This window comes from Saccharomonospora sp. NPDC046836, assembly GCF_040645195.1.
GTDB lineage: Bacteria > Actinomycetota > Actinomycetes > Mycobacteriales > Pseudonocardiaceae > Prauserella_A.
On the sequence record NZ_JBEYXW010000001.1, the window covers coordinates 284930 to 340316 of the forward strand.

Here is a 55387-nt window from a genome sequence, read left to right on the forward strand (position 1 = left end):
ACGAAGCGCTCCGCCGTCAGCCCGGGGCGCCGATGATAGCCACGCGCCAGGCCGATGCCCGCGATGTAGAGCTCCCCTGGCGTGCCGGGCGGCACGGGCCGCAGGTGCGGGTCGAGGACGTAGGCGTGGGTGTTCCAGATCGGCCTGCCCACCGCAGGCGTATCGCTGTCCATTGTGGACGCGCCGAGTGTGTTGATGGTGTACTCGGTCGGGCCGTAGAGGTTGTAGCCGTAGGTGCCCTCGGTGGTGGCGAGCGTGCGCCACACCGACTCCGGAACCGCCTCGCCGCCGAGCAGCACCAGCGTCGGGATGTGCCTGGTGAGCAGTCCCTCCTCGAGGAGCAGCTGCGCGTAGGTCGGTGTCACGTTGACAACGTCGATGCGGTGCTCGGCACAGTAGGCGACCAGCGCCTCGGCGTCGCGGCGCAGCTGCTCGTCGCAGACGTGCACCTCGTGCCCCTCGACGAGCCAGAGCAGCTCCTCCCAGGACATGTCGAACGCGAACGACACGGTGTGCGCGATGCGCAGCCGACGCCCGCCCGCGGCGGCGATCGCCGGGCCGAAGATCGCCTCGCGGTGGTTGAGCTGCATGTTGGTGAGCCCGCGATACGGGGTGACCACGCCCTTGGGCCTGCCGGTCGACCCCGACGTGTAGATCACGTACGCCGGATGCTCCAGCCGCCGGGCCGCGCCACGCGCGAACGCCGGCGCAAGCTCCCCGTCGCCGATCTCATGCCCGGGGAGCCCCTCGATCTCCGCAACCACGTCCGGGTGATCCAGCAGGAGGGTGAAACCTCCCCCAAGGCCACCTTGGTTGCGTTCAACGCGACCAAGGTGGCCCTGGGGGACAGTCAACACCGGCACGGTGGACACGGAGAGTACGCACAGCGGGTCCGTGTCGTCGAGCATGTGGGTGAGGCGCTCGGCGGGGTGGTCCAGGTCGAGCGGCAGGTAGGCCGCGCCGGTGCGCAGCACCGCGAACAGCGCCACGACCATGTCGATCGAGCGCGGCAGCGCGAGCGCGATCATCTGCTCCGGCCCGGCACCGCGGGCCAGCAGGAACCGGGCGAGCCGGTTGATGCGAGCGTCGAGCTCCGCGTACGTCAGTGACACCGCCCCGAACACGAGCGCCGTCGCATCCGGACTGCGGGCGGCCTGCGCGGCGAGCAGGTCGGCGATGGTGTCGTTGCCGATGGGCCGCTGCGGCGCCGACCACTCCGCCCGCAGCGCCGCCTGCTCCCCCGCGGTCAGCAGTTCGAGCCTGCCCACCGACGTTGCCAGCCCCGCGCCCAACCGTTCCAGCACCGTCGTGAACCGTTCGAGCACGGTGGTCGCCGCCGCCGCGTCGAACACGTCGGGTCGCGCCGCCAGCGTCACCCGCAGCCGTGCCTCAGGCGTGACGATCAGCGTCAGCGGAAAGTGGGTGCCATCCACATTGGACACGCCGAGCACACCATGCCGGTCGCGTAGCTCCGCCAGCCGCTGTTCACCGTCAGCCGTGCGCAGCACGAACAGCGTGTCGAACAGCTGCCGGTGACCGGCCTCCCGCTGCAGCTCACCGAGCCCGACGTACTCGTACGGCATGACCGCCGCGCGCTCGTCCTGTACCCGGCGCAGAAGTTCGAGCACCGACTCCCGCGCGTCGAGCCGCACCCTGGCCGGGATGGTGTTGAGGAACATACCGATCACACTGCCCACATTGGGCACCTCGGCGGGCCGCCCGGCCACGACGGCACCGAACACCACATCGGGCCGCCCCGCCATGGTGGTCAGCACCAGACCCCACGCCGTGCTCAGCAGCGTATGCAGTGTCAACCCATGCCGCCTTGCCTGGTCCCGCAACCGGTCACTGGTCTCGCGGGGCAACACGGCGTCGTAGTCGGCGGGCAACATCGGCTCGCGTACCCGATCCGCCGGAGCGACGAGCGTCGGCTCGGCGAGCCCGCCGAGCGCCGTCCGCCACGCGGCACCGGCCTCCTCGGCGTCCTGGTGCGCCAGCCAGGCGAGGTAGTCCCGATAGGAGCCGGGCGCCGGCAGGCCGGCGTCGTCACCGCCGCGCTGGTACAACTCCAACAGCTGCTCAAGGAATAGCCAGGCCGACCAACCGTCCCACAGCACGAGGTGGTGGGTGACGACGAGCCGGTCACGCTCCCCTGGCAACCGGATCAGCAGCAGCCGGCACAGCGGTGGCCGGGTGAGATCGAACCGCTGCCGCCGGTCGGCCGCGAGCAACCGGTCGAGCTCGCCGTCGGGCGCCTCGCGGAGATCCACCTCGGTCAGCGGAATCTCCGCTCCGTCCACAATGAACTGTACAGGCTGGGAGAGACCGTCACTGGCGAACCCGGCCCGCAGACTCGGGTTGCGCGCGAGCAGGGTCGCGCAGGCAGCGCGCAGCCGGCCGAGATCGAGCCGGCCTGCGAAGTCGAGGCATTCCTGCGACAGGTAGACGTCGAGTTCTCCGGTGTCGTAGGTGGCGTGGAAGTAAAGCCCTTCCTGCAAGGGCGACAGCGGCCAGGTGTCCTCGACCGGCATCGACGTGCGGCTGTGTACCTGCCGCAGCTCCGCGTCCGACAGCGGCACCGTGGCGAGCTCGGCCGGGATATCGCGGATGTCCGCCCGCGCGGCGGCGGCGAGCGCGGCCGGGGTGCGGTGCTCGAACACGTCCCGCGGGCTCAGTTCCAGCCCCCGCTCGCGGGCCTGCGTCGACACGGCGATGGACGTAATACTGTCACCGCCGAGCACGAAGAAGTCGTCGTCGACGCCCACCTCCGGCAGCCCGAGCACCCCGGCGACGATCGCGCACAGCAGCCGTTCCCGCTCGGTGCGTGGCGCGCGCGACGGCGTCGCCGCCACCGCAGGCACCGGCAGCGAGTTCTGGTCCAGCTTCCCGCTCGGCGTCAACGGCAGGTCGTCGAGCAACAGCACGGCATTCGGCATCATGCTCGCGGGCAGCTCCGCCGCCAGCGCCGACCGCAGCGCATCCAGGTCCACTTCGCCGCTGGGCACCACGTACCCGAGCAGCGCGCCGTCCCTGGCGATCACCGCGGCCCTGCCGACGCCCGGCTGCCGGGACAGCGCGGCCTCGATCTCGCCGAGCTCCACGCGGTTGCCGCGGATCTTGACCTGCCGGTCGGTGCGCCCGAGGTACTCGATCGCCCCGTCGACGCGCCGCCGCACCAGGTCGCCGGTCCGGTACATCCGGCCGGGGTGGAACGGATCCGCCACGAACCGCTCGGCTGTCAGGCCGGGCCTGCCGTGGTAACCACGCGCCAGCTGAACGCCGGCTAGGTACAGCTCGCCAGGCACGCAGTCGGGCACCGGCCGCAGGAACGAATCGAGAACGTACAGCCGCGTGTTCCACACGGGCCAGCCGATGGGCACCGACGCACCGTCGCCGCTTTCGAATGGGAACCAGGTGACGTCGACGGCAGCTTCCGTTGGGCCGTAAAGATTGTGCAGCGGCACCCCGGTCAGCTCGTGCCACCGCGTGGCCGATTCCACCGGCAGCGCCTCACCGCTGGAGAACACCCGCCCCAAGGTGCGCGCCCAGTCGCCCTCCCGCACCGCCTGCAGAAACACGGCGAGCATCGACGGCACGAAATGCAGCGTGGTGATGCCCTGGGTTCGAATCAGTTCGGCGAGGTAAGCGGGGTCGCGGTGCCCGTCCGGCCGGGCGAGCACGACGGTCGCGCCTTCCAGCAGTGGCCAGAAGAACTCCCACACCGAAACGTCGAAACTGGACGGTGTCTTCTGCAGCACCCGGTCGTCTGGCGCGAGCCCGTACTGTCCCTGCATCCAGGTCAGCCGGTTGATGATCGCGCGGTGAGTGACGACGACGCCCTTCGGCCGCCCGGTGGAGCCCGAGGTGTAGATCAGGTAAGCGGGCTGGTCGGGCGTCACGACGGACAGCGGCGCGTCCACAATGTCCTCATGCTCACCCACCACAACGTTCTCGAGACCGGGCAGCTCTGTACCAGGTAGCGTCACGGCGAGCCGCGCCCCGGAGTCGGCGAGCATGAACGCGACCCGGTCAGCTGGGTAGTCCAGGTCGACTGGCAGGTACGCGGCACCGGATTTGACCACCCCGAGCAACACGACCATCAGTTCGGCCGAGCGCGGTACGGCAACCGCGACCACCTGCTCCGGCCCGGCACCCCGGGCGCGTAGGCGCAGCGCGAGGGCCTCGGCCTGCCGGTTCAGCTCCTGATAGGACAGTCGCGTGTGCTCGAACACCACGGCGGTCGCCTCAGGGGCGTGTGCCACCTGCTCGGCGAAGGCCGAGCCGAGCGTGCGCTCCGGCACGGGGTGCTCGGTGGCGTTGAGCGCATCGATTCGGCGCTTGCCGGACTCCGGCAGGAGGTCCAGTTCGCCGACACGGCGGTTCGGATCGGTGACGGCGGTGAGCATCCGGAGGTAGGCCTCGGCGATGTCCCGGACCCGGCTTTCGGCGATCCGGTGTTTGAACTCCAATCGCAGCCCTGCACCGGGATGTGCAATGAGCGCGAGCGGATAGTGCACCGCGTCGAGCACCTCGGCGCCACGGAGCACGCCGGGCTCGGTAGTCGTGGGCTGGTTCTCGACCACGACCAACGTGTCGAAGAGATCCCCGATGCCGCGCTGGATGTCGGCGAGCCCGAGGTGCTGATGTTCCAGCAGCGCGGCCTGCTCGTCCTGCCAGCGCGCCAGCGCCGCGCCCACGGAGTCGAAACCATGCAACCGCATCCGCGCGGGCACCGTGTTGATGAGCAGCCCGACCAGCGATTCGACGCCGTCGACGTCGGCACCCCGACCGGACACGGTGCTGCCGAAGACGACATCGCTGCGGCCGGTGAGCCCGCTCAGCAGCAGTCCCCACGCGCCGTGCAGCAGCGTGCTCAGCGTCAGCCCCCGCGTGCGGGCGACCTCGGCAAGCCGGCTCGCCAGCTCCCCCGGCACCTCGATGGTCACAGTGCCGGGCGTGCCCGGCACGTCCTCGATCAGCCGTGTCGGCTCCACATCGGACAGTGCGGCTCGCCAGGCGGCTCGCGCCACGTCGTCGTCGCGCGTCGCCAGCCAGGACAGGTAACCGCGGTGATCGGGGGCGGCAGGCAGGTCGTCGCTCGCCAGCTCCCGCAACATGAGCGACACCGACCAGCCGTCGGCAATGATGTGGTGCAGGGTCAACACGAGCGTTGAGTCGCCGGCCAGGCTTGCCCGGAGCAACGGCGGCGTGGCGAGGTCGAAACCGGCCGCGCGATCCTGTTCGAGCGCCGTGTCGAGGTCATCCACCTCTCGCCAGGGCAGCTCGACGTGATCCGGGATGCGTTGCACGACCCGGCCATCGGGCAGCTGACGGAAACCGGCGCGCAGCAACGGATGCCGGTCCAGCAGGCGCTGCAACCGGGTACGGATGGTCGCGGGATCGACGCCGTCGGCCAGCCTCAGTACCTCCTGCACGACGTAGGAGTCGTCGGCATCGAACGCGGCGTGGAAGAAGAACCCGCTCTGCAACGGCGAGACCGGCAGCGCGTCGTCGTCCAGCGCCACCGTGCGGACAGCCTCGGGTGCGCCTGCCACCTCCGCGAGCGCGGCGACCGTGCGGTGCCGGAAGACGTCGCGCGGGCTGATCGCGAGCCCGGCCTTCCTGGCCCTGCTGACGAGCTGGATCGCGACGATGCTGTCGCCGCCGAGTTCGAAGAAGCTGTCGTGGACACCCACGTTCGGCAGCTCCAGCACCTCGGCGACCAGCGCCGCGAGGGTCCGTTCCCGTGGTGTGCGGGGCGCGGTGTCGCCGGCGAGTGCCGTCCAGTCCGGCACCGGCAGAGCGTTCTTGTCGATCTTGCCGTTCGGGGTCAGCGGCAACGGCCCGTCCAGCGGCACCACCACAGTCGGCACCATGTACTCCGGCAGTGCCCGCGCGACGAACGCGCGCGCGGCACCCGGCTCCACGTCGCCGACGACGTAACCGACGAGGCGGGTGACGCGCCGGTGGTCCTCGCGGGCGATCACGGCAGCCTGCGTGATTTCCGGGTGCGCCATCAGCACCGCCTCGACCTCGCCAGGCTCGATCCGGTAGCCCCGGATCTTGACCTGGTTGTCCGATCGGCCAAGGAAGTCCAGGTGTCCATCGATCCGCCAGCGCGCCCGGTCGCCGGTGCGGTACATGCGGCTGCCCGGCGGGCCGAACGGGTCGGCAACGAACCGCTCGGCAGTGAGACCGTGCCTGCCCCGGTAACCACGGGCGAGCCCGCGTCCGCCGACGTACAGCTCACCGACCTCGCCCACACCGACCGGGCGCAAGGCGGCATCCAGCACATAAGCACGCGTATTCGGGTCAGGCCTGCCGATCGGCACCGGTCCCTGCCAGTCCTGCTCGGCAGTCCACAATGTCGAGTTCACGGTCGCCTCGGTGAGCCCGTACGCGGCGACCACGCGCATCCGCTTGGCCCAGCGGGTGATCAGCTCGGGCGGCACCGTCTCGGTGCCGACGACCAGCACACCACCCTCGGGCAGCTCGCATTCCTGCGGCAACGCGGCCACCAGCGACGGCGGCAGGATCATGTGCGTGACACCGTTGTCGGACAGGTACTCGGTGAGCTCAGGGCCTGCGACCCTGCGCTCGCTGGGCACGATGACACTGCAGCCGCCGACGCACAGCGACATCGTCAGGTCCCACACGGTGACGTCGAAGCCGACGGAGGCGAACTGGGCGACGCGGCTGGTCTCGTCGACCCCCAAAACGTCGACGGCCGTCGCAATGAGACTGCCGATGCCCTCATGGGACACGACGACGCCCTTGGGCGTGCCTGTGGAGCCGGAGGTGTAGATGACGTAGGCGGCGGCATCGAGCGGGATCGCCAGACCGAGGTCGCCGCTGTCGAAACGAGACAGCTCGTCGTCGTCCACACTGGACAGCACGAGTGTCGCGCCGGAATCGGCGATCATGAAATCGAGCCGCTCCCGCGGGTGGTCGCCATCCAACGGTAGGTAGGCCGCGCCCGTCTTGAGCACCGCGAGCAGTGCCACCGCCAGGTCCACCGAGCGCGAAAGTTCGACACCGACGACGTCCGTGCTACCAACGCCACGCGCGCGCAGTGCGCGGGCGAGCCGGTTCGCTCGCGCGTTCAGCTCCGCGTAGCTGAGCTGCTGGTCCTCGCATACCACGGCGACCGCATCGGGGGTGCGAGCGGCCTGCCGCTCGAACGCCGCCGGCCAGGTCAGCTCGGCGACCGGGCGCTCGTCGGTGCCGAGCTCGGTCAGCAACAGGGTCAGCTCGGTGGGCGGCAGCAGCTCGATCGTCCCCAGTGGACGCTCCGGCTGGGCGATCATGGCGTCCAGCACGGCGAGGAAACGCCGCTCGTGCTCGGCGAGCGTCGCCTCGTCGCAGGCAGCGTCCAGCTCGATGAGCAACCCGTGGTCGCCCCAGCGTTCGCAGATAGTGACCGACAGGTCGGTGACGGGTCCGAGTGCGAGGTCGCGGAAGTCGGCGGCCACCCCGCCGAAGGTCAATCCCCTGCCGAACCCGATGACGTTGGCCGTAGGACCGATGAGCTGGGCGAGCCCATCGGCGAAGCCGAGTTCGCGGGCGAGGTCCTCGCCCCGGTAACGGCTGTGCTCGACGAGCTCGCGGATGCCGGTGTCCACGTCATGGAGGAGCTGCGCGGGAGTGGTCCAGGGTCGCACCGCAAGCCGCAGCGGCAGGACGTTGGACGCCATACCGGGCACCAGCAGCGTCTCGGGCGCAACCCGCGCGGTGACCGGAACACCGAGCACGATGTCGGCGGCCCCGGTCCGACGGTGCGTATAGGCGGCGACAGCGGCGATCGCGACGCGGGAGAGCCGCTGCCCATAGCGGCTGCCCAGTTCCCGTAGTGCGGCGGTGCGTGCACCGGACAGCTCGACCGTGCGCCGGATTATCTCGTGCCCGCTCGCGCGGTTCACGAGCCGCGCGGGCTCGGGACGGTCGGCGAGCAGCCCATGCCAGTACGTACTGTCCTCTGTGTACTGCGCCGAGCACGTGTAGGCGGCGTCTGCCTCCGCCAGGTCGGTGAGCGGGCCGAACGGCCGCCCCTCCGTACCGGCGTAGAGATCGCCTGCCCGCTGGGTGACGAGCAGGCAGCCGTAGGCGTCCATGACGAGGTGGTGGTAGCGCTGGTACCACCACACACGATCAGCGCCGAGCAGGAGCAGCGCATGTGCGAACAGCGGACCGCGCGCCAGATCCACGGGCGTGCGCCGGTCCCGCCGCATCCATGCCGCCGCGGCAGCGGCCGGATCCGGCTCGCTGCTGAAGTCCAGCACCCAGGGTGCAGGGTCAGCGGGTGCCGGCACCTGCACCGGCTCTCCGCCGACGTCGGTGAACCGCACGTGCACGCTCTGCGCCTGTGCCATCGCCTGCCGCGTCGCGGCGGACAGCCGGTCGAGATCCACGTCGCCGCGGATCTCCAGATACCAGGCGATGTTGTAGGTCGGATCGTCCGGCGCGAGCTGGGTTGCCAGCCAGATTCCGGACTGTGCACTGGTGAGCGGGGCGCCCGACATCGGCGGAGGTCCCTTCCGGTTACGAGGTGGCGGTTAGCCGCGGCACCATCTGGTCGATGGCATAGGGGATCGACAGCACGGTGTTGAACGAGAACGCGGCGCCGATGTCGGGGTTCTCGTAGGGCACGAACAGGTCGCGGCCGTCCTGGTGCACCGCGAGGCGCTGGTACAACGGCTCGGCCTTGATCCGGTCGTTGGCCTCCTCACTGGAGGTCACCCACACCAGCCTGTCGACGTCAAGGGTGTCGAGCTGCTCCGAGCTGAGCTCGGCCGCGTTCATGCCCGCCTCGGCCAGCCCGTCGATCCGGTCGGCCAGCCGGAAACCCAGCTCTCGGAAGAAGATGGCCTTCGGGTCGCTGCTGGTGAACGCCGAGTAGATGCCCGGCTGGAAGCTGTCGGCAACGACGAGGGTCTGCTCGGCCCACTCGGGATGCTGTCCGCGTGCTTGTGCGTACTTCTGGTCCATCTGCTCGATCAGCTGGTTCATCTCGGCTTCCTGACCGAGCGCCCTGCCGATCGGACGGGCCATCTCCTGCCACGGCGCCGCGTAGTCGGCGTAGTCCTTCGGCTGCGCGACCACGGGCGCGAGCCGGGACAGCGTGTCGTACTGCTGCTGGGTCATGCCCGAGTACTGCGCGATGATCAGATCGGGATTGAGCTCGGCGACGGCTTCCATGTCGTACTCGTCGCGTTCACCGACGATGGTGGGCTGTGTGTCGCCCCACAGGTCCTTCGTCCACGGCCACTTGCCGTACGGCCGCTCCTTGAACCAGTCCACGACACCGACCGGCTTGACGCCCAGCGCGAGCACAGCGTCCTGATCGGACAGTCCAAGTGTGACAACTCGCTCTGGCTTCGCGGGGATCTCGGTGCTGCCGTACTTGTGCTCGATGGTCACCGGGAAAGCGCCGCCTTGCGCGCCGGAGTCGGTGCCGGTTTCCTCGGCGGAACCGCCGCAACCGGCCAGTACCGCGCCCAGCACCAGTGTCAGCAACGCCGCTGCCAGGCGTGATCTGCGGGGAATCGGGGACATCGGGGTTACCTTTCCTGTTACCTGTTACCTCGCGAACGCGTGGTCGCGAGCGTGGGTCCGCGCGTCGTTGCCGGACGGCCGCCGATCGAGGATCGACCGCAGGATCTCACCGGAGCGCACGGCGTTGTTGGACAACAACGACGACGTGATGCCGTGCGTGTGCTCGGTGCCGCCACCCTGCAAGTAGATGCCACCCGTGATGGCCGGCGTCGTGCGCAGCCGGTAGTCCCTTTCGATGCCCGGCCTGCCCTGCTCGTCACGGCGGCAGCTGGGAGCGAGGTCTCCCAGCAGTGGAACGGGGTCGCTTGGCCGGTAACCCGTGCAGTAGACAACGACGTCGGCATCGAGGACGGTCCGTTCGCTCGAGGCCTGCGATTCGACCGTTACGCGTACCCCATCGGCGGTTTCCGAGACCGCCACCGCCCGGGACACGTTGAACACGCGCAACCGCTGAGTGCCAAGAACCTTCTCCCGGTACAACCGTCGGTAGAGGTCGTCGATGAGGTCAATGTCCACAACGGAATAGTTGGTGTTGGCGTGGTAGCCCATCAGGCGGTGTTTGACGTCGTCCGGCGCGAAGTAGAACTGGTCCACGGCAGCGGGATCGAATATGCGGTTGGCGAACGCGCTGTCGTCGGACGGGCTGTAGCCGAAGCGGGAGAACACCGCGCACACCTCGGCGGCAGGGAACCGCTCGTGCAGGAAGGACGTGACCTCGGCCGCGCTCTGCCCCGCGCCGACGACGACGAACCGCGAAGCTGTGTCCACAGTGTCTACCCGATGCAAAAGCTGGCTGTTGTGCCAGATCCGCGCGGACGGTGCGACGCCGTCGGGCAGGTGCGGTGTCAATCCGGTGGCCAGCACCAGGTTGCGCGCCCGGTACACCTGCCCGGAAGCGGCTTCGACGTCGAAGCAGCCCACCGCACCACCGTCGGCGACCGGGCGGACCGCGACGACCTCGTGTGCGTAGGACACCAGGTCGTCGACCTGCGCGGCCGCCCACTCGAAGTAGTCGTGGAACTCAACGCGGAGCGGGAAGAGGTTCTTGTGGTTGACGAAGTCGATCAGCCTGCCCCGCTCGTGCAGATAGGACAGGAAGCTGAACCTGCTGGCCGGGTTGCGCAGCGTGACGAGGTCCTTGAGGAACGACACCTGCATGGTCGCGTCCTCGATGAGCATTCCGCGATGCCACCCGAAGCTCTCCTGGCGCTCCAGGAAGTGCGCGGTCACCGTGTCGCCGGTGGCGGCGTTGTGCTCGGCCACCGCGATCGCCAGCGCGAGATTGGCTGGTCCGAACCCCACGCCGAGCAGGTCATAGACCGGTGTCTCGTCCTTCAGCAGTGCCTGTGGCATACCCGTCCCATCGCCGATTCCCCAGATGAAGGTAACCCTAACTTAACTTAGGTGAGCCTCAGCTACTCTATTCGAGGGTGATTCTCATCCCTTGTTGGATTAGGCAAGCCTTGCTTAACTGAGGCCGTTTGCCAACTAGGGACGGAGAATCGATGCGGGTCGTCATGTTCGGGTACCAGACGTGGGGCCACCGGACACTGCGGGCGTTGCTGGACTCGGAACACGATGTCGCGCTGGTTGTCACGCACCCCAGGTCGGACCACGCCTACGAGCGCATCTGGGCTGATTCGGTCGCCGACCTCGCCGCCCAGCACGGGGTCGAGGTGGTACTGGCCAATCGCCCCGACGAGGCGCTCACGGCGTGGCTGCGTGAGATCCAGCCCGACCTGATCGTCGCGAACAACTGGCGGACCTGGATTCCGCCGGAGATCTTCACGCTGCCCCGGCACGGCACGCTGAACGTGCACGATTCGCTGCTACCGGCCTACGCCGGGTTCTCCCCGCTCATCTGGGCGCTCATCAACGGCGAGAAGGAGGTCGGCGTCACCGCGCACATGATGGATGCCGACCTCGACGCCGGGCCGATCGTGTTGCAGCGTGCGGTGGAGGTGGGTCCACGGGACACCGCGACCGACCTGTTCCACAAGACCGTCGACCTGATCGGGCCCGTGGTGTCCGAGGCGGTCACGCTCATCGCCTCCGGCCGCACGGACTGGACCGCGCAGGACCGGACCAAGGCGAGCTTCTTCCACAAACGGTCCGTGGAAGACAGCCGGATCGACTGGAGCTGGCCCGCCGAGGACATCGAGCGGCTGGTGCGTGCGCAGTCTGACCCGTACCCCAACGCGTTCACCCACTACCGCGGCGAGCGCATCCGCATCCTGCGGGCATCGGTGTCCCGCTCCTGCTACGGCGGCACCCCGGGACGGGTGTTCATCCCCGAAGGCGACGGCGTGGTGATCGTGGCCGGCGCCGATGCGCGCTACGGCCGCAACCACGGCCTGGTCATCGAACGTGTCCGCACCGAAGACGGCACCGAGTACGCGGCGACCGACTACTTCCGCACCATGGGCGGCTACCTCACCGCGCACTGAGCGTCCCCCAAGGCCACCTTGGTCGCGTTCAACGCGACCGAGGTGGCCTTGGGTGCTTTTGGTCAGACGCGAACGGGCATCTCGCTGCTATCAGGACTGCTGCGCCTGCTCGTCGAGCTTGGCGAGCACGCCGTCATAAATGCGCTTGAGCCCGGCCGGCGCGAACGTCTTCTCGAAGAAGCCGCCGATACCGCCCGCGCCCTGCCACGTGGTCTCGATGCGCACCACGCTGCGTGGTCCGGCTTCGCGCACGGTCCAGGTCGTGACCATGGTCGAGTTGGCGTCGGTCTCCACCAGCGTTCCGGGTTCCGGCTCGGTGACGGTGGCGCGCACGTCACGCACACGCTTGGACGTGGCCTGCAGCTTCCACCGCGCAACGGTGCCCGCGCCGGTTCCGCCCTCGGTGACCTGGTAGTCGCGGTACGCCTCGGTGAGGATCCTCGGCCTGGTGGCCGCGTAGTCGGCGACGAGCGTGCGCACCTCGTCCACGGGTGCGTCGATGGTGCGCTCAGCGGTAGCGGTGACGTTGCCCATATGCGTTCCCCTTGTCCAGTCGTCTCAGCCGGCGAGGCTCTCGATCACCTCGGCACCGGGCAGCGAGGCCAGCAGCGCACCGGTGACGAGAAGCTTGCTTCCACGGAGCCCACTGCCCACCACCAGCTCGGGCGAGTCGGCGACCGCCCTGTCGACCAGGATGGGCCACCCCTCGGGAAGGCCGATCGGGGTGATCCCGCCGTACTCCATGCCGGTGAGCTCGACCGCGTCGGCCATCGGCGCGAACGACGCCTTACGGACGTCGAGCCTGCGCCGGATCACGTTGTTCACGTCGGCCCGTGTGGTGGCCAGCACGAGCGCCGCCGCGTAGCGGACCTCACCGGCACGCTTACCGGACACGACGACACAGTTCGCCGACGCCGACAGCGGTGAGGAGTAGGCGGCGCAGAACTCGGCCGTGTCGGCCAGCGCCGGGTCGATCTCAGCGATCCCGACGGGCTCGGTGATCGTGGCGAGCGCCTTGGCGACGGGCTCGGCCACCAGGTCGGTGCGCTCGGCAGCCGGGACTACCGTCAGCGTTCCAGCGATGCTCCAGTTGCTCACACCGCAACCGTACTCAGGCGCGGGTCACCAGTTCTGACCGCCGCGCTGCACCTCGATCAGCTTCGGCCGGACGTCCACCAGGTACACCAGTGTGGCGACGATCCCGGCGAGCCAGAAAATCATGCCGGCGCCGTACATGCCGAACAGCAGCATCGCTGCCGTCGCTCCGCCGGTGATACCGAGCCAGACCGGCTTGGTCATGCGGTCGGCGGCGGTGAAGGCATCGGCCCGCTGCATCACGGCATGAGCGAACGCGACCAGCCCGGCCAATGTCCCGGCCCAGTCGATGACCCAGAGGATCCACAGCGCGAGAAGCGGCACGCCCCCAGCGTACGTGAGGCTGCCGGGACAGCGACCAGCCCCGGCTCCCGAGCGATCGGGGCCGGGGCCGAGGCAGACGCGCTCCTACTTGGAGGTCTTGCTGTTGGTGCTGCTCGTGGGCTTCTTCGCGGCGCTGGTGCTGCGGCGGGTGTTCGTCGCGCGCGACTTGGGGGCCGCCTTCGGCGCTGCGGGCGCCGCGGGCCTCGTCTCCTCGATCTTGTCGCCCACCTCCGCGGTGACCTTCTCGATCTTGCCGGCCGCCGCCGTACCCGTGGCGCGGGTGCGGCCGCTCATTCGGGAGACGACGTCGTCCATCCGATCGCGGACCTCGGAGGTCACCTCGTCCATCCGGCCCTGCGCGCTGTGCAGGGCGTCCTCCAGCTGCTCGATGTTCTTCTTCACCTGCGGCTGGGTGAGGAACTTCTCCCAGGTCTGCTCACCGGTCTCGGCGAGCCGGTGGTACAGCTTCAGCGCGGCGTCGGTGTACTCGTCGAGGAGCTTGCGCAGCTCGGCGGGCTCCAGCCGCTCGCGCAGCGACTCGACATCGGCCGGCAGGTCCTCGATGTTCTTGCGCGCCGTCTCGCTGCTCTCCGTCACACGCTCCCTTGCCTTGCCGACGGCGTCGGCGACAGCCTGGCCTGCCAGGTTGCCCGCGCCGAGCGCGGCCAGCAGCGACGTCTTGATCTGCTCGAAAGCGGTGTTGAAAGCCTTGCGGACGTCCTCGGAACTCGTGGTCGCCATCCTGTTCACTCCTTGGCTTCGGATTCGGATCCGTTCTCGATGTCCGGCGTGCCCGCTGCCCCGTTCTGCCTGCGAAACGACTCGTAGACGTCGAGCAGCACCTGTTTCTGGCGCTCGGAGAGTTCGGCGTCGGCACGGATCGCTTCCGGCACCGGGCCTCCCATCGGCAGGTCGAGAATCCCCGCCTGCACGTAGAGCGCTTCCGCCGAGATCCGCAACCCCTTCGCGATCTGCTGCAGGATCTCCGCACTCGGCTTGCGTACCCCGCGTTCGATCTGGCTCAGGTACGGGTTGGAAACGCCGGCCAGTTTCGACAGTTGCCGCAGGGAGATCCTGGCGTTGCTGCGCTGTTGACGGATGTAGGCACCGATGTCCCGACCCAGGTCGGCCACCTTGTCGATGGGCCCGCCTCCCGAGCCGTCGCCCTCGTCCGGTGGAACCTCCGGCAACGTTGTGCCACCTCCTCGCGACTTACACAACGGTACGCCCGAGTGCTAGCTCTTGCAAGCACTGCGCTTGCAGATGAGGGCGCCGTCCCGGATTAACCTGTTGAGATGACCTCAGCCACGCGGGCGCGCCGTCACCTCGTGGACGGGCTCCGCCGTGAAGGCGCACTGCGGGACCCGCGGTGGATCGAGGCGTTCCGGCAGGTGCCCCGCCACGTTTTCCTGCCCCGGTTCTTCCTGCCGCAGGGCATACGGTGGGCCGCCGTCGAGCAGGACGACCCGGGCTGGCTCCCCACCGTCTACTCCGACAGCGTGCTGGTGACGCAGCTCGACGACGATCCGGACAGGTGGGCGCTCGCGCGCAGAAGCGAACCGATCGCAGGCGTCCCGACGTCGTCGTCGAGCATGCCGGGGATCATGGCGGTGATGCTCGAGGAGCTGCGCGTCGCCGACGGCGACCGGGTACTCGAGATCGGCACCGGCACCGGGTACAACACCGCCCTGCTGTGCCACCGGCTCGGCGCCGCAAATGTGTCCACTGTGGACATCGACCCGGCGTTGCTGCTACCTGCGCGGGCGACACTGGCCGCCCTCGGGTACACGCCCGACTGCGCGGTCGCCGACGGCGAGCAGGGGTATCCGCCGAACGCACCGTACAACCGCATCCTCTGCACGTGCTCGGTGTCCCGGATTCCCCCTGCCTGGCTCGAACAGACCCGCACCGGCGGGCTGATCGTCACGACGCTGAACCGGCCGATCGGCGCTGGACTGGTCCGCATCGTCGCCGGCGACGGCGCAACTGGAGAGGGCGAGGTGCTCGCCCGCGACGGCCGGTTCATGCCGATGCGCGCCCATCGCCTCGCCGATGCGGGCACGGTGCTGGCGCGCCGCGCCGCCCCGGTGGCACGCAGGCCGACAGAGCTCGCGCTGACGACCGTGCTGGACCCGGGCAGCCCGTTCGAGTTCTTCGTGAGCCTCGAACTTCCCGGTCTGTCCGCCGCCTTCGACCCGGACGACGGGCAGGGGTGCTTCCTCGTGCACCCGGACGGCTCATGGGTGCGCCACCACACCGACGAGCACGACGAGCACTTCGTCGAGCAGGGCGGCGGGCGAAGGCTGTGGGACGCCGTCGAAGCGGCCTACGCGCGCTGGCAAGCCCTCGACCGGCCCCGCCGCGAGCAGTTCACCATCATCGTGAACGGCGCACAGCAGGAGATCCGGCTGGCGGAGCAGCGCTGGCCGGTCGACCCTCCCGCAGTGTCCGCCTGATCCACCCTGCGACGTGCTCGACCGCGGTGTCGAGCGGCACAGGGGTGGTGTCGAACAGGGTCACGGGCGGCGACATCGTCGCCGCGTCGGCACGCAGCCATTCGGTGAACTCCAGCATCTCGGCGATGCGCGGTTCGTCCCACTCCCGCCACGCCGGTCGTGCCCGCAGCCGGCCGGCCAGCACCTCCGGTTCGGCGACCAGCGCCAGGTAGTGGATGGCCGAGAAGAAGGCGCGTTCGGGGAGCGGTTCGAACTCCGGCGGAACCACCGTCCCGCACAGCACCACCGGGCGCCCGTTCTGGTGGATCATCGCGGCCATCCGCAGCCACGTCGAGCGGAACCGCGGGTGCCCGTCGACATCATCCCGCAACCCACCGGTCCACAGGACGTCCTGCTCCAGTACCACGACCTCGTCGGAGAGCAGGCGGGCCAGCGCGGGACCGACGGTCGACTTGCCCCCGCCGCTGGGCCCGGTCAGCGCGAAAAGGGGCAGCCGGCGAAACGCCCAGCGGTGATCGCACCGCCGGCACACCAGCTGCCCCTCCAGCACAACCGGAGCATCGGCGCGATCGCCGCACTCCGGGCAGATCTTCAGGTCGAGCACGTACAGGCCAGCTGCTTAGTCGAACAGGTTCTCGAGGAAGCTGCGCTTGCGGCGGCCGTGACCGTAGGGACGCGGTGAGTCCCGGTAACCGCCGCCGTAGGGCCGGGGCGAGTCCTGGTAGTGGCCGCCGTGCCCACCGCGATGCGGGCGGGGCGAGTCAGCGTAGCCGTAGTGCTGCGCCGGTGCGGGCCCGTGACCACCGGCTGCCGGACGGTACGGCGGCGGCGCCGCGGGCGCGGCGTAGTAGGCGTTCTCCGCGCTGACGATCTGCTCCAGCTCACCACGGTCGAGAAAGACGCCGCGGCAACCCTCGCACTGCTCGATGTGGATGCCGCCCTTGTTGACCGTCTTCATCACGTTTTGACACTTGGGACAAATCACGTCTGCCACCCTACGCAGATCCTGGGCCGCCCGGCAGCCGAACTCAGCCGGCGCAGAGGCAGAACGGGTGGCCGCTGGGGTCGGCATAGACGCGGAACGTCTTCGGCTTGTCGTCGAGCAGGCGAGCACCCAGCGCGAGCACTCGGTCATGCTCGGCATCGATGTCCGGCACATCGAAGTCGAGGTGCAGCATCTGGGCCCGCTCGTTCGACGGCCACGTGGGCGGCTGGTAGCCGGGATCGCGCTGGAAGCAGATGCGCGTGCCGCCGTCCGGGTTGACCACGCCCACCCAGTCGTCCCCCGGCTTGTTGGTCTCGTGTATCTGCCAGCCGAGCAGGCTCGGCGTAGAACTCGGCGAGCTGGTAGGGCTCCGGGCAGTCAAGGGCCACGGCGCTGAACGTCATCGATGCAGTCATTCACTGTCCTCCTCATAACCTGCTAGCGGATTATGCGGGTTACGGACGCCGAGGGCAACCACCGTCGGTCCTACACTGGTGACGTGATCCCGGGTGTTGCGCTGGTGCTCGACTTTCTGAACACGGTCGACGTCGAGCAGGACACTGACGTGCTGCGTTCAACCGCGGATTGGCGAGCCTGGGCGGGCGAGCGGGAGTTGCGGGCAGGACCGCTCGCCGAAGCCGTCCGGATCCGGGACGCGCTGCGGGCCGCGATCGGCGACCCTGGCGCCACCCCCGCGGAGGTCCGGGCGGCTGTCGACGTCACGCTGACCGCGAACGGCCCCGAACTCAAGGCAGACGACGTCGTCGGTGCCGCGCTGGCAGCGGCGGCACGGCTGGCCGTGCTCGGTGACTGGTACCGGGTGAAGATCTGCCCTGCCGATGACTGCCGGTTGGCGTTCTACGACCGCTCACGCAACCGTTCCCGGACGTGGTGCTCGATGCGGATCTGTGGCAACCGGGAGAAGGCGAGGACGTTCCGCGAGCGAGTCGCCATCGAGCGACAGCCTGTGGACAACTCCGTGGATAACTCCCCAATCTGTGGATAACCTCCCCCGGTCGGGTGGCCACAGCTGGGGGACGCGGGGTCAGAACAGCAACTGGGCGACGGTGTAGATCACCAGCCCGGCCAGTGCACCGACAACCGTGCCGTTGATCCGGATGAACTGCAGGTCACGGCCGACCTGGAGCTCGATCTTGCGCGAGGTCTCCTCGGCGTCCCAACGCTCGATGGTGTCGGTGATGATCGTGGTGATCTCCCGCGAGTAGTGATTCACGACGTACACTGCGGCGCTTTCCACCCAGCCGTCCGCCTTGCTCGCGAGCGCGGGATCGGACTGCAACCGCTCACCCAACGAGAGCAGCCCGTCACGCACCCGCGTCCGCAGCTCGCTCGACGGGTCCTCGGCCGCGGTGAGCAGCATGTCCTTGGCCGTGGACCAGGCCGAGCCGATCAGCTTCTGCACCTCGGGGTGCTCGACCAACTGGAGCTTGACCTGCTCGGCCCGCGCCATGGTCTCCGGATCCTTCTGCAGATCCTGGGCGAACTCGGTGAGGAACTTGTCCAGCGCCAGCCGCATCGGGTGGTTGACGTCGGTCTTGACCGCCCACGCGAACGTCAGCACCTCGCCGTAGACCTTGTCGGCCAGCATCGCGTCGACGAACTTCGGCGACCACGACGGCGCACGGTCCGACACCACACGCAGCACCGTCTCGTGGTTGGCGCGAACCCACTCGTAGGAGCGGTCGCACATCAGGTCGACGAGCCGGTAGTGCGCACCGTCGGTGAGCACCTGCTCGAGCAGCTTGCCCAGCGGCGGACCCCAGTCGCGGTCGACGACCCGGCGTACCACGGCCTGTTCCAGCACGGCCTGGACGTCGTCGTCGCGCAACACCTTCACCGCGCCGCGCACGATGGTCGCCAGCTCCGCGGTCACGCGCTCGGCGTTGTCCGGCTTGGCCAGCCACTCGCCGACCCGCTGGGCGGTCTGCACCCGGCGCAGCTTGTCGCGCACCACGTCCTCGGAGAGGAAGTTGGTCCCGACGAAGTCGCCGAGACTGTCGCCGAGCACGTTCTTCTTGTTCGGGATGATCGCCGTGTGCGGGATCTTGATCCCGAGCGGATGGCGGAACAGCGCGGTCACCGCGAACCAGTCCGCCAGCGCACCGACCATGCCGGCTTCGGCGGCGGCACGCACGTAACCGACCCAGGCCGGCCAGCCCGCCGACTGCGCCCAGGTGGTGAGCAGGAAGATCGTGGTCGCGCCGAGCAGAAACCCCAGCGCGACCAGCTTCATTCTGCGCAGGCCACGCCGTTTGATCTCCTCGCGCGCCAGCCCACCTGGCGGGTCGGCAGGCGCAATCTTCCTGGACCTCGGTTGCTCCACGACCCCATTGTCCGTGAGGATGTGCCATCGTGCGCGAACCAGTTCTCGTCCCCCGACTTCAGCCGTTCACCTCCACCATCTTCGCGGAGATGACGGCGCTGGCCGCACGCACCGACGCGGTCAACCTCGGGCAGGGCTTCCCCGACACCGACGGCCCCGCAGGCATGCTCGCGGCGGCCCGAGACGCCCTGTTCGGCGGGGCCAACCAGTACCCACCTGGCCCGGGCAGGCCGGAGCTGCGTGCCGCCATCGCCAGGCACCGCACCCGGTACGGAACGCACTACGACCCGGACATCGAGATCCTCGTCACGGCGGGCGCCACCGAGGCGATCGCCGCCAGCCTCCTGGCGCTCACGCAGCAGGGCGACGAGGTGATCGTCATCGAGCCGTACTACGACTCCTACGCGGCCGCGGTGGCCATGGCCGGAGCGAGCAGGCGCGTCGTGTCGCTGACCGCCGACGGCGACCGGTTCGCACTCGACGCCGACGCCCTGCGGGCCGCCGTCACGCCCGCCACCCGAGCCATCCTCGTCAACTCACCGCACAACCCGACCGGCACCGTGTTCACCCGCTCCGAGCTGACCGTCATCGCCGAGGTGTGCATCGAGAACGACCTCATCGCCATCACCGACGAGGTGTACGAGCATCTGGTGTTCGACGACAGCGAGCACGTCCCGCTGGCCAGCCTGCCCGGCATGCGCTCGCGAACGGTGACGATCTCCAGCGCAGGCAAGACGTTCAACTGCACCGGTTGGAAGATCGGCTGGGTGTGCGCGGTGCCGGAGCTGGTGTCCGCGGTGAAAGCCGCCAAGCAGTTCCTGACGTTCGTCTCCGGCGGTCCGCTGCAACCCGCGATCGCCCACGCCCTCGAACACGAGCTGACGTGGGTCGAGCAGCTGCGGACGGCGCTGGCGGCCAAACGCGATCGGCTCTCGCAGGGCTTGCGTGAGGCGGGCTTCACGGTCTGGCCGAGCGCGGGCACGTACTTCGTCTGCGCCGACGTCCGGCCGCTCGGGTTCACCAACGCGGCCGAGCTGGCCTGGCAGCTTCCCGAGCGGGTCGGTGTTGCCGCCGTGCCGGTCAACGTCTTCACCGATCACCCGGAGGAGTGGAATCACGTCCTGCGGTTCGCGTTCTGTAAGCGCGACGAGGTGCTCGACGAAGCCATAGAACGACTCCATCGGTTGGCTTCTGTTGGGCCGTCCGGGGTGGATCACACGCGCACGGGATGAAACACTCCCGACCGATGCTAGAAATAGCATTCCCGGGGTAGCGCGACCAGGCCAGAAAGTCGGTCGCAAGATCAACAGAAAGCAAGCGGATGGGTGCGGTACGGAGAGTGGGTGGCGTGCGCGCTGCTGACCTCCTTTCGCCTGCCCTCACACGCGTGCTGATCACCGTGGGCTTCACCATCGTGGGCTGGCTGCTGGCCACCGCGTTCGCCGGGACCGCGCAGGCTGTTGAGGAACCGGACAGCACGCCGGACACGGTGACCGTCGGCCTCGCGCCAGTGCTCACCAACCTGACCGGTGTCGTGGGAACCACGCTCGGCAGCGAACCGGCCCCCGCCGAGCCCGCGCAGCCGGCCGACACGGGCGACAATGCGGCGGCGCCGCGGTCGCCAGGGCTGCTCGGCGGCCTCACGCAGACCCTCGGCAGCCTGGTCGGCGCCGTGACCGGCACGGTCACCGGCACCGTGGAGGACGTCACCGGCACCATCGAGGACATCGCGCCGATCGTGGACGACGTGCCGAGCGTGCTGCCCGAGCTCGGCACGCTCGTGCCCGGCACCACGCAGTCCGCGCCCGCCCCGGGGGCCGACACCGGAAGTGCGCCAGTCACCCCGCGCCCGGCACCGGTCCCCGAGGTGGTTCCGGAGGTTGTTCCGGAGCCGCAGCCCGAGCCCGCTCCGGCCGTGGCCGTCCCGGCGGCTACCAAGATCACCGTGCTGCCCAGCACCCCCCTGCCGGCACCGCCGAAACCACAGCCGGCTCAGACGGGGCCGACCGACAGCGACGCGGGCGGTGGCTCGCCGGGTGGCCAGGCCCCCGTCAAGCCGCTGCCGCCCGCGCCCGCGACCATCACCGGCGCCACGTCCGGCACCGTGGTGCCACAGGACCACAACGCGACGGACCGCTCGGTGCACGGCATCCTTGGCTGGGCGCCGAGCCGCACGCAGCTGCGCCTGGCCGGCGCGAGCCGCGACCACGACGCCACCGGCGCTGGCAGGGATGCGGCCCTGCCCACCACCACTCCGGACTGAACGCCCCGGCGCTCCGGGGAGCAGTGTGTCAAAACAAGATCAACTTCTGCCTGCCCCTGTGACGACTGTCGCCCTTTTCAGGTGAACGTGCTCGCAAACGCTTGCGTAGGGGTCTTCTCGTTGCAGACATGTCTTCCCGCTCGGCCGACCGCGCCTGGCCGTGACGGGTCCTGGTCCCGGCGCCGCGTTACCCCCGCGGCACCGGGACCCCAACCAGGTGCGCGCCGGACGCTGCTGCTCACCGCGCCGAGCAGTAGCCGATACCCGGTGCGCGCCTGAACCGTAGACCCACCCGGCATGGCGAGGGGCGATGCCGGGGTGGGTCTGCGGCCCCCGTGCCCGGACGGGCACGGCAGGAGCCGGTGCGCTGGATGATCGACCGTCCGAATCCCTGGAGTGACGGCACCCCCACCATCCAGCGCACCGGCTCTTCTTATGTCCGCTAGTTGTTACCCAAGGCCACCTTGGTTGCGTTCAACGCAACCAAGGTGGCCTTGGGGGCTCTTTACGTCACGGCAACGGCGACATCCGCTGCCCCCGACCGCACTGAGGCGGCCGCGAGACCGAGCCTGCGCACAGCCTCGTGCGACCGGTCCGGCAGCAACGAGAAAGGCACCCGCAGCCACCGCTCCAGTCCACCGTGGACACCGAACCGGGACGCCGGTGCGACCTGCACGCCATGGTTGGCCGCGGCCACGCTCAACCGCGTGCTCATCGGCTCCGGCAGCCGGCACCACAACGAGAGCCCGCCGTCCGGCACGCGGAACGTCCAATCCGGACAGTGCTCGCCCAGTGCGGCCACGACGGCGTCTCGCATCACCCTCACCTCCGCACGCCGGCGGAAAAGGAGCGGCTCCGGGTCGGCTAGCAGCTCGGCGAGCACGAGCTGCTCCAGCACCGGCGACCCGAGGTCGAGCGAGCAGCGGGCCGACACGAGGCGGTCCACCAGCTCCTCCGAAGCGCGGATCCACCCGAGCCGCAGCCCACCCCAGTACGATTTCGCCGCCGAGCCGACTGTGATGGCCCACTCCCCGGCGAAGGCCGCCAGCGGCACAACGGGTTCCGGATCGGGGCGCAGATCCAGCTCCGCCATGGTCTCGTCGACCACCGCTGGGGTACGGGCTCTGGCCAGCGCCGCGCCGAGGCGCTCCCGTCCGTCGGCGTCCAGCAGCTGTCCGGTGGGGTTCTGGAAGTCCACTGTGAAGTGGGCGAGCCGGGGCGCCGCCTGGCGCAGTGCGGCTTCGACGCCCGGTAGGTCCCAGCCGTCGTCCGGGTCCACGGCGACCGGTACCGGCTGTGCGTTCGCGGCCCGGATGGCCACCGGGGTGTTGGGATAACTCGGCTGCTCGACGAGCACCCGGTCCCCCGGCGCCGTCAACGCACGCAGCACGAGCGCGAAGGCATGCTGCGCGCCGTTGGTGACCAGTACCTGTGCCGGGCTGGTCGGCAGGCCTCTGGCGGTGTAGCGCTGCGCGATGCGCTCCCGCAGGACTGGCAGGCCCTGCGCGCTGTAGCCGTGCTCGAGCAGTTCCGCGGCGAGCCGCGGGCGCACCGCGTCCACGGCGTCGAGCAGGCCCGGCACCGCGGGCGGCGACGCTTGAGCGAGATCACGATCGGGCCGCCTGCCGGCATCCGAGGGCGGCGTGGCACCGGCAGCGGGCGGCGTCACCCACGACCCGGCGCCCTGCCTGCTCGCCACGAGACCGCGTTCACGTAGCCGATCGAGCGCGCCGCCCACGAGGGTACGGCTGACGCCCAGCGCGTCGGCGAGCTCGCGTTCCGCGGGCAGCCGCGTGCCTGCCGGTAGGCGGCCGTCCCGCACCTGCAGCTCGACAGCAGCGGCGAGATCGCTGGCGCCACGCTTCGCGCCGTTGTGCCGCCAATCGCCGAGCATGGCGACCAGCCGGGCACCGGATACGCGTCCACCTGGTGGGAACTGTCCGTTCACCGGGCCAATTGTTCCGGATCGGTCCTGGTCATGCCAGCCATTGGCCTTGATAGTGGTCCTCGTGACCAAGCCGAACCAAATCCAGTTACATCCGATCACCGTCACCACCAATCCTGCCCGCAGGCTCTGTCAGCTCTTTGCCGGCCTCGCGCTGTACGGCACGAGCATGGCCCTGATGACCAGGGCCGGACTCGGCCTCAACCCCTGGGACGTGCTCCACGAGGGCATTGCGGACCGGACGGGCCTGACGTTCGGCACGGTCACCGCGCTCACGGCGGTCGTGGTCCTGCTGCTGTGGATCCCGCTGCGGCAGCGGCCCGGCATCGGCACCGTCGCCAACGTGCTGATCATCGCGGTCACCGTGGACCTCGCCCGGTTGGTACTGCCCGACCAGCACGCCTTCGCCTGGCAGGCCACCTTCCTGCTCGGCGGCATCGTGCTCAACGGGCTCGCGACCGCCGTCTACGTCGGTGCCCGGCTCGGGCCAGGCCCCCGCGACGGCCTCATGACGGGAATCGCCGCCCGCACCGGTCGCTCGGTGCGCTTGGTCCGCACCGGTATCGAGCTGACGGTGCTCGGGGTGGGCTGGCTGCTCGGCGGCACCGTGGGACTGGGCACCGTGCTGTACGCGCTGGCCATCGGGCCGCTCGCGCAGCTGTTCCTGCCGTACGTGGTGTGGCGCGAACCAGGACTCAGGACGCGCGGCGCAGAGCCTGCCTGAGGACCTCGGGAGTCACGCCGAGGCCTGCCAGGACATCCGCGGCAGGGCCGGGCACCACGGCCAGCGCGAGCAGGATGTGTTCACCACCGATGTGACGGTCACCGAGCATGATCACCTCGCCCACGCACTTCTCCAGCACCCGCCTGGGTCCGGTACCGAACGGCACGTGCCCACCCACCCGACGCCACCCGCCGGCCAGTGCGCCCTGCCCGTGCTCCCGTTCGACACTGGCGACAATCGCGTCGACGTCGATGCCGAGACCATCCAGAGCCTCGGCGTCCCGTTCACTGAGCCCGCCGCGGCGGCGCGTCAACTGCACCTGCTCCCTTACGTCGTCGAGCGCGATGTCCAGTGTGTTCAGTACCCGCGCGGCGCCGCCATCAGGACGGCGGGTCACCGCCACCAGCAGGTGTAGCGTGTCGACTTCGGCCGAGCGCAGCTCCCCCGCCTCGCGGCCGGCTTCCTCTACCGCGACACGGGCGTCCTTGGTGAACCGTTCGAACATCAGCGCCTCCCGTATTTCTTGTGCACCGCCTGCCGGCTCACGCCCAGCTCGTCTGCGATGTCCTGCCACGACCAGCCCTGCACCCGCGCATTGCGCACCTGCACGGCCTCCAGTTGTTCCAGCAGCCGGCGCAGCGCGGCGACAGCTCGCAAGCCCACACCGGGGTCACGGTCGCCCGCCCTGGCCGCCAGATCGGTTGCTTCGGTCATGCTGTCAATCGTGGTTGACACGGCAGGCATTGTCAACCTTGGTTGACGTTATTGTCAGGGTGTGCCTGACATCGCCATCGACGTCGCCGAACAGGCCGGGGTCGGTCTGGACGGCAAGCCACGCCCCACCGAGGACGTTGTGGTCACCACTGGCAACGCCGTCGCGCTCCTCGACGGGGCCACCGAGTTCCGCGACGGCGTGCCCAGCGGGGGCTGGTACGCGCACCGCCTCGCCGAGCAGCTGCGAGCACACCTGAACGGCGCACCGGGCGGCGACCTCGCCACATTGCTCGCCCGCGCCATTGCCGACGTCGCACGCGCCCATCGGCTTCAGCCTCACCACGCGCCGTCGAGCACGGTCGCCATGCTGCGCTGGACCGCCGAGCGGGTGGACGCCCTCGTGCTCGGCGACAGCCCTGTCGTCGCGTTCGGACGGTCCGGAATGGACGTCGTCGCCGATCGGCGACTGGCGGAGCTCCGCGCTGCCGGCCGGCTGCGGACCCGCGCCGAGGTCAACCGCCTGCGCAACACCGACGGCGGGTTCTGGGTCGCCGAGGCCGAGCCAACCGCCACAGCACACGCGGTGTGCGTGTGCTGGCCACGTGCGGAGCTCGAGACGGTACTGCTGGCCACCGACGGCGTCGCGGCCGGCATCGACGACTACGGACTCTTCGACTGGCCGCAGCTACGGCTGCTGGCACGCGGGCACGGCGCGGCCGCGGTGCTCGACGCCGTACGACAGGCGGAGCGCTCCGACCCGGACGGCACACGGTGGCCCCGGGCCAAGCGGCACGACGACCAGGCCCTGGCCGTGATCGAGTTCACGAAACTCTCAGGGGTGACTCAGGGACATACCCCGATCACAAGTTGACCTTTCCACGTCAAGCTTGACGTCATGAACAACCTGGGGACCCACACCGGGGCCACGGCGGTCACCCGTACCCGCACGTGGTCGATCACGGCGTGGGCATCTCTGGGCTGGGCGCTGTTCACGTTGTTGATCCTGCACGCCGTGAGCTCGTTCAACCCGCTCGTCGACCCACTCAGCCGCTACGCGTTCAGCGACCACGGCGGTGGCATGCTCGCAGGCAGCCTCCTGTCGTTCGCGGTCGGGGTGTTCGCCGTCCGCGGCGCACTCCTCGCCTCGGGCATCACGTTCGGCCGCACGACGTCGGTGGTCGTCTACGCGACTGCGCTGGGACTGGTGCTCGCCGCGCTCTTCCCGGCATCCTTCACGCCGGAGATCGATCCTGTGAGCGGGCGAATCCACCAGTACGCCAGCCTGATCGCGTTCCTGTGCCTGCCAGCCATCCCGTTCTCACTGCTCGACCGGCTCCGCGACGTCGCCGGACTCGCCGACGCCTACGCGAAGCTGGTCCGGCTGCTCCAGATCAGCCTCGGCAGCCTCGTTTTGTTCGGGTTCAGCTACGTCGCGCAGGCCCTGCCCCAGACGGCGGTGGTGCTCACGGCCAGCACCCTGCTGCCGGTCGGCTTCACGCAGCGCATCGTCTTCGTCGCCTACTTCTGCCTGCTGGCGGCCCTGTTGCTGGTCGCGATCCGCCACGCGCGGCTGCGCGGAACCAGCCACGTGAACTAGCTCCTGCGGCGCGCGTAGTGTGCGCGCGCCTTGGCCCGGTTGCCGCAGCGCGCCATCGAGCACCACTGGCGGTTGCGCTTGGGCGACACGTCGACGAACCGCAGCCCGCAGTCGTCGGCAGCGCAGACGCGCATGTCGGGCGAACCGGTGACCAGATCGATCGCATCCGCCGCGACCACCGCCAACGCGGCGGCGACCGGCACCGGCGACACGGAGGTGACGCGGCGTGGTGTGCCATCGTCGTCGATCCGCAATGCCGGCGGGGGGAGGGCCGCCGCCATCGTGTTCAGGCAGGCCACATCGTCGGCGGCCGGCCGGCGGCCAACGGACACGGCGCGGGTCACCCGATCGATCACCTCACGCAGCGTGCGTGCCGTCGACACGTCCCCATCGACGGCCCGGGCGCCACTGAGCCCCGCGAGATCGAGCCACCGGGTGAGCGCATCTGGGCCGGTGACCAGCTCACGTCCGCCTGCATGCCGGTCACGCAGCGTGTTGACCAGGTCGATGCACAGCCTGCCGCCGTCGAACACCCATTCCATCTAACCATCCTAACTGGTTAGAATTTCGGACATGGATGCAGGAATGGAGACGGTCAACGGGATCCGGATGCACTACCGGCGCGCCGGCGAAGGACCGCCGGTCGTGCTGCTCCACGGCTGGCCGCAGACGTCGTACTGCTGGCGCGAACTCATCGACCCGCTCGCCCGCGACCACACCGTCATCGCGCCCGACCTGCGCGGCTACGGGCGCACGGACAAACCGCCGCACGGCTACGACAAACGCACGATGGCGGCCGACGTGGCCGCATTGGTCACAACGCTCGGCTTCGAGCGCGTCAGCGTGGCGGGCCACGACCGGGGCGGCAGGGTGGGCCACCGGTGGGGTCTGGACCGGCCCGACCAGGTGGCCCGGCTCGCCGTACTCGACATCATCCCGACCAGGGAGATGTGGCGGCGCATGGACAGCATGCTCGCGCGCGGCTACTGGCACTGGCTGTTCCACCTGCAGCCGGACCTGCCGGAACGGCTGGCAGGCCAGGACATCGCGGGCTATCTCGGCTACTTCTTCGAACGCTGGACCCACCAGCGGCACGCATTCGAGGCCGACGTCGTCGCTGAGTACGTCCGGGCCTTCTCCGCTCCGGGGGCGCTGCGAGCGGGCTTCGACGACTACCGCGCGTCGTTCCCCACCGACGCCGCGCACGACGATGCCGATGCCGAGGCGGGGCACAAGCTCACCATGCCGGTCCTGGCCCTGTGGGGCGCCAACGGGCTACTCGGCTCGTTGCCGAGCGCGGAGATCTGGCGCGACTACGCCGACGACGTGACCGGTGCCGCCATCGCCGACTGCGGGCACTTCCTGCCCGAGGAGCAGCCCCAGGCCGTGCTGGCGCGCTTGCGGAGCTTCTTCACCGGATAGGCGGGCGCCCCGCTGGGTTACCCCATGATGCCCACGAGTAGCGATCAACCGCGGACTGTGTGCATCATCAACCGCGTGGGCTGGTTGGACTCGGCGACGGATCGCTCCGCACGCCGCTGGCTGAGCCGGATGGGCGATGAGCTGCGATCCGGCTGGCTCGCCCTGGCCGAACCAGCCGTGCGCAAGAAGTTCGACCAGCACCTCGACCAGATCACCGAGTTCCTGCGGGTCCAGGAGGAGCTCGTCGACCGTGCCGTGCCCACGACTCCGCTGGTCCTGATCGCCGGCCACGCCTATGACGTGCGCAACCAGGCGCGGGACGAGGGCTGGCAGCCACCGGACACGGCAGCAGCGTGGACGGCCGACGAGTGGTTCGGCCTGCGCCTGCTCGCGTGTTACGAACTGGCCGCGCGAGAGCCCCGCGGACCCAAGCCGGCCCACCGCCATGTGGAGGGGTTCTCGATCGTCGGGCTCATCCGGGGAGCACGGCCGGGTTGAGCGGCATCGGGTTCTCCAGCAAAGTCCATATCGGACATCGATGAAGCGTGGGTGTAACCGCCCGGTCGAATGGGTAACTGCAGCTACCACCTGACGTCGACCCTCGGGAGTTCCGATGAGCGCCTACAGCCCGACCGCCCCGAGCCAGTCTCCACAGCCGGTGCTGCCTCGTACCGACGAGCCCACCGCGGAGCAGCGCCGCAGAGCGGTCCGCGCGGTGGCATCCGCATCCGCAGACGCCACCGACTGCATGACGCTGCTCGAGGCCCTCGGTCTGCACCCCGCTGAGGGACAGGGTCTCGCGCAGCGGGACCAGTGACCAGCCAGGCGACAGTCCTCGACACAGCACACATTGCCGGGCAGGTTGTGCTGCCTACTCTGGCCGGCGGTGTGCTCAGCCGCAGGCCACGCGGGCTGGAATGGCGGTTACAGCTGGACCACCGTGCTATCCGGCTGATGCGTAGGTTGCACGCCCGCTACGGCCCCGGGCCCCTCCTGTTGCGGGCGCCGGGGCGTCCCATCGCGGTGCTGCTCGACCCCGATGATGTCGGCCGGATCCTGTGCAGGACGCCTGCCCCGTTCCATCCGGCCGGTATCGAGACACGCTCGGCGCTGCGCCGGTTTCAGCCGCATGCTGTACTCGCCACGCACGGCAGCGAACGCCGCCACTACAACGAAATGGCGCTGGAGAGCACGCACGAACAGCACTCCGTCACCGGACCGGCCAAGGTGGTGGTGCGTGAGGAAGCCGAGCACCTCCTGGCGGGACGGTCGACATTGGACTGGAACGCGTTTGCGGCCGCCTGGTGGCGGATCGTGCGGCGCATTGTGTTCGGTGACGCGGCGCGGGACGAATCCGGCGTGACAGAGCGACTCTCCCGGTTACGGCCACGCGCGTGGCCGACGGCCGCGCGAGAGCGGCAGGCGTTCCAGCGGGAACTGGCTGAGCTGCTGGATCGCGCGGAGAGCGGCAGCCTGGCCAAGAAGATCGCCGACACCCCGGCCGGACCTGGGGTCGATCCCTACGAGCAGGTCACGCAGTGGCTGTTCGCCTTCGATACGGCCGGCGCGGTGACGCTACGCGCCCTGGCTCTACTCGCGACCCATCCACGCCAGGCCGCACTCGCACGCGAGGAGGTCGACACCATGGCACGGCCGTACCTGCGGTCCTGCGTGCTGGAGGCCGTGCGCCTCTGGCCCACGACCCCAATGCTCGTGCGGGAGAGCATCACGGCAACCTCGTGGCGTGGCGTCCAGCTACCTGTGGGTACGACGTTCGTCGCGTTCGCGCCCTACTTTCACCGCGATCCCGGGCAGGTGCCCTTCGCCGACACCTTCGCACCGGAGACCTGGCTCGACGGTCGCGCACGGCGGTTTCCAGCACTCGTGCCGTTCAGCACAGGCCCTGGACAGTGCCCTGGCAAGAACCTGGTGCTGTACGTGACCAGCACGCTGCTGGCCGAATTGTGCCGCCACGGCGTATACCGTCTGGCCGCACCCCGACGACTCTCACCGCGATTACTCGCACCCCGGCTGCTCACACCGAACACGCTCAGCCCGCTACGACCGCTGCCCACGACCCTCGACCACTTCGGCCTGCGGTTCGCCTACGAAGCCCGCAGCAGTTCCTCGTAGTACACCGGCTCGATGCAGCCGCACCCACCCTCGACCGACTCGCACTCGATGACGAGGCTGTGCCGTACGACGTCAGCATCGGTGCAGCCCTGATCTGTGCAGTCGGCACCGCCGGCGAGGTGCTGGACCAGCGTGCCGTGGCAGTGGTCGATGCCGGAGTGGCAGCTTGTGCACGTCATGGCCACTTGGTACCACTCGGCACCGACGATGCCGCGAACAACACGCCGTCAGGCGCCCTTTGCGGGTTTGCCGGACGCCTTACCAGCGGAGGTCTTACCGGCGGCGGCCTTGCGCGGTTTGGCAGGCTGCCGCGCCTTTTTCGCCGCCGTGACGCTGGCTTGCAACGCTGCCATCAGGTCGGTCACCTCGGCTTCGCCTGTGGCTGCCTTCGGTTTGGTCGTCTCCTCACCCGCGATCTTCGATTCGATGAGCGACAGCAGTGCCTCGCGGTAGCTGTCGTGGTAGCGCGACGGCTCGAAGACCGTGTCGGACAGCGAATCGATGAGGGAAGCCGCCATCGACATCTCCTGCTGGCGCACCGGCGGCGTTTCTTCCTTGAGGAACGCGAAATCGGGTTCCCGCACCTCATCCGGCCACAACATCGTCGTCAGGACCATGACATCCGAGAGCACACGCAGCACCGCGAGCGCCTCGCGCTGCCGGATCGCAACCTTGGCGATCGCGACCTGGCCGGACTTCTGCAGGGCGTCACGCAGCAGCACGTACGGCTTCAATGCCGGTTTCTGCGGCTCGAGGTAGTAACTCTTGTCGTAGTAAATCGGATCGATCGCCTCGAGCGGAACGAACTCCTGCACGTCGATCGTGCGTGACGTCGACAGCGGCAGATCGGCGAGTTCCCGATCAGTCAGCACCACCATGTCGCCGTCGGAGAGCTCGTAGCCCTTGGCGATATCGGCGTAAGGCACCTCCTGACCATCGATCGTGCAGAACCGCTTGTACTGGATCCGCCCGCCATCGGCCTCGTGCACCTGCCGTAGCGAGACGTTCTTGCTCTCGGTGGCCGCGTAGAGGTGGATCGGGATCGTGACGAGCCCGAACGACACCGCGCCCTTCCACATAACCCGCATGGAAGTGAAGGTACGCGTTACCGCAGCTCAATGCTTGCTCCTAGCGGAGCGCAGTCATACCTGGCGACTCTCCCTTCTGCCGATGGTGTCCTGGCGCAGCCGCTCGGTGTGCACGGTGACGTCGTCGAGTTGCTCGGCCAACGCCGGATGGGTGGCCTTCAGGTGCGGCCCGAGCCCGGCGAACTGCTCCAGCAGGATGACGACATCGCTGTCGCCGAGTGCGCGGTGCACCTGATCGATCTGCTGTCGCGCCGGAGGGCTCGCCCCCTCCACAGCACTGACCATTGCCGCAAGCCTGCGCAACGTCGCCGAGTTCTCCTTGGCCCAGCTGGCAACGGCCCGCTCCCCCGCCCGGCGGTTTCGCTCCGCACGGACCCTGCCGTCCGCTGTGGAGTCTGCTGCCCCGGGCCTGCGCAGGCGTAGGTATCGCCGCTCCGCCGCCTGCCTGCTCGCGACACCGAGCGCCTGCGCGAGCTCCGCCCAGCTGATGCCGAGCTCGCGCGCGGCCTCGATCAGCTGTGGTTCCCAGCCCGTGAGGTCGTCGCGCAGCTCGCGCACCAACACCAGGGCGGCCAGCAACTGGTCACCCCGTAGCTCCTTGCCTGCGGCCACCTGCTCGACCGCGGAGCTCAGCTGATCGTATTTGGTCATGTGGTCATCCTTCCGATGACGTCGACTCTTGTCAACCAAAAGACGACGTGTTACAAACGTAGCAGCAGGACGACAGGCCTACAGACAGGAGGTGGAGGCAATGTTGATGCGCACCGACCCCTTCCGGGAACTGGACCGGCTGACCCACCAGATGCTCGGCAATGTTCCCGGCACCTGGTCACGGCCGACCGCGATGCCGATGGACGCGTATCGCGCTGGTGACGAGTTCGTCGTGTCCTTCGACCTTCCCGGCGTCGCTGCCGACGCCATCGAGCTCGATGTCGAGCGCAACATCCTGACCGTCAAGGCCGAGCGCAGGCCCGCACACCGGGAAGAGAACATCGAGATGCAGGTATCCGAACGGCCGCTTGGCGTGTTCTCCCGGCAACTGTTCCTCGGCGACACACTCGACACCGACCACATCAAGGCCAGCTACGAGGCAGGCGTACTGACACTGCGCATCCCGATCGCAGAGCAGGCAAAGCCCCGCAAGATCGCGATCGAGAGCAGCGAGAGCCGTAAGGAGATCAGCACCTGAGACACGACACTGGACCCGGTGATGGCTTCGGTCCGGGCCGCCCCGGCCGACGCCATCACCCTTTCGGTCCCAGCACGCGGGCTTGACGGGTCCCCACAAGACGGATGTACCGTTTTCCTAGGAACGATATTTCGATTCCGCAACGCGAAAAGGTGGGCGAGGATGCTCGACGCGGCCGTGCATGATGCGCTGGCCTCGGCGGTCGGACGGCCGAATGTGCTGTCCGATCCCGTCCAGTTGCGCAGCTACGAATGCGATGGTCTGACGGGCTTCCGCCAGATGCCCGCCCTGGTGCTGCTCCCCCTCGACACCGAGAGCGTGGCCGCCGCCGTACGGTTGTGCCACGAGCACGGTGTCCCGTTCGTCGCACGCGGTGCGGGCACCGGGCTGTCCGGCGGCGCGCTGCCGGTGGCCGAGGGTGTGGTCATCTCCCTGCAACGGCTACGCGGCGTCCTCGAGGTGGACCCGGTAGACCGTCGTGCGGTGCTGCAACCTGGGGTGACCAATCTCGACATCACCCGTGCCGCCGCGCCCTACGGTCTCTACTACGCCCCCGATCCGTCCAGCCAGCAGGTCTGCACGATAGGCGGGAACGTCGCCGAGAACTCCGGCGGCGCCCACTGCCTCAAGTACGGCTTCACGACCAATCACGTGCTGGCGATGACGGTCGTGCTGCCCGACGGCGAGATCGTCACCCTGGGTGGCGACACGGGCGAACAGCTCGGCCCCGATCTGCGCGGTGTCTTCATGGGCTCCGAGGGCACGCTCGGTATCGCCTGCGAGATCACCGTCCGGCTGTTGCGGGTCCCGGAGTCGGTGCGGACGCTGCTCGCCGACTTCCCGTCTGTGCAGGCGGCGGGCGAGGTGGTCACTGACATCATCGCCATGGGAATCGTGCCGGCCGCGGTGGAGATGATGGACAACCTCGCCATTCAGGCGGCCGAGAAAGCGGTCGGCGCCGGATACACCCTGACGACGCCTGCGGCGCTCGTAGTCGAGCTCGACGGTCCCACCAGCGAATGCGCCGCTCAGTTCGAGCAGGTCAAGGCCATCTGCGACCGCCACGGCTGCACGCGCCTGCACATCGCGGCCGACGCGGCTGAGCGCGCCAAGATCTGGAAGGGCCGCAAGGCGGCGTTCGCGGCGGTCGGCCGCATCAGCCCGGACTACTTCGTCCAGGACGGGGTGGTCCCGCGAACCCGGCTGGCCGAGGTACTCGGCCGGATCGACGAGATGGGCCGCGCCGCGGGCCTGCGTGTGGCCAACGTCTTCCACGCCGGGGACGGCAACCTGCACCCGCTGGTGCTCTTCGACGAGGACGCCGGCGAGCACGAACGCGCAGAGCGGTTGTCGAAGGAAATCGCCGAGCTGTGCGTCGAACTGGGCGGCTCATTGTCCGGTGAGCATGGGATCGGTACCGACAAGGCATGCTCGATGCCGCGCATGTTCGGGATCGACGACATCGCCACGATGGGCCGGGTGCGGTCGGCATTCGATCCGGCAACGCTGTGTAACCCGGGCAAGCTGCTGCCCACGCCGCGGCTGTGCGGCGAGCGGCCCGGCAAGTTCCGGCCCCATCCGCTGGAGGAAGCGGGAGTGATCGAGCGGCTATGACGGTCACCCTTATCGCCCCCACAGACCTGCGCAGCGCGCACGAAGCACTCGCCGACACAACGGGCACGGTCCAGATCCAAGGCGCCGGAACGGCCGCGGGCTGGGCAGGCGCACCGGAGCCGGCGGCAACCGTGCTGGACACCACCCGGATGACCGGCGTGCTCGCCTACAACCCGGCGGACATGACGGTGGCGGTGCGCGCTGGCACTCCACTGCGCGAGCTGCAGGCCGAGCTCGCGGGCAATGGGCAGCGGGTCGCGTTCGACGCGGCACGTGCCGAGCAGGGCGCCACGGTCGGCGGGCTCATCGCGACCGCCGACTCCGGCCCCCTCGCGCTGACCTACGGTTCGCTGCGGGACCTGGTGATCGGCGCGACGATCGTGCTCGCGGACGGCACTGTCGCCCGTTCCGGCGGGCACGTGATCAAGAATGTCGCCGGTTATGACCTGGCGAAACTGCTGCACGGCTCGTACGGCGCGCTCGGCCTGCTCGCTGAGGTTGTGCTGCGGTTGCACCCCATCCCCGCCGCGACCCGCACCGTGGCGCTCGACTGCTCGCTCCCGACGGCCGCGGAACGCGCCGCGACGGCACTTCACAGCGCGGTCGAACCGGTCAGCCTGGAATGGGCCGACGGCACGCTACTCGTCCGGCTGGTGGGGACAGCGGACGGCACCGAGGCGAGGGCTCGCCACCTGGCCGGCACGCTCGGCGCGACCGTGCTGTCCGAGGAGTCGGCCGAGGCGGCCTGGGCACGCCATGCCGAACGGGTCACCGACGCCGTCGTACGCCTTGGTTGCCGGCCGAGCCGGCTGCCAGGCCTGCTCGCAGAGTGCGGTGGCACCGCGGTGGCCGGGCTCGGCACGGGGATCGGCACGGTGACCGTGCCGTTGGACGACGTCGGCAGGGTGCATGATGCGGTGACCGCAGTGGGCGGCACGTCAGTGACCCGGCGGCGGCCGAAAGAGGGCATGCGTGCCTGGGGGCAGCCCCCCTCGGCGATCCGCGTGCTCCAGGCAGTCCAGCGGGAGCTCGACCCGGGCGGCAGGCTCTGCCCCGGCCGCTTCGAATCGTGGTTCGGTACCAGGGAGGCGACCTCGTGACGGAGTCGAGTTTCGACGCGCTGCACCCACCCTCGCGGGAACTCCTCGACGACTGCGTGCACTGCGGCTTCTGCCTGCCGACGTGCCCGACCTACCAGCTGTGGGGCGAGGAGATGGACTCGCCGCGTGGCCGCATTTACCTCATGGATCTTGCCGAGCGGGGGGAGATCGGTTTATCGGGGGCCTTCACTCAACACATCGATGCCTGCCTCGGCTGTATGGCGTGTGTGACGGCGTGCCCGTCGGGTGTGCAATACAACCGCCTGCTGGAAACCACGCGCCCGCAGATCGAGCGGAACGTACCGCGCACCCGCTCCGACCGGCTGTTCCGTGACGGCATCTTCGCCCTGTTCCCCTACCGGCGGCGGCTGCGTGCAGCGGCGATCTTCGGCCTGGCCTACCAGAAGCTCGGGCTCGCCCGGATCGCAGAACGCGTGCTGCCCCCACGGCTACGTGCCACGCAGGCGCTGATGCCGCCGGTACAGCTGCGCGACGCATTCGCGACGTTGCCCCGCCGCGTCCGCCCGGAGGGCGAGGTACGGCGGCGCGTCGCGATGTTGTCCGGCTGCGTACAGGATGTGTTCTTCCACCAGGTCAACGTGGCGACGCAGCGGGTGCTGGCGGCCGAGGGTTGCGAGGTGCTGACACCGCGGAGCCAGGGCTGCTGCGGCGCGCTGGGTCTACACGCTGGGCGCGAGGAACATGCCATCAAGCACGCACGCCGGACTATCGAGACGTTCGAGAAGCTGCCCGTGGACAACATCGTGGTGAACGTCGCGGGCTGCGGCTCGTCGATGAAGGAGTACGCGGACCTGCTTGGCGACGATCCCGTCTGGGCAGAGCGGGCGCGCGCGTTCAGCGCGAAGGTGCGCGACGTCAACGAGTTGCTCGCCGAGCTGGGCCCGCAGGCGGAACGGCACCCGATCAGAGCGAAGGCCGCCTATCACGACGCCTGCCACCTCGGCCACGCGCAGGGGATCCGCGCGGAGCCGAGGGCGGTGCTGCGCACCATCCCGGAGCTGGACGTCGTAGACCTGCCGGAGGCGGAGCTGTGCTGCGGTTCGGCAGGTATCTACAACATGGTCCAGCCGGAGGCGGCCGCCGAGCTGGGCCGACGCAAGGCAGGCAACATCCGCGCGGTGAATCCGGACCTGCTGGTCACCGCCAACCCCGGTTGCCTGCTGCAGATCGGCCGCTACCTCGACAGCGGCATCCCGATGCTGCATCCCGTCCAGCTCCTGGACGCCTCGATCCAGGGCCTCCCGGTCAGCGGGCCAGGGTGAGCGCATCCACGCACTTCGGCGCGCCCTGCCCAGTGGCCGGGCGGAGGTAGTGCGCGGCGGCGAAGCCGGCGCGCCCGTCAACCGTGCCACTCAGCCACATCGTGTTGCCGGACACGGGCGTTCCCGGCCGCCAGCAGTCGGCGACGAACGGCGAGCCCTCGTCGATCCAGCCGACCTTGATGCAGTCGACGTCGGGGCAAGCGCGGATGTTCAGACCTACGCCGTCGGTCCCTGAGACGCGGTAGCGGGTTCCGGCCGGAGCATCGGCGGCCTGCACCGATTCCGCCGTGGCGGACTGCGTACCCGGCTGGGTCGAGTGCGGTTCGGCGCGCGAGGTCAAGACCAGCATCAGCCCACCGGCCACCAACGCCGCCACCAGCACAACACGAACAAACAAGCCCAATCGCAACGACACGAACATTGTCGACCTCCCTCTGTTCGACGGGACTTGCAGATGTCCCCTCCGATCGCGCCGACGTTCGTGCTCGCAGGGCTCCTTTCGCCTCGACGTGGTGGGATCGTGGTGGGAACAACATAACGATTGTCCCGTGATGGGCGCTCGCCATGCAATTCCCATTTTTGGGATCCCACGGAGATCACCGTCGTGGCCTAGTCCATGACCACGAAGAGGTCCAGCGGCGGCCAATCACGAGTGTTCAGTACCCCCATATGGAGCAATACTGGGCGGTTCAGACCCTGGTACGTCACACCTCTTCGCTCATGTCCTACAATCTGCGAGTTGGGATTCCCACGAGGACATCCCAATCTGGAAGACCCGTGACCGACACTCGATTGAGGTCCGATGGCTGATCCAGGCCCGGTGGTACCGAGACGTCGCATCGCCGAAGAGCTGCGCCGCCTTCGCGGCGAAGCAGGCCGCACCCTCGAAGAGGTGGCCGAAGCGCTACTGATCTCCACGTCGAAGCTGTCTCGACTGGAGAATGCACAGGGGCGCCCGCAACTACGCGACATCCGTGACCTCATCCGCTTCTACGGGATCGAGGACACCCAGATCGCCGGCCGCCTGGAACGCTGGACGAAGGCCGCGCAGTCACAGGGCTGGTGGACCGACTACAGCGGAACCATCTCCGACGAGCTCGGTGCCCACGTCGCCTATGAGGCCGAGGCCTCCATTGCCAGGGTCTACACGATTCCGGCGATCCCCGTTCTCCTGCAGACCGCCGAGTACGCGCGCGCCTACTACCGCAGCACCGAACAATGGCGGACCGCCGACGACGTGGACCAGCTCGTCGAACTCCGCATGAAGCGTCAGGAAGCACTCCGCCAGCGCAACGGGCAGCCCCCGCTCCAGCTGATCGCGGTGACCCACGAATCAAGCCTCCGGCAGCTGGTCGGCACCCCCGAGATCATGCGGGCGCAGCTGGACCACCTCATCGAAAGCTCCACCGCGCCGAACATCGAGCTGCGCGTCTTTCCCTTCTCGGCACAGCCGTTGTTCACGAGCACGTGCATGTATGCCTACTTCGAGTTCAGCGAGGACATCGACCGCGACGTCGTGCACATCGAGACCCACGCCGGCATCCGGCACATCGAGCGCTCGAAGGTCGTCGAGCGATACCGCGAGTACCACGGAACCCTGTACCGCAGCTCGCTGACATCGGAAGAGAGCCGGGCGCTCATCCGCAACATCAAGCAAGACCAGTTCTCCTAAGCTTTCTCACCACCCACATTGGACCTGTCATGGCATTGGAAGCTGTGCAGCTGGGCCAGAAGAAGCTCAGCACCGACGGCTACGTCGTTCTCACCGAGGCCGAGCTCGGCTTTCCCGCCTCAGCACGCGAACATCTGCACCGGACGTTCTTCCACCGCGGAGTGCTGAAGCTGTACCCCAACGACCTTCCGGTGGACCGCGAGCGCGCACGCGACGTGGTGCGCTTCGAGTGGGCGCCGGATGGACTCCGACTGTCCGAACACGACACGATCACCATCGAGAACCGAGGCGAGCGGCCGGAAGCCCGCGAGTACGGCCGTGTCGAGGTGCTCGCCGATCCGCAGTTCGAGGCCTGGATCCGTGGCGCGCTCGCGCTGCTGCCGCCCGAATGGCGCGATCCTCGTGGCACGTTCGGCGTGAACCTGTTCCGTACCTTCACCAACGTCGTCACCAAGCCGCACCAGGACGGCGAGCGGTTCATCTTCATCTACGTGGTCGACAAGATCGGCCAAGGTGCCCAGACCTGGCTGTACGGGCTCGACGACGACACCGAACCGGTGTTCCGCGGCACGTTGAGCCCCGGCGATCTGCTCGTGTTCGAGGACGCCCGGTTCCGGCACACGGTGACACCCCTGGAAGCACCGGTGGGCGGCGGCACGGCACGGCGTGACGCGTTGGTGTGCACCGTGAACTACCCGCACACCTACTCATTGAACTGGTGAGCTTTCCGTTACCTTGGTGTCATGTACCGGCGCTCGGCAAGGCACCTGTTGAGGTGGGCACTGCTGGGCGCGCTCGTGTTCGCGGTCGTGGTCATGCACCACAGCGCCCCCGCATCGACCATGCACGAGCCGGGGGCGATGGACACGGTGTCGGTGCGTGCCGACACCCACGCCACGGCCGACCAACCCGCGCCGGCACACGGCTCGCATGACCTGCTGGCGCACCTGTGCCTGGCAGTGCTGGTCGTCGTCGGTGGTCTACTGCTCACAGCCTGGTTCCTCGGCTTCGCAGGACATGCCGTACCGCCAGTACGTGTCGCCGGATGGCGCCCGGCCGTGGCACGTGGACCACCGCCCCGCGGAGGCCGCCAGATCCTGAACCTTGCCTGCGTGATCCGGGTGTGATGGGCCTCGCGCCCAGCTCATCCGTACTCACTAACAGGCAAGGACAACTCATTCATGTTCAGAACAACTCTGCGCTTCGTGCTGCCCGCGATCACTGCCGCCGTGCTGGTCGCGGGGTGCAGCGGCGACACCGGCAACCAGGCCCACGGGAACATGCCCGGCATGCCCACCAGCCCAGCCTCGGCACCGGCGGACACAGCACGGGACACGCACAACGCCGCGGACGTGACGTTCGCCCAGCAGATGATCCCGCATCACCAGCAGGCCGTCACCATGGCGGACCTGGTTGCCGAACGCACGAGCAACCAGCAGGTCATCGACCTCGCCCAGCAGATCCAACAGGCACAGGACCCCGAGATCCAGCAGTTGTCGGAGTGGCTGCAGCAGTGGGGCGAGGAGATGCCGGAGGGACACTCCGCGCACGGTGACATGCCGGGGATGATGGGCTCCGGCCACCTGGACGAGCTCGCCGGGTTACGTGACCGCGAGTTCGACCGCAGGTGGCTCGAGCTGATGGTCGAGCACCATCAGGGTGCCATCGACATGGCGCGCACCGAGCTGGCGCAGGGGCAGGGCGCGGAGGCGAAACGCCTGGCGCAGACGATCATCGATGCCCAGCAGGCCGAGATCGACACCATGAACGGCATGCTCGGCAACCGCTGACCGGCTAGCGCGGGGTGGGGGCGGTCAGGCGGGCGTGCAGGTCGACGAGGGCACGGGCGCGCGAACTCGGCGGGGGTGAACGCGAACGTCGGCCGCTCAAGCACCAGCAGCCCGCCGTCCGCGTCGACCAAACGCATCGTCGTCCCCTCGACGCCCTCGGTGGCCCCGGCGGTGTCATCGCCGCGCACGGTGCACTCACCGAACAACACACGCAGCACGTGGGGCAGGTCGCCGCCGGAGGCGACGGCCTGCCCCACGATGGTGAGCACCCGCGTCGGCACGTCGACGAGGTCGTGCAGATCGGCTCGCTCCGCGCGCACGTCGCGGCCGCCGCCCGCCGCGGTGGCCGCGACGAGCTCGGCCACGGTGGTCTGCTCCGGTGCCTCGACCAGGAACTCGTCCACCGCGCCGTCCGGCACGGTGCTCACCTGCACGGACACGATGTTGACCCCACGGCCGGCCAGGCTCGCGGCCAGCGCGGCGAGCCGCCCCGGAGTGTCGGGCACGGTGGTACGGATACGCCAGACGGCCCGCGATCCGGGCGGTTCCTCGGGTTCCTCCTCGTCTCGCGTCCCTGCTACGGCGCGGCGGCGCCGGGTCCACCAGCGATACGCGAGCGCGCCCACGAGCAGTAGCCCGGCGAGGCTGAACAACACGACGAGGCCAGCCACGTGCCGGGTACCGGCCTCGGTGGACAGCCCCGCGGTGCCCAGCACCGCGAACATGGCCGCGAGCTCCACGAGCTCGAGGGTCGTCGACATCGCGCCGGGTCTGTCCTCCACCATGTCCCCAGCGTGCACGCCGCCGTTTACACCGGCACGCCTGCGCCGTCACACCTCGGTTAACGCTAGCGACCGGTCGGCAGCAGATTCGCGTTGCGCATCACGTGCTGGACCAGCGTGATCAGCACCTGCTTGGTCGACTCGCGATCCCTGGCGTCGCACAGCAGCATCGGCACGCTCGCGGACACATCGAGGGCGGCCCTGACCTCCTCGGTGCCGTAGCGGTACGCGCCGTCGAAGCAGTTGACGCCCACGACGAACGGCAGCCCGCGCCGCTCGAAGAAGTCCACTGCGGGAAAGCAACTCTCCAGCCGCCGGGTGTCGGCGAGCACCACCGCGCCGAGCGCGCCGGTGGCGAGTTCGTCCCACATGAACCAGAACCGGTCCTGGCCCGGCGTGCCGAACAGGTACAGGATCAGGTCGGGGTTGATGGTGATACGCCCGAAGTCCAGCGCCACCGTGGTGGTCGTCTTGGCCTCGACGCCGTTGAGATCGTCAACGCCCTCCGAGGCCGAGGTCAGCATCTCCTCGGTGCGCAGCGGCGGGACCTCGCTCACCGAACCGACCATGGTGGTCTTGCCGACCCCGAAACCGCCAGCGATCAGCAGCTTGACCGCGGTCGCGGTCAGCCGACGCCGGGGGTCAGAGTTTCCGGATACCATCGAGAACCGCCTGCAGTACGTGCTTGTTGGGTGTTTCGCTCACGGGCGCAGCTCTACGGAAGATCACGTAGTTCTGCTCGATCAAATCACTGAGCAGAACCTTCACCACCGGCAGGGGCAGGTCGATGTGCGCGGCGACCTCGGCGACCGAAAGAGGACGCTGGCACAGCCGGACGATCTTCGCGTACTCCGGTGGCAGGCCGGCGGCCTCGGTGACCGACATCAACGACACCACCAGCGTGATCATGTCGAGGCCGAACTGATCCGAACGAGTACGGCCGCCCGTCACGGCATACGGCCGGACCAGAGGGCCGGCCGCCTCGTCGAACCACGCCTCGTCCTGTTCGGTCATGGCGCACTGTGCTGCTCAACTCTGGGAGCCGCGCTCAGCACCGCACCGACCCGCTTGACCATCATGTTCATCGCGTACGCGACAAGGCCCATGTCCGTCTGCTCCGAGGTGAGCAGCGCCAGGCAGGCGCCGCGCCCGGCCGCGGTGACGAACAGGAACGCATGATCCATCTCGACAACCGTCTGCCGTACCTGACCGCCGCCGAAGTGCCGGCCGGTACCCCGCGCGAGGCTCTGGAACGCCGACGCGACAGCGGAAAGATGTTCACCGTCCGCTTCGGACAGATTGCTGGACCGGCCGATCAGCAGCCCGTCGGCCGACAGGACGACGGCGCGGTCGGCGCCCGCGACCTGCTGCACCAGATCGTCGAGCAACCAGTCCAGTTCGTTGACTCCCGTGTTCGCCATGGGTCTCAGTCTCCAGAAAGGTTGTCGAGGCCGGGTTCCTGCGCGCGCGCCTGCCGGGTACCCCGCTGGAACGCGGACAACCGGCTGCGGGCCTGGTCTGGGGAGTCGGCCGGCACGTCCTGCTGCTCGCTCGCCGGGCCGGCATCCATGAGCTGCGGCGCCAGGCTCTGCTGGCGGCGCCTGCGCGGCAACGGCGGCCTGCCGGGCGACATCGGCCCACCGGGCAACGGCGGCCGGGTGTCCTGCGGCGGGCGGGCCTCGCGCGGTGGCACTTCCCGCGGCGGAGCCTCACGCTTCGGTGCCTCCAGTTGCGGCAGTTCACGATGGGTCGGCTCGTCCGCAGGCATCTCGCGCGGCGGCAGCTGGCGTGCACCACGGATGCGCTTGGGCAGCTCGGGCTGCGCGGATCCATTGTGGACAACGGGGGCATCCTGGCGCTGCGGCGGCTCGCCAGGCACGGGACCGTTGTGCACCACCGTGTCCTCGTTCTGTACAGGCGTTTCCGCACGCTGCAGCTGCCGCGGCGGGCGGCGCATGATCGGCGTCTGCTGCGCCGGAACGATGTCCTCGATCGCCGGGGTGTCGTCCGGTTCGGGCACGGGGCTCAGCTGCTCGGAGCGGACAAGCACGATCGCACGGGTTCCGCCGTAAGCGGATTCGCGCAGGGTCACCGTGACACCGTGCTTGGCCGCAAGCCGCGCCACCACGAACAGGCCGAGGCGTGGCTCCTCGGACAGCGCCATGAAGCTGAAGTCCGGTGGGTTGCGCAACATCTCGTTGAGCTCTTCGGTCTGCTCCGGCTCGATCCCCAGCCCCTGGTCCTCGACCTCGATCACGACGCCGCGACCGACGACCTCACCGCGGATCTCGACGCGGGACTGCGGCGGCGAGAACGACGTCGCGTTGTCGATCAGCTCGGCCAGCAGGTGTACGAGGTCGCCGACGACGGGGCCCGCGATGGCCACCGCGGGGAGCTTGCCGACGGTGACGCGCTTGTAGTCCTCGGTCTCCGCGGTGGCGCCGCGCACGAGGTCGGCCAGTGCCACTGGGTTACGCCACTGCCGTCCCGGCTGCTCGCCACCGAGGATGATCAGGTTCTCGGCGTTGCGCCGCGCCCGGGTCGACAGGTGGTCCAGCCGGAACAGCATGTCGAGCTGGTCGGGGTCCTCCTGCTTGCGCTCGGCCGCATCGAGGGCCTGCAGCTGCCGGTGCACGATCACCTGGCTGCGATGGGCGATGTTGAGGAACACCTTCTTGGTGCCCTCACGGGTCTTGGCCTCCTCGACAGCCGCCGCGATCGCGGTGTGCTGCGCCTTGTTGAACGCCTCGGCGACCTGGCCGATCTCGTCGGCACCGTGGTCGAGTACGGCGACCTCGGAGTCGAGGTCGACCACGTCACCGTCCCGCACCCGCCGCACCATTTCCGGCATCCGCGTCTCGGCCAGGTCCAATGTGTCCTCACGCAGCCGCACCAGCCGCCGCACCAGACGGTTGGACAGCCGCCATGCGATCAGCAGCAGCACGATCGCGATGACGACCACGGCGCCACCGGCGATGATCGAGGTGAGGAGGGTCCGATCGGCGTCGTCGAGTGCGATGGCCGTTGCGTTCGAGCTCTGCTGGATGTAGAGGTTCATCAGCGTGGCGCCGACCTCGCGTGCGGCGGCACGCCACTCGGCCTCCGGAACGGGCAGCTGGGTCTGGTTACCCCGCAGGAAGGCGTTCTCCACGGCGGTGAGGCCCTGCCAGGCCGGACTGGCCAGCAGCTGCTCGTACTGCGCGCGAACCGCGGGGATCATGTCCGCGACGGCGTTCTGCAGGCCGGAGTGGTAGGCACCGATCTGCCCGACGTAGGTACGGAACTCCTGCTCGGTGAGCCCACCACCGGCGAAGCCGGCTGCCGCGAGCGCGTCGCCGCGGGACATGCCGTCCGCGCTGATGAACAACGGCATCGCGGTCACGCGCAGGTACGCCGTCTCGGCGTCGGGCGCCTGCTGGGCGACGCCGTTCAGACCCGTCGCGAAGTGGTCGATGATGGCGTTGTAGAAGTCGTAGGCTTCCTGCAGCGATGGCGATCCCGCGTCGACCTGCTGCCGGAACTGCGGCAGCCGGGCGAAGTTCTGCTGCAGGCCGTTGATGCTGCGCAGCACGATCTCCGGTGCCTCGCCGGCAATGCCCTGCAGCTCGGCGTTGATCGCCACCGCGGCGCCATCGGTCTGGGTCCGCTGGTTGTCCAGCTCAGCACTATTGGCGCCACCACTGGCGAGGGCCTGCAGGGTGAGTCGCCGTTCCTCGCGTACCGCAGCGAAGAACCGCGCGCCGGGCTCGGCCGCGTCGTGGACCCCGGTGGCGAGGTCGCGGACCCTGACGGCGTCGTAGACGAGGTAGCCGGCCAGCGCCACGCCCGCCAGCAACAGGGCGACGCTGGGAATGAACGCGATCGCGAGCACCCTGGCTCGGATGGACGTACTCCGGATGCGTGCTCCGGACTTCTTCTCAACCAACGCGCTCAAAGGCCCTTTCAGCGACTCTTCGTGATCGTTTGGGCCCCCGAAACCCGAACGGGTGGCCTCACCTAAGTACCCGGTAAGCCTCCGTTCACGGGAGGCTATGCAGTGGGCAAAGCCCCGTCAACATCGCTACTCCGTCCGGCCGAACCCGAATTATGGGCTCTCGACCAGCGCGAGCAGTGCTTTCGCCCACCTGAGCACACCGAGTGACCCGACGCACGGTGAGTAAGTTCATGCCCGATTGCCGCAACTACTCAGCGTATTCTTACTTGCAAGTAGCAAACTCTTTCGGGGATGGTTTCGCGCGCCGGTCAGGTAACTACGCGGCCGCGTCCGGCGATACATCTGCAACGAGTTCTGATCTCAGCGACCAGGGACAGCAAGGAGGCCGATGACGATGCTGAAACGTGACGACAGGTTCACGTTCCCGCAGCGTCTGCTCCTGCTCATACTGGCCTTCGTGTTCGCGGCGACCGCTGTGCTGCAAGCCTTCCTCGCGGGCTGGATGTCGGAATGGTGGCCCGCCGTACTCGCCGCGGCACTCGCGCTCGCGGCGGTGGGTTGCCTGCTCGCGGCCGGCCGCGCCTGGAACGGCAGCGAGCGGCGTCACCTGTGACGATGCGCTGTTCATTGGTCACGTAAAGAAATGATGCGTCTGTTGTCGATTTCCGCATCGCGCCGTTCGACGCGTGAGTAGAGGCGGAAACAACGACAACGGAGGGAAGACGCATCATGTCGAACACCACCACCCGTGAGGACACCCGCACCACACTCCGCAGCACGCCACATCGTCTGCAGGCCGGTGTGCTGGCCGCCACCCGCATCGTCGTCGGGTTCCTCTTTCTCTGCCACGGCCTCCAGGGCTTCGGGGTCTTCGGCGGGGTCGACGGAGCGGGCACCGGGCTCCCGTTCGGTTCCTGGCCCGGCTGGTACGCCAGCGTCATCGAGATGGTCGCCGGTGCGCTCGTCCTGTTCGGCCTGTTCACCAGGCCCGCGGCCGTGCTGTCCTCGGGTGTGATGGCCTACGCGTATTTCACCGTGCACCAGCCGGTGGCGCTGCTCCCGCTGCAGAACATGGGCGAGCAGGCGGCCCTGTTCAGCTGGATCTTCCTGTTGCTGGCAGTGATCGGACCGGGCGCGTTCGCCTTGGACAATCTGCGACGACGCGCCGCGGCGGACTGAGCACGGAACCTCGGCAACCCCTCGACCGTCCTATTCGGTCGAGGGGTTGTCGTTGTTCGCACTGCAAAACTCGTAGGAGGCCCGGCATGCGCGGTTCCGTACGCGCGCTGTTAGCCGTGCTGTTACTAGCACTTTTTCCGATCTTCGTCCTCGCCCTCGGCATCGCCGGTGTGCTCGCCGGCTTCGGCATCGGCCAGCGCACCGGCGTCTACGTCGCGATCGTCAGCATCGGCATGATGCTGGCGCTCGGCATCGCGCTGATGCAGGCGCTGCGCACGCGGCTCACACCTCCCGAAGGGCCCGACCTGACCCGCCACGAACAGCCCGGTCTGTGGCAGCTCGTCGACGAGCTGGCCGCGCAGGCACAGACCCGTCCGCCGGACCAGATCGTGCTCGTGCCCGAGATCAACGCGGCCGTGTGCGAGGACGCGCGAGCTCTCGGCCTCCGCGCGGGCAAGCGGTACATGATGATCGGGCTGCCGTTGCTGGCCGGCCTGAACGTCGGCGAGCTGCGCTCGGTGCTCGCGCACGAGCTCGGCCACTACGGTGGCGGGCATACGCGGCTGCTCGCGGTGAGCTACCGAGGCGCAGAGACACTCGGCCGCACCGTCTCCAGGCTGGATTCGGGCCCGGCCCGGTGGATCCTGAACGGCTACGCCTGGCTGTATGCGGTGGTCTCCCGCTCGGCCAACCGGACACAGGAGCTGCAGGCCGACGCCTACTCCGTCGCCGCGGCGGGCCGGGCAACAGCGGCTTCCGCGCTACGCAAGATCGCCACGATGGACCTCCTGTGGGAGGCCTTCGGCAACCGTTACCTCGCACTGCCCACGATGGCAGGCCGCACGCCGGACATCCTGCTCGGCTTCCGGCACTTCCTCGAGCACCCACGGCAGCAGCACGCGGTCGCGGAGATCGAACCACAGGTCCTGGACTCCCAGCCCAGCTCGCTGCTCGACAGCCACCCGACGATCCGGCGCCGCATCGCCGCGATCGAGGCACTGCCGGACAGCCCGGCGCGGCCGGACCCGCGGCCGGCGTGGACCGTGCTCGCCGATCCGGCCAGGGTGATCCCGGCGGCGGAGGCGCAGCTCTACATCAACGGTGAGCTGGGGCCGCGAGCGAGCTGGCAGGAGATCGTCCAGCGGGCGGGCGCCGCCAGCGCCGCGCGTGGCGCCGAGATGCTCGCCAAGGCCGGGCACACCTCCGGCGCCGCGCCGCACGGCACACTGGGTGAGGTCCTGCAGGCCGTGCAGCGCGGCGATGCCGAGCGGCTGATCCGGCCCCTGCTGCGCGACGGCGCCGGGCCGGACGCGGTGCAAAGAGGCCTGGTAGAGCTGCTCAGCGACGTGATCGTGTGCGCGCTGCTCGAGCAGGGGCGGGTGCACCACGAACTGCACTGGGGTGGCGGCTGGGTGGTCACCGGGCAGGGCGGTGAGCTGAAGCCGGAGGAGCTGGTGGCACCGGCGGTGCAGAACCCCGCGCTGGTCCCCCAGCTCGCGCAGCGGCTGATCTCGATGGGCGTGCGGATGGATTTCGTCCGCGTGCCGAGCAACGAACCCGCGCAGCAGGCTCCCGCGGACAACGGCAGGCCGCGGCTGGTGGCCGTGGCGCCGATGGTGACGGCGTTCAAGAAGAACTGGGACGTGCTGGTCCACAACGGCGGGCTGCTCCTGATCCCCATCAAAACGGGCAAGCTCGCCAGCCAGAACCTCGCCGGCCTCGCGGGTCAGGCGGGTCAAGCGCAGCGCAAGCGCATCACCCAGCTGCTCGAGCTCGGCAGCGAGCAGCTGTTCGCCATGCCGGGCGCACGCTGGCTGGCGGTGGAGTCGATGCTCGGTGGTGACCGGAAGAAGTTCCTCACCGGCGGCGGCAAGATCGCGCTGCGCTTCGCAGGCGGCGACACCGCCACCCTGCGTACCCAGGAGGACGGCTCCTACGAGGCACTCATCGAGTTCCTCGACGCCGTCCCACAGCCAGCCCGGGGGTGACAGTGGTTCCCCAAGGCCACCTTGGTCGCGCCCACCCGTCTCCCACCACCCATACGGAGACGCGTCGCGCCGCAGTGTTCGATTCCTGCAACCAAGGTGGCCTTGGGGGCTCGAACCGCACTCGAACGGGGCGGAACGGAATTACCTGTCGATGCGATATACCCCTGTCCGGCACACGCGCCGATGCGGAAGTGAGGATGACCGATGGACACCACGGCCGAACCGCGACAGGACCAGCATCCATCGAACGAGCACGCCCCACCCGCTCCTGACCCGGTCGTGCCGGCACAGCGCATCGACGACGACGAGTTCGCCCCCACCATCGTCCGCGGTCGCGAGTAGGCCGCCGGTCAGCCTTCGGCGACCAGCGGCTGGAGTTCGAGTTCGGGGTGCTGCCGCAACAGGATGCGCATCGCCATCTCGTCCTCGAACAGCGCGAGGTCGGCGCCGTCGGAGCGGGTCAGCACCTCGCTACGCCTGCCCGAGTCCACCAGCGCGCGTTGCGCAGGGTCGCCCAGCCTGCGCACCGCGCTGTAGGGCAACCGATCCAGCCGTACCCGCACCGAGAACTCGTGCTCAAGCCGATGCGCCGCGACCTCGAACTGCATCGGACCGACCGCCGCGAACACCGGCGCCGCATCGCCCCGCAGGTCGGACTTCAGCAGCTGGACGACACCCTCGGACGCCAGCTGGTCCACGCCCTTGCGGAACTGCTTGGCCCGGCTGAGGTCCGCGGGACGCGCGACCGCGAAATGGGCGGGCGCGAAGCTCGGCAACCCGGGAAACCTGACGGCCGGCTTGCCGGCGTAGAGCGTGTCGCCGACCCGCAGTGCCGACGCGTTGACCAGGCCGATCACATCTCCCGGGAACGCTGTGTCCACTGTGGATCGTTGCTGGCCGAAAACCTGCTGCACGTACTTGGTGGCGAACGGGCGTTTCGTCGTGGCGTTGGTGACCACCATGCCGCGCTCGAACCTGCCAGAGCACACGCGCGCGAACGCGATCTGGTCACGATGGGCGGGGTCCATGCCGGTCTGCACCTTGAACACGAACGCCGAGAAGTCGGCCTCGAGTGGTCGCGCAACGCCATCGGCATCCACACGTGCCGTCGGCCGTGGCGCGAGTTCCACCAGCAGGTCGAGCAGATGCCGCACGCCGAAGTTGATCACGGCGGCGCCGAACAGCACGGGCGTCGCCGACGCGGTGCGGAACCGTTCGACGTCGAACTCGCCGCCGGAGGCGGCGAGCAACTCCCATTCCTCCGCGGCACGTAGCCAGTCAGCGCCCACCTCCGCCTCGGCCTGCGCCGGGGTGAGCCGCTCTTCCTGCGCCGCCGTGGCACCGCCGACGGTGCGCCCGTAGCGCACGAACGAACCGTCCGCCGCGTCGAGCACGCCACGGAAGTGGCCCGCGGCGCCGACCGGCCAGGTCAGCGGCATGGGCTGCAGCCCGATGCGCTCCACGAGCTCATCGCACAGCTCCAGCGCCTCCCGCCCCGGGCGGTCCCACTTGTTGACGAAGGTCAGCACCGGAATATCGCGGTGCCGGCACACATCGAAGAGCTTGAGCGTCTGCGGCTCGAGGCCCTTGGCCGCGTCAAGCAGCATCACCGCCGAATCGACGGCTGACAGCACCCGGTAGGTGTCCTCCGAGAAGTCCGCGTGCCCTGGCGTGTCGAGCAGGTTGATCACCGTGTCGCGATAGGAGAACTGCAGTGCGGCCGAGGTGATCGAGATGCCGCGCGCCCGCTCCATCTCCAGCCAGTCCGACACCACGCCCTGGCGGCCTGCCTTGCCGTGCACCGCACCCGCCTGCGAGATCACTTTGGCATGCAACGCCAGCGCCTCGGTCAGGGTGCTCTTGCCCGCGTCCGGATGGCTGATCACCGCAAAGGAGCGCCTGCGGTCGGCCTCGCTGAGAATGCGCATAGACCACCGACTCTACCTGCGGCCCATTCGCGCGAACGGACGTTACCCCTGCCCCAACCGGGTGCGCAGTGCCTGCGCGAACTCCTCGGCGGACGCCAGCTTCGCACGCAACTCGGCGCAGCGCCGCTCCGCACTGTCACTGAACTCGCGCAGCCGGTCGACTTCGGGACGGCGGTCGGACGGCTCCGGGTGCAGCAGGCCGAGCAGCTCCCGCATCTGACCGAGCTGGAAACCCAGTGGCTTCATACGTTTGACGAGCTCCAGCCGGGCGAGGTCGGGCTCGGCGTAGAGGCGGAAACCGCCCTGGCTGCGGGCACTCGGCGTGACCAGCCCGACTTTCTCGTAGTAGCGGATCGTGCGCAACGACAGGCCGGTTCGGTCAGCAACCTCACCGATCTGCATGTGCTCGCCCACGCCGACGACCTCGCTTCCCCAGGCGCCCAGTATCCAAAAGGTACCGCGCTCCGAGCACCCGGTGCCGCGCAAGATCAACAGTGTCCATTGTGGACGGCCTCTCACGTGGCGAGACGCGTTGATCTACGGACACCTTGCCGTAACGTTAAGGTAGAATGGCCGTCTGTGAGCCCACAGCACTTCGCGTCGGTGCAGGAGTACAACACCGCCTACCCCGACTGCCCCATCCCCACGGACCCTGCCAAGAGGCACGGCCTGCGTGGCTACCACGCCGCCATGCGAGGTGTCGCCGACGATGTGACTGGCTCGGAGACCACGTTGACCGTGGAGTTCCTGCCGGGCGGCGCACCGTCCCCGCAGGAGCCGGACCGGACCGGCATGGTCGTGGCGACGCGCTGGGGCGACGGCCCGGTTCTGGTGCTGGCTCGCGATGTCTCGTTGCGCAGCGCCTGGAAAGCCATCACCGAGCAGTGGCCGACCCGGCTCTCCGGCGTCCAGGCGGCACTCGCCCCCGCCGCGGCGGCTGCCACCGAATAGCCCGATTGGCTACAGTCACCCGGTGGACCGGGACCAGCTCTCGGCGATCGCCGAGCAGACCGACCGGATCGTCGCGTCCGGCCGCTACAGGAGTACCTCCGGAACCGCGGTGGACATCTCGCCCGCCATTGCGGAAGCCGTGCGTGGCACCCGGCTCTACCTACCCGAACAACCGGTACCGCCAGAACCGCAACCCGGCCGACCTGCCCGCATCGAGGTCCTCGACTGCTCGACACTCGCGGCCGCGCGGCAACTGGCCAGCGCGGCGCCGGACGAGCCGGCCTGCCTCAACTTCGCCTCTGCCCGCAAGCCCGGCGGCGGGTACTCCTCCGGCGCCACAGCGCAGGAGGAGAGCCTTGCCAGGGCGTCGGCTCTGGTGGCCTGCCTGCGCGCCGCACCCGACTACTACCGGTATCACCGGGCACATCGCGATCCGCTCTACTCCGACCGGATCATCTACTCACCGGCCGTTCCGGTGTTCCGCGATGACGACCACAGCCTGCTCGACCAGCCGTACCAGGTGGCGTTCCTGACGTCGGCCGCGCCGAACGCCTCGGCCACGACCTCCGTCGAGCAGCGTGAACTCATCCCGTCCGTGCTCCACGAGCGCGCCGCCAAGGTGCTCACGGTCGCCCATGACAACGGGCACCAACGGTTGGTGCTGGGCGCCTGGGGCTGCGGCGTGTTCGGCAACGACCCGGAAGTCGTGGCCGCGGCCTTCGCCGAACTCCTCACCGGCGACGGCCCCTTCGCGCACCGGTTCACCCACGTCGTGTTCGCGGTGCTGGACCGGCCGCCGTTCCCGCGGCTCACCGCCTTCTCGACCGCATTGGCACAACCTCGACCTTAGTCCAGGTCAGCGGGTATAGCCTTCGAGCATGAGCATGCTGCCGCCCGACGCGCACGAGCTCACCGTCGGTCAGCTCGCTCGCCGGTCCGGAGTCGCCGTGACCGCGCTGCACTTCTATGAACAGAAGGGGCTCATCTCCAGCCGGCGGACACCGGGTAACCAGCGCCGCTACCCCCGGCACACCCTGCGCCGGGTCGGTTTCATCCGGGTCGCGCAGCGCGTGGGCATCCCGCTGCGCATGGTGGCCGAAGCGCTGAACAGCCTGCCGGACGGCAGGACACCCACCCGCCAGGACTGGGCGCTGCTGTCGGCGCGCTGGCGGTCCGAACTGGACACCCGCATCGAGCAGCTACAGAAGCTGCGTGACGACCTCACCGACTGCATTGGCTGCGGCTGCCTTTCCATCGACCGGTGCGCGCTGCGCAATCCTCTCGACGAGCTGAGCAGCGAGGGCAGCGGGCCACGGCGGCTGCTCGCCACGGCGGACCGGGAGCGCAACAGCACCCGGTGAGCGCCTGGACACTGTTTCACGACTGGTAATCGGTCGGTTACCGATCAGGCACAGCTGCGCTATCTCTCACACCCAAGGTGAAGCGGTCATAGCTGACAAGAGGGAGGCATTGCATGCCCGGCTCACTGACCGCCTCAATCCGATTCCTCTCAGTCCTTCTGACAGCAGCACTCTTTGTCGCGATCGTGTCGCTGGTCGCCGCTCCGCAGGCACTGGCGACACCACCCAACATCCCTTCGAAGTCCACCGCGCAAACTCAGTTGAACGCGCTCAGGGTCGCCGGCGAGGGCTCGATGACGGGCTACTCCCGGGACAAGTTCCCGCACTGGATCACCATCTCCGGTACCTGCAACACCCGCGAGACCGTGCTCAAGCGGGACGGCAGCAACGTCGTCGTCGACGGTGCCTGCGCCGCCACCTCGGGCCGTTGGTACAGCCCTTATGACGGCGCCACCTGGTACGCGGCCTCCGACGTCGACATCGACCACGTGGTGCCGCTGGCCGAGGCCTGGCGCTCGGGAGCAAGCGGCTGGACCACGAGCAGGCGGCAGTCCTTCGCCAACGACCTCAGCTATCCCCAGCTGATCGCGGTGACCGACGAGGTCAACCAGGCCAAGGGCGACAAGGACCCCTCGGCCTGGAAGCCGCCGCTGTCCTCCTACCAGTGCACGTACTCCAAGATGTGGATCCGCACCAAGTACCAGTGGGGCCTCACGCTGCAGTCGACGGAGAAGTCCGCGCTGCAGAGCATGTTGAACACCTGCGCCTCCTGACCAGCGGTGTGGCCGCGTTCGCCTGACCGGCGACGCGGCCACACCCGGAGGACTCAACCGGTCAGCGCGTCGGGCCTGCGGCTGCCGAGCCAGTCGGCGATGACGTGTACGGGGTCAGCGCGGAACACCTGATCGGCACGGTGACGCTGCTGCTCACGTGCGGAGTAGGGCGTACACAGCGCGGTGACCACAGTGCGCAGCTGATGCTGCCCGTCGCGCACGAGGCCGGCCCGGATGAGCGCGGCCATCCCGAGGCGGCCGTGCCCCGGCAGCGGGCGGAAGCCGACCACCGGCAAGCCTGCCGCGAACGCTTCGGCGCACGTAGTGCCGCCGGCGTTGTCCACCAACACATCGGCAGCGGCGAACAACGTGGGCAAATCGTCCCGCCAGCCCAGCGCCTGGCAGCCGGGCCGGTGCCGAAGTTGCGCCAGCAGCCGAACGTTGCGCCCACACAGGACAACAGGGCGGATGTGGTCCAGGCCCGCCAACCGGTCAAGGGCGGCATTGATGTCGCCCATTCCCCATGATCCCCCGGAAATGAGCACCGCGTGGTCCCCGGCGTGTAGTCCCAGGGCCCGCCGCCCGGGGGCGACCTGGCCACGGTGCCGGGCGAACTCCGGCGCGATCAACGGTCCTGGTGTGACCGTCGGCCTGCCGCTGAGCAGGCCGACCTCCTGCGCGACCCAGGGATACGGGCAGATGAACAGGTCCGTACCGGGGTGGGCCCACAGCAGGTGCGCCGCGGGTTCGGTGATCATGACGAGGCTCGGCACGCGCAGGCGGCCTGCCAGCCGCAGTCGGCCCGCCGCCTGCCCCGCCAGGTGGAATGTGGAGACCACCGCACGGGGACGCCACTGCGCCACAATGCGCCCGAGCTGCCGCGCCGCCAACGCGGCCAGCGGGGAGGTACTCGGCTGCCAGTGCCCCCTCGGGACGAAGAACGACTGAAAAATGCCCTCGTACAACCAGGGAGCGTGGCTCAGCATCGCCGCGTAGCCTTCGCGCAGCCCGCTGCCGAGCCGGCCGGGCAGGATCTCCAGCAGATCGACCATCCGGGCGGGCATCCGCTCGCCCAACCGGCCGACGAGTTCAGCCGCCGGTTGGGTGTGCCCGGCTCCCATACTGGCAGTGAGCACCAGCACCCCACGCTCGTCGGTCATTACCGCGAAGGGAGGGCGTCGATGGCTTTCACACGAGCCTTGTCCGGTACGGGTTTGGTTGCCGCCGCATGCGCGAGCTGGCAGATCGGTCCCGCGGCGACGTGGCTGCCCGTGGTGCGACGAGCCACGCCCTGCCTTGCCGGACGCGGGTACCCGGACCGGGTCGCCCTGACGTTCGATGACGGTCCGTCCTCCCGCACCTGGCGGCTGCTCGACACGTTGGCCGAACTGGACGTGCAGGCCACGTTCTTCATGGTCGGTGAGTACCTCGAGCGCAACCGGCTAATCGGCGAGGCGGTCGCGAAGTCCGGGCACGAGATCGCAGTGCACGGCTGGCGCCACCGGTACCTGCTCGGTCAGGGCGTGCGGCGCGTGTCCGCGGAGCTGGCGCGCGCCAGGGATCTGGTCGCCGACGTTAGCGGATCGCCACCTCGGTGGTTCCGGCCCCCGTACGGCGTGCTCACCGGTTCCGCGCTCGTGGCAGCCGCACGCGTGGGGCTGCAACCGATCCTGTGGACAGCCTGGGCACGGGACTGGGTGGACCAGGTGACCGCGAGCGAGGTGCTGGCGACCCTCACGCCCGGCCTGCGAGGCGGGGCAACCGTGGTGCTACACGAGCCCCCGCCAGGGGCGCCGCCGTCCCGAGGCCAGGCCACGCTGGCCGCGCTGCCCGAACTGGTGGCGCACCTGCGTGTCCAGGGACTCACGCCGGGGCCGCTACGTGACCACGGGCTCAACGGCCGCGGTTCACTCGGTTTTCGCGGCAACCTCCGGTGACGTGCGGGTGCGCTCGGTGAGCAGCGGTGAACGCGCCAGCACCAGCACCGCACCCACCAGTAGCGCACCGCTGATCGCCTCGGGCACGATGAACCAGCCGCCGCGCACGTCCTCCCCGAAGGCCAGCACACCCCACAGGATCGCCACGATCGGGTCGACCAGCGTGAGCCCAGGCTGGGTGGCGACCAAGGTGCCCGCGTTGACAGCGGACTGCAACAGGAACATGGCCAGCAGGCCTGCCGCCACCATCAGGTACAGCTGCCAGGCGGTGAACAGAGCGACGAGGCCGTCGTCGAGCGCGTCGGTCGCGCCCTTCATCATGGCCGCGGTCAGCCCGAACGCCGTACCCGCCGCGGCGCCGAGCAGCGCGGCCCGCCGATCGCCGACCACCTGCCGCCACCACGCAGCGCCAACCAGCACCCCGATCAGCCCGACGGTGCTGCAGGTGCCGGCGAGCCACACGAACCAGTCGACCTCGACCGATTCGCCGTCGGAAGGCGACAGGAAGTACAGCAGGCCCGCCAACCCGACGGTCATTGCCAGCACGGACCCCCACTCACGCCCGTGCAGCCGTGCCCCGAAGACCACCGAGGCGAGCAGCAGCGTCGCCGGCAGGTCCAGCGCCAGCAGCGGTTGCACCACGGAGAGTTCGCCGGTGCTCAGTGCCGCCGCCTGGAAACCGAACCCCGCGATGACGGCGAGCACGCCGGTGAACCACACGGGCCGGTGCAGCAGCTCGCGGATCAACCGCCAGCTCAGGTTGTTGCGCTGTGGGATGTCGCGGTTGGCCTTGCGCTGCAGTACCGAGGCCGCGGCG

The 55387-nt window shown here is 69.1% G+C and carries 56 protein-coding genes and 2 pseudogenes (2 of these 58 cut by a window edge); 29 read left to right on the plus strand and 29 right to left on the minus strand.

From position 1 onward, the window contains the following. The 3 genes in view from ABZ863_RS01410 to ABZ863_RS01420 are tightly spaced (at most 24 nt apart) and all read right to left on the minus strand, a layout consistent with a single transcriptional unit that may run on beyond the window. Positions 1–8519 carry the 5' portion of an amino acid adenylation domain-containing protein gene (locus ABZ863_RS01410; protein WP_358529576.1) on the minus strand. It extends 4951 nt beyond the left edge of the window, so 8519 of the gene's 13470 nt are visible here — the first part of the coding sequence; it begins with the start codon at positions 8517–8519; its stop codon lies beyond the left edge, outside the window. A gap of 19 nt (positions 8520–8538) precedes the next feature. Then, complete coding sequence (locus ABZ863_RS01415) at positions 8539–9552, minus strand: iron-siderophore ABC transporter substrate-binding protein (protein WP_358529579.1); 1014 nt, start codon at positions 9550–9552, stop codon at positions 8539–8541. A 24-nt stretch (positions 9553–9576) separates the two neighbouring features. Continuing rightward, positions 9577–10905, minus strand: coding sequence for a SidA/IucD/PvdA family monooxygenase (locus ABZ863_RS01420; RefSeq protein ID WP_358529582.1), 1329 nt, complete (start codon positions 10903–10905; stop codon positions 9577–9579). Between the two features lie 152 nt (positions 10906–11057). Here ABZ863_RS01420 and ABZ863_RS01425 point away from each other — a divergent pair, with 152 nt between their 5' ends. Next, on the plus strand, positions 11058–11999 hold the full coding sequence (locus tag ABZ863_RS01425; protein ID WP_358529584.1) for a methionyl-tRNA formyltransferase: 942 nt from the start codon (positions 11058–11060) through the stop codon (positions 11997–11999). A gap of 90 nt (positions 12000–12089) precedes the next feature. Here the strand turns inward: ABZ863_RS01425 and ABZ863_RS01430 are convergent, their stop codons facing one another. The 5 genes from ABZ863_RS01430 to ABZ863_RS01450 form a co-directional block, all read right to left on the minus strand. Beyond that, positions 12090–12533 (minus strand): SRPBCC family protein, encoded by a 444-nt coding sequence (locus tag ABZ863_RS01430; protein ID WP_358529587.1) that lies wholly within the window; start codon positions 12531–12533, stop codon positions 12090–12092. A 24-nt stretch (positions 12534–12557) separates the two neighbouring features. Continuing rightward, positions 12558–13097: a YbaK/EbsC family protein gene (locus ABZ863_RS01435; RefSeq protein WP_358529589.1), complete on the minus strand. Its 540-nt coding sequence runs from the start codon at positions 13095–13097 to the stop codon at positions 12558–12560. Positions 13098–13121: 24 nt separating this feature from the next. Beyond that, entirely contained in the window at positions 13122–13418 is a 297-nt protein-coding gene (locus ABZ863_RS01440) for a DUF2516 family protein (protein ID WP_358529592.1), read from the minus strand. 84 nt (positions 13419–13502) lie between these two features. Beyond that, on the minus strand, positions 13503–14159 hold the full coding sequence (locus ABZ863_RS01445; RefSeq protein ID WP_358529594.1) for a hypothetical protein: 657 nt from the start codon (positions 14157–14159) through the stop codon (positions 13503–13505). 5 nt (positions 14160–14164) lie between these two features. Next, positions 14165–14608 carry a helix-turn-helix transcriptional regulator gene (locus ABZ863_RS01450; protein WP_358529596.1) on the minus strand — a complete coding sequence of 148 codons (444 nt, stop codon included), beginning with the start codon at positions 14606–14608 and terminating at the stop codon, positions 14165–14167. A gap of 105 nt (positions 14609–14713) precedes the next feature. Between ABZ863_RS01450 and tgmC the strand changes: the two genes are divergently transcribed. Then, the gene (tgmC, locus tag ABZ863_RS01455) at positions 14714–15874 is read left to right on the plus strand and encodes an ATP-grasp peptide maturase system methyltransferase (RefSeq protein WP_358529598.1); all 1161 of its coding nucleotides are present in this window, start codon (positions 14714–14716) and stop codon (positions 15872–15874) included. Here tgmC and ABZ863_RS01460 read toward each other — a convergent pair. The 3 genes and pseudogenes from ABZ863_RS01460 to ABZ863_RS01470 all read right to left on the minus strand — a co-directional run bounded on the left by ABZ863_RS01460 (position 15795) and on the right by ABZ863_RS01470 (position 17275). Further along, positions 15795–16478, minus strand: a complete 684-nt coding sequence (locus ABZ863_RS01460; RefSeq protein WP_358529601.1) for an AAA family ATPase — start codon at positions 16476–16478, stop codon at positions 15795–15797. The two genes, tgmC and ABZ863_RS01460, sit on opposite strands and share 80 nt — an antisense overlap. A gap of 15 nt (positions 16479–16493) precedes the next feature. Continuing rightward, on the minus strand, positions 16494–16859 hold the full coding sequence (locus ABZ863_RS01465) for a zf-TFIIB domain-containing protein (RefSeq protein WP_358529603.1): 366 nt from the start codon (positions 16857–16859) through the stop codon (positions 16494–16496). Positions 16860–16902: 43 nt separating this feature from the next. Beyond that, positions 16903–17275 (minus strand): annotated as a pseudogene (locus ABZ863_RS01470) (VOC family protein). A gap of 83 nt (positions 17276–17358) precedes the next feature. Here ABZ863_RS01470 and ABZ863_RS01475 point away from each other — a divergent pair. Beyond that, positions 17359–17865, plus strand: a complete 507-nt coding sequence (locus tag ABZ863_RS01475; RefSeq protein WP_358529605.1) for a CGNR zinc finger domain-containing protein — start codon at positions 17359–17361, stop codon at positions 17863–17865. Between the two features lie 39 nt (positions 17866–17904). On the opposite strand, the gene ABZ863_RS01480 is transcribed toward ABZ863_RS01475, so the two are convergent. Then, entirely contained in the window at positions 17905–19203 is a 1299-nt protein-coding gene (locus ABZ863_RS01480; protein ID WP_358529607.1) for a DUF445 family protein, read from the minus strand. A gap of 29 nt (positions 19204–19232) precedes the next feature. Between ABZ863_RS01480 and ABZ863_RS01485 the strand changes: the two genes are divergently transcribed. Beyond that, positions 19233–20435 (plus strand): pyridoxal phosphate-dependent aminotransferase, encoded by a 1203-nt coding sequence (locus ABZ863_RS01485; protein ID WP_358529610.1) that lies wholly within the window; start codon positions 19233–19235, stop codon positions 20433–20435. A 155-nt stretch (positions 20436–20590) separates the two neighbouring features. Then, a complete protein-coding gene (locus ABZ863_RS01490; RefSeq protein ID WP_358529613.1) occupies positions 20591–21466 on the plus strand; it encodes a hypothetical protein in 876 nt (291 codons plus the stop codon). Between the two features lie 505 nt (positions 21467–21971). On the opposite strand, the gene ABZ863_RS01495 is transcribed toward ABZ863_RS01490, so the two are convergent. After that, positions 21972–23360 carry a PLP-dependent aminotransferase family protein gene (locus ABZ863_RS01495; RefSeq protein WP_358530471.1) on the minus strand — a complete coding sequence of 463 codons (1389 nt, stop codon included), beginning with the start codon at positions 23358–23360 and terminating at the stop codon, positions 21972–21974. A gap of 115 nt (positions 23361–23475) precedes the next feature. Here ABZ863_RS01495 and ABZ863_RS01500 point away from each other — a divergent pair, with 115 nt between their 5' ends. After that, positions 23476–24135 carry a hypothetical protein gene (locus ABZ863_RS01500; protein WP_358529616.1) on the plus strand — a complete coding sequence of 220 codons (660 nt, stop codon included), beginning with the start codon at positions 23476–23478 and terminating at the stop codon, positions 24133–24135. On the opposite strand, the gene ABZ863_RS01505 is transcribed toward ABZ863_RS01500, so the two are convergent. Further along, complete coding sequence (locus ABZ863_RS01505) at positions 24107–24640, minus strand: Clp protease N-terminal domain-containing protein (RefSeq protein ID WP_358529618.1); 534 nt, start codon at positions 24638–24640, stop codon at positions 24107–24109. The two genes, ABZ863_RS01500 and ABZ863_RS01505, sit on opposite strands and share 29 nt — an antisense overlap. Then, positions 24640–24849 carry a helix-turn-helix domain-containing protein gene (locus tag ABZ863_RS01510; RefSeq protein ID WP_358529621.1) on the minus strand — a complete coding sequence of 70 codons (210 nt, stop codon included), beginning with the start codon at positions 24847–24849 and terminating at the stop codon, positions 24640–24642. Before ABZ863_RS01510 ends, ABZ863_RS01505 begins: the two co-directional genes overlap by 1 nt. A 61-nt stretch (positions 24850–24910) precedes the next feature. Here ABZ863_RS01510 and ABZ863_RS01515 point away from each other — a divergent pair, with 61 nt between their 5' ends. Continuing rightward, on the plus strand, positions 24911–25720 hold the full coding sequence (locus ABZ863_RS01515) for a hypothetical protein (RefSeq protein WP_358529624.1): 810 nt from the start codon (positions 24911–24913) through the stop codon (positions 25718–25720). 24 nt (positions 25721–25744) lie between these two features. Continuing rightward, positions 25745–26446, plus strand: a complete 702-nt coding sequence (locus ABZ863_RS01520; RefSeq protein ID WP_358529627.1) for a DUF998 domain-containing protein — start codon at positions 25745–25747, stop codon at positions 26444–26446. Here ABZ863_RS01520 and ABZ863_RS01525 read toward each other — a convergent pair. Next, a complete protein-coding gene (locus ABZ863_RS01525; RefSeq protein WP_358529629.1) occupies positions 26443–26988 on the minus strand; it encodes an ABATE domain-containing protein in 546 nt (181 codons plus the stop codon). The two genes, ABZ863_RS01520 and ABZ863_RS01525, sit on opposite strands and share 4 nt — an antisense overlap. Before the next feature lie 31 nt (positions 26989–27019). Here ABZ863_RS01525 and ABZ863_RS01530 point away from each other — a divergent pair, with 31 nt between their 5' ends. From ABZ863_RS01530 to ABZ863_RS01545, 4 genes are all read left to right on the plus strand, one after another. After that, positions 27020–27868 (plus strand): alpha/beta hydrolase, encoded by an 849-nt coding sequence (locus tag ABZ863_RS01530; RefSeq protein ID WP_358529632.1) that lies wholly within the window; start codon positions 27020–27022, stop codon positions 27866–27868. 75 nt (positions 27869–27943) lie between these two features. Beyond that, positions 27944–28366 carry a DUF6401 family natural product biosynthesis protein gene (locus ABZ863_RS01535; RefSeq protein WP_358529635.1) on the plus strand — a complete coding sequence of 141 codons (423 nt, stop codon included), beginning with the start codon at positions 27944–27946 and terminating at the stop codon, positions 28364–28366. A 115-nt stretch (positions 28367–28481) separates the two neighbouring features. Continuing rightward, positions 28482–28685 carry a hypothetical protein gene (locus tag ABZ863_RS01540; protein ID WP_358529638.1) on the plus strand — a complete coding sequence of 68 codons (204 nt, stop codon included), beginning with the start codon at positions 28482–28484 and terminating at the stop codon, positions 28683–28685. Positions 28686–28822: 137 nt separating this feature from the next. Beyond that, on the plus strand, positions 28823–30001 hold the full coding sequence (locus tag ABZ863_RS01545; RefSeq protein WP_358529641.1) for a cytochrome P450: 1179 nt from the start codon (positions 28823–28825) through the stop codon (positions 29999–30001). Here the strand turns inward: ABZ863_RS01545 and ABZ863_RS01550 are convergent. Genes ABZ863_RS01550 through ABZ863_RS01560 form a run of 3 tightly spaced genes read right to left on the minus strand, consistent with a single transcriptional unit; the run spans position 29974 to position 31740 of the window. Then, on the minus strand, positions 29974–30180 hold the full coding sequence (locus ABZ863_RS01550) for a hypothetical protein (RefSeq protein ID WP_358529644.1): 207 nt from the start codon (positions 30178–30180) through the stop codon (positions 29974–29976). The genes ABZ863_RS01545 and ABZ863_RS01550 overlap by 28 nt on opposite strands. Positions 30181–30228: 48 nt before the next feature. After that, entirely contained in the window at positions 30229–31089 is an 861-nt protein-coding gene (locus tag ABZ863_RS01555; RefSeq protein WP_358529646.1) for a Ku protein, read from the minus strand. A gap of 54 nt (positions 31090–31143) precedes the next feature. Further along, a complete protein-coding gene (locus tag ABZ863_RS01560) occupies positions 31144–31740 on the minus strand; it encodes an HSP18 transcriptional regulator (RefSeq protein ID WP_358529649.1) in 597 nt (198 codons plus the stop codon). 100 nt (positions 31741–31840) lie between these two features. Here ABZ863_RS01560 and ABZ863_RS01565 point away from each other — a divergent pair, with 100 nt between their 5' ends. From ABZ863_RS01565 to ABZ863_RS01580, 4 genes are all read left to right on the plus strand, one after another. Further along, entirely contained in the window at positions 31841–32278 is a 438-nt protein-coding gene (locus tag ABZ863_RS01565) for an Hsp20/alpha crystallin family protein (RefSeq protein WP_358529651.1), read from the plus strand. Between the two features lie 162 nt (positions 32279–32440). Next, on the plus strand, positions 32441–33892 hold the full coding sequence (locus ABZ863_RS01570; protein WP_358529654.1) for an FAD-linked oxidase C-terminal domain-containing protein: 1452 nt from the start codon (positions 32441–32443) through the stop codon (positions 33890–33892). Beyond that, entirely contained in the window at positions 33889–34992 is a 1104-nt protein-coding gene (locus ABZ863_RS01575) for an FAD-binding protein (RefSeq protein ID WP_358529655.1), read from the plus strand. Before ABZ863_RS01570 ends, ABZ863_RS01575 begins: the two co-directional genes overlap by 4 nt. Beyond that, a complete protein-coding gene (locus tag ABZ863_RS01580; RefSeq protein ID WP_358529658.1) occupies positions 34989–36275 on the plus strand; it encodes a heterodisulfide reductase-related iron-sulfur binding cluster in 1287 nt (428 codons plus the stop codon). The genes ABZ863_RS01575 and ABZ863_RS01580 overlap by 4 nt, the downstream gene beginning before the upstream one ends. Here ABZ863_RS01580 and ABZ863_RS01585 read toward each other — a convergent pair. Then, positions 36259–36696: a hypothetical protein gene (locus ABZ863_RS01585; protein ID WP_358529661.1), complete on the minus strand. Its 438-nt coding sequence runs from the start codon at positions 36694–36696 to the stop codon at positions 36259–36261. The genes ABZ863_RS01580 and ABZ863_RS01585 overlap by 17 nt on opposite strands. A gap of 381 nt (positions 36697–37077) precedes the next feature. Here ABZ863_RS01585 and ABZ863_RS01590 point away from each other — a divergent pair, with 381 nt between their 5' ends. Genes ABZ863_RS01590 through ABZ863_RS01605 form a run of 4 tightly spaced genes read left to right on the plus strand, consistent with a single transcriptional unit; the run spans position 37078 to position 39737 of the window. Beyond that, complete coding sequence (locus tag ABZ863_RS01590; protein ID WP_358529664.1) at positions 37078–37947, plus strand: helix-turn-helix transcriptional regulator; 870 nt, start codon at positions 37078–37080, stop codon at positions 37945–37947. 29 nt (positions 37948–37976) lie between these two features. Then, positions 37977–38669, plus strand: coding sequence for a 2OG-Fe dioxygenase family protein (locus tag ABZ863_RS01595; RefSeq protein WP_358529667.1), 693 nt, complete (start codon positions 37977–37979; stop codon positions 38667–38669). A gap of 21 nt (positions 38670–38690) precedes the next feature. Next, complete coding sequence (locus ABZ863_RS01600; RefSeq protein WP_358529669.1) at positions 38691–39074, plus strand: hypothetical protein; 384 nt, start codon at positions 38691–38693, stop codon at positions 39072–39074. 54 nt (positions 39075–39128) lie between these two features. After that, positions 39129–39737 carry a DUF305 domain-containing protein gene (locus ABZ863_RS01605; protein WP_358529672.1) on the plus strand — a complete coding sequence of 203 codons (609 nt, stop codon included), beginning with the start codon at positions 39129–39131 and terminating at the stop codon, positions 39735–39737. Positions 39738–40096: 359 nt separating this feature from the next. Here ABZ863_RS01605 and ABZ863_RS01610 read toward each other — a convergent pair. The 5 genes and pseudogenes from ABZ863_RS01610 to ABZ863_RS01630 form a co-directional block, all read right to left on the minus strand. Further along, positions 40097–40522, minus strand: a pseudogene (locus tag ABZ863_RS01610) (ACT domain-containing protein); the annotation flags it as partial. Positions 40523–40584: 62 nt separating this feature from the next. Beyond that, positions 40585–41181, minus strand: coding sequence for an ATP/GTP-binding protein (locus ABZ863_RS01615; RefSeq protein ID WP_358529675.1), 597 nt, complete (start codon positions 41179–41181; stop codon positions 40585–40587). Continuing rightward, complete coding sequence (locus ABZ863_RS01620; RefSeq protein WP_358529678.1) at positions 41162–41533, minus strand: DUF742 domain-containing protein; 372 nt, start codon at positions 41531–41533, stop codon at positions 41162–41164. Before ABZ863_RS01620 ends, ABZ863_RS01615 begins: the two co-directional genes overlap by 20 nt. Beyond that, a complete protein-coding gene (locus ABZ863_RS01625) occupies positions 41530–41940 on the minus strand; it encodes a roadblock/LC7 domain-containing protein (RefSeq protein WP_358529681.1) in 411 nt (136 codons plus the stop codon). The genes ABZ863_RS01620 and ABZ863_RS01625 overlap by 4 nt, the downstream gene beginning before the upstream one ends. Positions 41941–41945: 5 nt before the next feature. Next, positions 41946–44453 (minus strand): nitrate- and nitrite sensing domain-containing protein, encoded by a 2508-nt coding sequence (locus ABZ863_RS01630; RefSeq protein WP_358529683.1) that lies wholly within the window; start codon positions 44451–44453, stop codon positions 41946–41948. A gap of 388 nt (positions 44454–44841) precedes the next feature. Between ABZ863_RS01630 and ABZ863_RS01635 the strand changes: the two genes are divergently transcribed. From ABZ863_RS01635 to ABZ863_RS01650, 4 genes are all read left to right on the plus strand, one after another. Then, positions 44842–45066 carry a hypothetical protein gene (locus tag ABZ863_RS01635; protein ID WP_358529685.1) on the plus strand — a complete coding sequence of 75 codons (225 nt, stop codon included), beginning with the start codon at positions 44842–44844 and terminating at the stop codon, positions 45064–45066. Between the two features lie 116 nt (positions 45067–45182). Further along, positions 45183–45632: a DoxX family protein gene (locus tag ABZ863_RS01640; RefSeq protein WP_358529687.1), complete on the plus strand. Its 450-nt coding sequence runs from the start codon at positions 45183–45185 to the stop codon at positions 45630–45632. Between the two features lie 86 nt (positions 45633–45718). Further along, a complete protein-coding gene (locus tag ABZ863_RS01645; protein ID WP_358529689.1) occupies positions 45719–47620 on the plus strand; it encodes a M48 family metallopeptidase in 1902 nt (633 codons plus the stop codon). 204 nt (positions 47621–47824) lie between these two features. Next, on the plus strand, positions 47825–47962 hold the full coding sequence (locus ABZ863_RS01650) for a hypothetical protein (RefSeq protein WP_358529692.1): 138 nt from the start codon (positions 47825–47827) through the stop codon (positions 47960–47962). 8 nt (positions 47963–47970) lie between these two features. On the opposite strand, the gene ABZ863_RS01655 is transcribed toward ABZ863_RS01650, so the two are convergent. After that, positions 47971–49548, minus strand: coding sequence for a peptide chain release factor 3 (locus ABZ863_RS01655; protein WP_358529695.1), 1578 nt, complete (start codon positions 49546–49548; stop codon positions 47971–47973). A gap of 42 nt (positions 49549–49590) precedes the next feature. Further along, positions 49591–49950, minus strand: coding sequence for a MerR family transcriptional regulator (locus ABZ863_RS01660; RefSeq protein ID WP_358530474.1), 360 nt, complete (start codon positions 49948–49950; stop codon positions 49591–49593). 177 nt (positions 49951–50127) lie between these two features. Between ABZ863_RS01660 and ABZ863_RS01665 the strand changes: the two genes are divergently transcribed. The 4 genes from ABZ863_RS01665 (at position 50128) to ABZ863_RS01680 (ending at position 52633) form a co-directional block, all read left to right on the plus strand. Continuing rightward, a complete protein-coding gene (locus ABZ863_RS01665; protein ID WP_358529698.1) occupies positions 50128–50499 on the plus strand; it encodes a hypothetical protein in 372 nt (123 codons plus the stop codon). Positions 50500–50521: 22 nt separating this feature from the next. Further along, a complete protein-coding gene (locus tag ABZ863_RS01670) occupies positions 50522–51349 on the plus strand; it encodes a TIGR02452 family protein (protein ID WP_358529701.1) in 828 nt (275 codons plus the stop codon). A gap of 28 nt (positions 51350–51377) precedes the next feature. Beyond that, a complete protein-coding gene (soxR, locus tag ABZ863_RS01675) occupies positions 51378–51860 on the plus strand; it encodes a redox-sensitive transcriptional activator SoxR (protein ID WP_358529704.1) in 483 nt (160 codons plus the stop codon). Positions 51861–51973: 113 nt separating this feature from the next. Continuing rightward, complete coding sequence (locus ABZ863_RS01680; RefSeq protein ID WP_358529707.1) at positions 51974–52633, plus strand: HNH endonuclease family protein; 660 nt, start codon at positions 51974–51976, stop codon at positions 52631–52633. A gap of 53 nt (positions 52634–52686) precedes the next feature. On the opposite strand, the gene ABZ863_RS01685 is transcribed toward ABZ863_RS01680, so the two are convergent. Further along, entirely contained in the window at positions 52687–53793 is a 1107-nt protein-coding gene (locus ABZ863_RS01685; protein ID WP_358529708.1) for a hypothetical protein, read from the minus strand. Between the two features lie 21 nt (positions 53794–53814). On the opposite strand from ABZ863_RS01685, the gene ABZ863_RS01690 reads away from it, so the two are divergent. After that, complete coding sequence (locus ABZ863_RS01690; RefSeq protein ID WP_358529710.1) at positions 53815–54570, plus strand: polysaccharide deacetylase family protein; 756 nt, start codon at positions 53815–53817, stop codon at positions 54568–54570. Here the strand turns inward: ABZ863_RS01690 and ABZ863_RS01695 are convergent. Next, positions 54541–55387: the 3' portion of a DMT family transporter gene (locus ABZ863_RS01695; protein WP_358529712.1), read on the minus strand. The gene runs 41 nt beyond the window's last position; 847 of the gene's 888 nt are visible here — the last part of the coding sequence; its start codon lies off the right edge, out of view — the gene reads right to left on this strand; it ends in the stop codon at positions 54541–54543. The genes ABZ863_RS01690 and ABZ863_RS01695 overlap by 30 nt on opposite strands.

Bases quoted from the DNA above. Each gene is read 5' to 3' on its own strand.
- ABZ863_RS01415 (WP_358529579.1), bottom strand. From the start codon at position 9,552: ATGTCCCCGATTCCCCGCAGATCACGCCTGGCAGCGGCGTTGCTGACA.
- ABZ863_RS01420 (WP_358529582.1), bottom strand. From the start codon at position 10,905: ATGCCACAGGCACTGCTGAAGGACGAGACACCGGTCTATGACCTGCTC.
- ABZ863_RS01425 (WP_358529584.1), top strand. From the start codon at position 11,058: ATGCGGGTCGTCATGTTCGGGTACCAGACGTGGGGCCACCGGACACTG.
- ABZ863_RS01430 (WP_358529587.1), bottom strand. From the start codon at position 12,533: ATGGGCAACGTCACCGCTACCGCTGAGCGCACCATCGACGCACCCGTG.
- ABZ863_RS01445 (WP_358529594.1), bottom strand. From the start codon at position 14,159: ATGGCGACCACGAGTTCCGAGGACGTCCGCAAGGCTTTCAACACCGCT.
- tgmC (WP_358529598.1), top strand. From the start codon at position 14,714: ATGACCTCAGCCACGCGGGCGCGCCGTCACCTCGTGGACGGGCTCCGC.
- ABZ863_RS01495 (WP_358530471.1), bottom strand. From the start codon at position 23,360: ATGCTCGGCGATTGGCGGCACAACGGCGCGAAGCGTGGCGCCAGCGAT.
- ABZ863_RS01505 (WP_358529618.1), bottom strand. From the start codon at position 24,640: ATGTTCGAACGGTTCACCAAGGACGCCCGTGTCGCGGTAGAGGAAGCC.
- ABZ863_RS01510 (WP_358529621.1), bottom strand. From the start codon at position 24,849: ATGACCGAAGCAACCGATCTGGCGGCCAGGGCGGGCGACCGTGACCCC.
- ABZ863_RS01520 (WP_358529627.1), top strand. From the start codon at position 25,745: ATGAACAACCTGGGGACCCACACCGGGGCCACGGCGGTCACCCGTACC.
- ABZ863_RS01525 (WP_358529629.1), bottom strand. From the start codon at position 26,988: ATGGAATGGGTGTTCGACGGCGGCAGGCTGTGCATCGACCTGGTCAAC.
- ABZ863_RS01530 (WP_358529632.1), top strand. From the start codon at position 27,020: ATGGATGCAGGAATGGAGACGGTCAACGGGATCCGGATGCACTACCGG.
- ABZ863_RS01540 (WP_358529638.1), top strand. From the start codon at position 28,482: ATGAGCGCCTACAGCCCGACCGCCCCGAGCCAGTCTCCACAGCCGGTG.
- ABZ863_RS01545 (WP_358529641.1), top strand. From the start codon at position 28,823: ATGCGTAGGTTGCACGCCCGCTACGGCCCCGGGCCCCTCCTGTTGCGG.
- ABZ863_RS01550 (WP_358529644.1), bottom strand. From the start codon at position 30,180: ATGACGTGCACAAGCTGCCACTCCGGCATCGACCACTGCCACGGCACG.
- ABZ863_RS01555 (WP_358529646.1), bottom strand. From the start codon at position 31,089: ATGCGGGTTATGTGGAAGGGCGCGGTGTCGTTCGGGCTCGTCACGATC.
- ABZ863_RS01560 (WP_358529649.1), bottom strand. From the start codon at position 31,740: ATGACCAAATACGATCAGCTGAGCTCCGCGGTCGAGCAGGTGGCCGCA.
- ABZ863_RS01565 (WP_358529651.1), top strand. From the start codon at position 31,841: ATGTTGATGCGCACCGACCCCTTCCGGGAACTGGACCGGCTGACCCAC.
- ABZ863_RS01570 (WP_358529654.1), top strand. From the start codon at position 32,441: ATGCTCGACGCGGCCGTGCATGATGCGCTGGCCTCGGCGGTCGGACGG.
- ABZ863_RS01575 (WP_358529655.1), top strand. From the start codon at position 33,889: ATGACGGTCACCCTTATCGCCCCCACAGACCTGCGCAGCGCGCACGAA.
- ABZ863_RS01585 (WP_358529661.1), bottom strand. From the start codon at position 36,696: ATGTTCGTGTCGTTGCGATTGGGCTTGTTTGTTCGTGTTGTGCTGGTG.
- ABZ863_RS01590 (WP_358529664.1), top strand. From the start codon at position 37,078: ATGGCTGATCCAGGCCCGGTGGTACCGAGACGTCGCATCGCCGAAGAG.
- ABZ863_RS01595 (WP_358529667.1), top strand. From the start codon at position 37,977: ATGGCATTGGAAGCTGTGCAGCTGGGCCAGAAGAAGCTCAGCACCGAC.
- ABZ863_RS01600 (WP_358529669.1), top strand. From the start codon at position 38,691: ATGTACCGGCGCTCGGCAAGGCACCTGTTGAGGTGGGCACTGCTGGGC.
- ABZ863_RS01605 (WP_358529672.1), top strand. From the start codon at position 39,129: ATGTTCAGAACAACTCTGCGCTTCGTGCTGCCCGCGATCACTGCCGCC.
- ABZ863_RS01615 (WP_358529675.1), bottom strand. From the start codon at position 41,181: ATGGTATCCGGAAACTCTGACCCCCGGCGTCGGCTGACCGCGACCGCG.
- ABZ863_RS01620 (WP_358529678.1), bottom strand. From the start codon at position 41,533: ATGACCGAACAGGACGAGGCGTGGTTCGACGAGGCGGCCGGCCCTCTG.
- ABZ863_RS01625 (WP_358529681.1), bottom strand. From the start codon at position 41,940: ATGGCGAACACGGGAGTCAACGAACTGGACTGGTTGCTCGACGATCTG.
- ABZ863_RS01635 (WP_358529685.1), top strand. From the start codon at position 44,842: ATGACGATGCTGAAACGTGACGACAGGTTCACGTTCCCGCAGCGTCTG.
- ABZ863_RS01640 (WP_358529687.1), top strand. From the start codon at position 45,183: ATGTCGAACACCACCACCCGTGAGGACACCCGCACCACACTCCGCAGC.
- ABZ863_RS01645 (WP_358529689.1), top strand. From the start codon at position 45,719: ATGCGCGGTTCCGTACGCGCGCTGTTAGCCGTGCTGTTACTAGCACTT.
- ABZ863_RS01650 (WP_358529692.1), top strand. From the start codon at position 47,825: ATGGACACCACGGCCGAACCGCGACAGGACCAGCATCCATCGAACGAG.
- ABZ863_RS01655 (WP_358529695.1), bottom strand. From the start codon at position 49,548: ATGCGCATTCTCAGCGAGGCCGACCGCAGGCGCTCCTTTGCGGTGATC.
- ABZ863_RS01660 (WP_358530474.1), bottom strand. From the start codon at position 49,950: ATGCAGATCGGTGAGGTTGCTGACCGAACCGGCCTGTCGTTGCGCACG.
- soxR (WP_358529704.1), top strand. From the start codon at position 51,378: ATGAGCATGCTGCCGCCCGACGCGCACGAGCTCACCGTCGGTCAGCTC.
- ABZ863_RS01680 (WP_358529707.1), top strand. From the start codon at position 51,974: ATGCCCGGCTCACTGACCGCCTCAATCCGATTCCTCTCAGTCCTTCTG.
- ABZ863_RS01685 (WP_358529708.1), bottom strand. From the start codon at position 53,793: ATGACCGACGAGCGTGGGGTGCTGGTGCTCACTGCCAGTATGGGAGCC.
- ABZ863_RS01690 (WP_358529710.1), top strand. From the start codon at position 53,815: ATGGCTTTCACACGAGCCTTGTCCGGTACGGGTTTGGTTGCCGCCGCA.